Origin of the sequence: Streptomyces sp. NRRL F-6676, assembly GCF_000725625.1 — a bacterium.
Classification (GTDB): domain Bacteria; phylum Actinomycetota; class Actinomycetes; order Streptomycetales; family Streptomycetaceae; genus Streptomyces.
In genome coordinates, this window is sequence record NZ_JOHS01000027.1 from 1 (window position 1) to 57671 (window position 57671).

General features: G+C 73.8%; 47 protein-coding genes and 1 pseudogene (1 of these 48 running past the window's edge). 27 read left to right on the forward strand and 21 right to left on the reverse strand.

Annotated elements, in window-relative coordinates:
• Window positions 1-618 (forward strand): nuclease-related domain-containing protein (locus tag IO29_RS18085; RefSeq protein WP_037840558.1); only part of this gene is annotated, 618 nt, incomplete at its 5' end.
• A gap of 58 nt (window positions 619-676) precedes the next feature.
• On the opposite strand, the gene ligD is transcribed toward IO29_RS18085, so the two are convergent.
• Entirely contained in the window at window positions 677-1561 is an 885-nt protein-coding gene (gene ligD, locus IO29_RS18090) for a non-homologous end-joining DNA ligase (protein WP_030380525.1), read from the reverse strand.
• 78 nt (window positions 1562-1639) lie between these two features.
• On the opposite strand from ligD, the gene IO29_RS18095 reads away from it, so the two are divergent.
• Window positions 1640-2593, forward strand: coding sequence for a non-homologous end joining protein Ku (locus IO29_RS18095; protein ID WP_030380526.1), 954 nt, complete (start codon window positions 1640-1642; stop codon window positions 2591-2593).
• Window positions 2594-2817: 224 nt separating this feature from the next.
• Here the strand turns inward: IO29_RS18095 and IO29_RS18100 are convergent, their stop codons facing one another.
• Window positions 2818-4650 carry a beta-ketoacyl-[acyl-carrier-protein] synthase family protein gene (locus tag IO29_RS18100; RefSeq protein ID WP_078618338.1) on the reverse strand — a complete coding sequence of 611 codons (1833 nt, stop codon included), beginning with the start codon at window positions 4648-4650 and terminating at the stop codon, window positions 2818-2820.
• A gap of 258 nt (window positions 4651-4908) precedes the next feature.
• Window positions 4909-5355: a cupin domain-containing protein gene (locus tag IO29_RS18105; RefSeq protein WP_033225986.1), complete on the reverse strand. Its 447-nt coding sequence runs from the start codon at window positions 5353-5355 to the stop codon at window positions 4909-4911.
• A gap of 121 nt (window positions 5356-5476) precedes the next feature.
• Here IO29_RS18105 and IO29_RS18110 point away from each other — a divergent pair, with 121 nt between their 5' ends.
• Both IO29_RS18110 and IO29_RS18115 read left to right on the forward strand, forming a co-directional pair.
• The gene (locus IO29_RS18110; protein ID WP_030380529.1) at window positions 5477-6160 is read left to right on the forward strand and encodes a helix-turn-helix transcriptional regulator; all 684 of its coding nucleotides are present in this window, start codon (window positions 5477-5479) and stop codon (window positions 6158-6160) included.
• Between the two features lie 54 nt (window positions 6161-6214).
• Window positions 6215-6655, forward strand: coding sequence for a hypothetical protein (locus IO29_RS18115; protein ID WP_030380530.1), 441 nt, complete (start codon window positions 6215-6217; stop codon window positions 6653-6655).
• Between the two features lie 25 nt (window positions 6656-6680).
• Here IO29_RS18115 and IO29_RS18120 read toward each other — a convergent pair whose 3' ends face one another.
• The 3 genes from IO29_RS18120 to IO29_RS18130 form a co-directional block, all read right to left on the reverse strand.
• Window positions 6681-7229: a DUF488 domain-containing protein gene (locus IO29_RS18120; RefSeq protein ID WP_030380531.1), complete on the reverse strand. Its 549-nt coding sequence runs from the start codon at window positions 7227-7229 to the stop codon at window positions 6681-6683.
• Between the two features lies 1 nt (window position 7230).
• Window positions 7231-7563, reverse strand: coding sequence for a cupin domain-containing protein (locus IO29_RS18125; protein ID WP_030380532.1), 333 nt, complete (start codon window positions 7561-7563; stop codon window positions 7231-7233).
• 94 nt (window positions 7564-7657) lie between these two features.
• On the reverse strand, window positions 7658-8569 hold the full coding sequence (locus tag IO29_RS18130; protein ID WP_051707747.1) for an LLM class flavin-dependent oxidoreductase: 912 nt from the start codon (window positions 8567-8569) through the stop codon (window positions 7658-7660).
• Between the two features lie 167 nt (window positions 8570-8736).
• On the opposite strand from IO29_RS18130, the gene IO29_RS18135 reads away from it, so the two are divergent.
• On the forward strand, window positions 8737-10473 hold the full coding sequence (locus tag IO29_RS18135) for a CehA/McbA family metallohydrolase domain-containing protein (protein WP_030380534.1): 1737 nt from the start codon (window positions 8737-8739) through the stop codon (window positions 10471-10473).
• Window positions 10470-11093 (forward strand): hypothetical protein, encoded by a 624-nt coding sequence (locus IO29_RS18140; RefSeq protein WP_030380535.1) that lies wholly within the window; start codon window positions 10470-10472, stop codon window positions 11091-11093. The genes IO29_RS18135 and IO29_RS18140 overlap by 4 nt, the downstream gene beginning before the upstream one ends.
• Window positions 11094-11198: 105 nt before the next feature.
• Here the strand turns inward: IO29_RS18140 and IO29_RS18145 are convergent, their stop codons facing one another.
• Window positions 11199-12446 (reverse strand): amidohydrolase family protein, encoded by a 1248-nt coding sequence (locus IO29_RS18145; protein WP_030380536.1) that lies wholly within the window; start codon window positions 12444-12446, stop codon window positions 11199-11201.
• Window positions 12447-12628: 182 nt separating this feature from the next.
• Window positions 12629-13078, reverse strand: coding sequence for an Rrf2 family transcriptional regulator (locus IO29_RS18150; protein WP_030380537.1), 450 nt, complete (start codon window positions 13076-13078; stop codon window positions 12629-12631).
• Between the two features lie 290 nt (window positions 13079-13368).
• Between IO29_RS18150 and IO29_RS18155 the strand changes: the two are divergent.
• From IO29_RS18155 to IO29_RS18180, 6 genes and pseudogenes are all read left to right on the forward strand, one after another.
• Window positions 13369-14295, forward strand: a pseudogene (locus IO29_RS18155) (ABC transporter ATP-binding protein); the annotation flags it as partial.
• Between the two features lie 182 nt (window positions 14296-14477).
• Complete coding sequence (locus IO29_RS18160; protein ID WP_030380539.1) at window positions 14478-15926, forward strand: ABC transporter permease; 1449 nt, start codon at window positions 14478-14480, stop codon at window positions 15924-15926.
• A 73-nt stretch (window positions 15927-15999) separates the two neighbouring features.
• Window positions 16000-18750, forward strand: a complete 2751-nt coding sequence (locus IO29_RS18165) for a bifunctional YncE/alkaline phosphatase family protein (protein WP_030380540.1) — start codon at window positions 16000-16002, stop codon at window positions 18748-18750.
• Window positions 18751-19000: 250 nt separating this feature from the next.
• Window positions 19001-19384, forward strand: coding sequence for an antibiotic biosynthesis monooxygenase family protein (locus tag IO29_RS18170; RefSeq protein WP_033225989.1), 384 nt, complete (start codon window positions 19001-19003; stop codon window positions 19382-19384).
• A gap of 510 nt (window positions 19385-19894) precedes the next feature.
• Window positions 19895-20392, forward strand: coding sequence for a hypothetical protein (locus tag IO29_RS35585; protein ID WP_051707748.1), 498 nt, complete (start codon window positions 19895-19897; stop codon window positions 20390-20392).
• A 90-nt stretch (window positions 20393-20482) separates the two neighbouring features.
• On the forward strand, window positions 20483-20953 hold the full coding sequence (locus tag IO29_RS18180; RefSeq protein WP_030380543.1) for a DUF6924 domain-containing protein: 471 nt from the start codon (window positions 20483-20485) through the stop codon (window positions 20951-20953).
• Window positions 20954-20982: 29 nt separating this feature from the next.
• On the opposite strand, the gene IO29_RS39505 is transcribed toward IO29_RS18180, so the two are convergent.
• On the reverse strand, window positions 20983-21462 hold the full coding sequence (locus tag IO29_RS39505; protein WP_324608169.1) for a GNAT family N-acetyltransferase: 480 nt from the start codon (window positions 21460-21462) through the stop codon (window positions 20983-20985).
• 213 nt (window positions 21463-21675) lie between these two features.
• Between IO29_RS39505 and IO29_RS18190 the strand changes: the two genes are divergently transcribed.
• On the forward strand, window positions 21676-22710 hold the full coding sequence (locus IO29_RS18190; protein ID WP_051707750.1) for an ADP-ribosylglycohydrolase family protein: 1035 nt from the start codon (window positions 21676-21678) through the stop codon (window positions 22708-22710).
• Window positions 22711-22938: 228 nt separating this feature from the next.
• Here the strand turns inward: IO29_RS18190 and IO29_RS18195 are convergent, their stop codons facing one another.
• Entirely contained in the window at window positions 22939-23160 is a 222-nt protein-coding gene (locus IO29_RS18195) for a hypothetical protein (protein WP_030380546.1), read from the reverse strand.
• A 449-nt stretch (window positions 23161-23609) separates the two neighbouring features.
• On the opposite strand from IO29_RS18195, the gene IO29_RS18200 reads away from it, so the two are divergent.
• From IO29_RS18200 to IO29_RS18215, 4 genes are read left to right on the forward strand one after another with little or no spacing between them, the layout of a single operon-like run.
• A complete protein-coding gene (locus tag IO29_RS18200) occupies window positions 23610-24416 on the forward strand; it encodes an AfsR/SARP family transcriptional regulator (RefSeq protein WP_051707753.1) in 807 nt (268 codons plus the stop codon).
• Between the two features lie 23 nt (window positions 24417-24439).
• On the forward strand, window positions 24440-27259 hold the full coding sequence (locus IO29_RS18205) for a beta-ketoacyl [acyl carrier protein] synthase domain-containing protein (protein WP_234307558.1): 2820 nt from the start codon (window positions 24440-24442) through the stop codon (window positions 27257-27259).
• Window positions 27256-28470, forward strand: a complete 1215-nt coding sequence (redW, locus tag IO29_RS18210; protein ID WP_030380548.1) for an L-prolyl-[peptidyl-carrier protein] dehydrogenase — start codon at window positions 27256-27258, stop codon at window positions 28468-28470. Before IO29_RS18205 ends, redW begins: the two co-directional genes overlap by 4 nt.
• A gap of 43 nt (window positions 28471-28513) precedes the next feature.
• Window positions 28514-28882 carry a RedY protein gene (locus IO29_RS18215; protein WP_030380549.1) on the forward strand — a complete coding sequence of 123 codons (369 nt, stop codon included), beginning with the start codon at window positions 28514-28516 and terminating at the stop codon, window positions 28880-28882.
• Window positions 28883-28889: 7 nt separating this feature from the next.
• On the opposite strand, the gene IO29_RS18220 is transcribed toward IO29_RS18215, so the two are convergent.
• The 7 genes from IO29_RS18220 to IO29_RS18250 form a co-directional block, all read right to left on the reverse strand.
• Entirely contained in the window at window positions 28890-29567 is a 678-nt protein-coding gene (locus IO29_RS18220) for a response regulator transcription factor (protein ID WP_030380550.1), read from the reverse strand.
• 357 nt (window positions 29568-29924) lie between these two features.
• Window positions 29925-31226: a nitroreductase family protein gene (locus IO29_RS18225; RefSeq protein ID WP_234307559.1), complete on the reverse strand. Its 1302-nt coding sequence runs from the start codon at window positions 31224-31226 to the stop codon at window positions 29925-29927.
• A gap of 12 nt (window positions 31227-31238) precedes the next feature.
• On the reverse strand, window positions 31239-32111 hold the full coding sequence (locus IO29_RS18230; RefSeq protein ID WP_051707757.1) for a 4'-phosphopantetheinyl transferase family protein: 873 nt from the start codon (window positions 32109-32111) through the stop codon (window positions 31239-31241).
• Window position 32112: 1 nt separating this feature from the next.
• Window positions 32113-33003: a DUF6206 family protein gene (locus IO29_RS18235; protein ID WP_030380553.1), complete on the reverse strand. Its 891-nt coding sequence runs from the start codon at window positions 33001-33003 to the stop codon at window positions 32113-32115.
• A gap of 13 nt (window positions 33004-33016) precedes the next feature.
• Window positions 33017-33460: a DUF6041 domain-containing protein gene (locus IO29_RS18240; RefSeq protein ID WP_030380554.1), complete on the reverse strand. Its 444-nt coding sequence runs from the start codon at window positions 33458-33460 to the stop codon at window positions 33017-33019.
• 97 nt (window positions 33461-33557) lie between these two features.
• Entirely contained in the window at window positions 33558-34811 is a 1254-nt protein-coding gene (locus tag IO29_RS18245) for a beta-ketoacyl-[acyl-carrier-protein] synthase family protein (protein WP_051707758.1), read from the reverse strand.
• Window positions 34808-35056, reverse strand: coding sequence for an acyl carrier protein (locus tag IO29_RS18250; protein ID WP_030380556.1), 249 nt, complete (start codon window positions 35054-35056; stop codon window positions 34808-34810). The genes IO29_RS18245 and IO29_RS18250 overlap by 4 nt, the downstream gene beginning before the upstream one ends.
• A gap of 230 nt (window positions 35057-35286) precedes the next feature.
• Between IO29_RS18250 and IO29_RS18255 the strand changes: the two genes are divergently transcribed.
• The 10 genes from IO29_RS18255 (at window position 35287) to IO29_RS18300 (ending at window position 55550) form a co-directional block, all read left to right on the forward strand.
• Complete coding sequence (locus IO29_RS18255) at window positions 35287-36336, forward strand: beta-ketoacyl-ACP synthase III (protein ID WP_051707760.1); 1050 nt, start codon at window positions 35287-35289, stop codon at window positions 36334-36336.
• A 38-nt stretch (window positions 36337-36374) separates the two neighbouring features.
• Window positions 36375-36635, forward strand: coding sequence for an acyl carrier protein (locus tag IO29_RS18260; protein ID WP_030380558.1), 261 nt, complete (start codon window positions 36375-36377; stop codon window positions 36633-36635).
• Complete coding sequence (locus IO29_RS18265; protein ID WP_030380559.1) at window positions 36632-38605, forward strand: aminotransferase class I/II-fold pyridoxal phosphate-dependent enzyme; 1974 nt, start codon at window positions 36632-36634, stop codon at window positions 38603-38605. The genes IO29_RS18260 and IO29_RS18265 overlap by 4 nt, the downstream gene beginning before the upstream one ends.
• 13 nt (window positions 38606-38618) lie before the next feature.
• Complete coding sequence (locus tag IO29_RS18270) at window positions 38619-40325, forward strand: D-alanine--poly(phosphoribitol) ligase (RefSeq protein WP_030380560.1); 1707 nt, start codon at window positions 38619-38621, stop codon at window positions 40323-40325.
• A gap of 11 nt (window positions 40326-40336) precedes the next feature.
• Window positions 40337-48238 (forward strand): type I polyketide synthase, encoded by a 7902-nt coding sequence (locus IO29_RS35590; RefSeq protein WP_051707762.1) that lies wholly within the window; start codon window positions 40337-40339, stop codon window positions 48236-48238.
• Window positions 48239-48334: 96 nt separating this feature from the next.
• The gene (locus tag IO29_RS18280) at window positions 48335-49228 is read left to right on the forward strand and encodes a thioesterase II family protein (protein ID WP_030380562.1); all 894 of its coding nucleotides are present in this window, start codon (window positions 48335-48337) and stop codon (window positions 49226-49228) included.
• The gene (locus IO29_RS18285; RefSeq protein WP_234307560.1) at window positions 49216-50403 is read left to right on the forward strand and encodes an SAM-dependent methyltransferase; all 1188 of its coding nucleotides are present in this window, start codon (window positions 49216-49218) and stop codon (window positions 50401-50403) included. Before IO29_RS18280 ends, IO29_RS18285 begins: the two co-directional genes overlap by 13 nt.
• Window positions 50404-50441: 38 nt before the next feature.
• Window positions 50442-53255: an undecylprodigiosin ligase RedH gene (locus IO29_RS18290; protein WP_030380564.1), complete on the forward strand. Its 2814-nt coding sequence runs from the start codon at window positions 50442-50444 to the stop codon at window positions 53253-53255.
• Between the two features lie 75 nt (window positions 53256-53330).
• Window positions 53331-54521 carry an aromatic ring-hydroxylating oxygenase subunit alpha gene (locus IO29_RS40055; RefSeq protein WP_051707763.1) on the forward strand — a complete coding sequence of 397 codons (1191 nt, stop codon included), beginning with the start codon at window positions 53331-53333 and terminating at the stop codon, window positions 54519-54521.
• A 177-nt stretch (window positions 54522-54698) separates the two neighbouring features.
• Entirely contained in the window at window positions 54699-55550 is an 852-nt protein-coding gene (locus tag IO29_RS18300; RefSeq protein WP_106969849.1) for a lysophospholipid acyltransferase family protein, read from the forward strand.
• Between the two features lie 68 nt (window positions 55551-55618).
• Here the strand turns inward: IO29_RS18300 and IO29_RS18305 are convergent, their stop codons facing one another.
• The 4 genes in view from IO29_RS18305 to IO29_RS18320 are tightly spaced (at most 10 nt apart) and all read right to left on the reverse strand, a layout consistent with a single transcriptional unit that may run on beyond the window.
• Complete coding sequence (locus IO29_RS18305) at window positions 55619-56101, reverse strand: nitroreductase family deazaflavin-dependent oxidoreductase (protein ID WP_030380566.1); 483 nt, start codon at window positions 56099-56101, stop codon at window positions 55619-55621.
• Window positions 56102-56103: 2 nt separating this feature from the next.
• Window positions 56104-56952 carry a hypothetical protein gene (locus IO29_RS18310; protein WP_051707765.1) on the reverse strand — a complete coding sequence of 283 codons (849 nt, stop codon included), beginning with the start codon at window positions 56950-56952 and terminating at the stop codon, window positions 56104-56106.
• The gene (locus IO29_RS18315) at window positions 56945-57604 is read right to left on the reverse strand and encodes an ATP-binding cassette domain-containing protein (protein WP_030380568.1); all 660 of its coding nucleotides are present in this window, start codon (window positions 57602-57604) and stop codon (window positions 56945-56947) included. Before IO29_RS18315 ends, IO29_RS18310 begins: the two co-directional genes overlap by 8 nt.
• A 10-nt stretch (window positions 57605-57614) precedes the next feature.
• Window positions 57615-57671 carry the end of a TetR/AcrR family transcriptional regulator gene (locus tag IO29_RS18320; protein ID WP_267881991.1) on the reverse strand. Its footprint extends 603 nt past the window's final position, so the window shows 57 of its 660 coding nt (coding positions 604-660); its start codon lies off the right edge, out of view — the gene reads right to left on this strand; it ends in the stop codon at window positions 57615-57617.

The following is a 57671-nucleotide window of genomic DNA, read 5'->3' on the forward strand; positions in this document are numbered from 1 at the left end:
TCCGCCGACCTGGCCCGCCTCGCCCTCCACCCCGACGACGACCTCGCCCCCAACCGCCCCGGCGAGGCCCTCCTCGTCGCCCTGGACCGGACCCCCGCCCGCCACCGCCACCCCGCCGTCGCCCGCCTCCGCCCCGACCCCCGCCACCACGCCCTCACCGCCGAACAGACGGTCGGCGACACCCTGGACGCACTGGACGGCGCCGGCTGGCACGTGCTGCACTCCCTTCCGCTCCCCGGCGGCGACCGCATCCACCACCTGGCCATCGGCCCCGGCGGCCTCCTCTGCGTCCACGCGCTGTACGCCCACCGGCAGCGCGTCCAGGTCGCTGACCCCATGGTCACCACCGGCCGCCATGAGGCCGAGCCCCTGCTGCGCCGTCTGCGCGCCGACGCCCACCGGGCCTCGTACGCCCTGACGGCCGAGGTCACCCCGCTCCTCGCCGTCGTCGCCCCGGCGCGGCTGGAGGTCACCGCCCCGCCCCGCGACGGCCTGCGGGTCCTCCGCGCCGCGGACCTGTCCGGCACCCTCACCCGCCTGGGCGGCGTCCTGAAACCGGCGGACGCGGAGTCCCTGTACGCCCTGGCCCGCGACCGCCACACCTGGACACGCCTCTGAGGGGTCCGATGGATCCGATGGATCTGAGGGGTCCGAAGGGTCCGAGGGGACCCGTGCGTCACGGCAGTTCCGCCGCCGCCCCCTCCGTCTCGCACAAGGGCGCCATCAGATCCCCGTACTCCCGCAGCCGCGGCGCCAGGTCCGCGGCCCGGAAGGCGAGCCGCTCCGGCGCCCGGCACTCGGCGACCTCCTCCCAGGTCACCGGCGTGGAGACCAGCGGCTCGCGGCGCGCCCGCAGCGTGTAGGGGGCGGCCGTGGTCTTCTTCGCCGCGTTCTGGCTCCAGTCCACGAACACCTTTCCCGGCCGCAGGCTGCGGGTCATCCGGTGCAGCACCAGGTCCGGCATGGCCTTCTCCGCCTCCACCGCGAGCCGTTTGGCGTACTCCGTCGCCCGTTCGGACGGCACCGGCGCGATCGCCGCCAGCAGGTGCAGCCCCTTGGACCCGGAGGTCTTCGCGTACGCCGTGATCCCGTCCGCCGCCAGCCGCTCGCGCAGCCACAGCGCGACCTCGCAGGCCTCCACGACCGTCGCCGGAGCCCCCGGGTCCAGATCGAGCACCAGCCGGTCCGCCTCGCCCGGCGCCTGCGCCCGCCACTGCGGGGTGTGGAACTCGGTCACCTGGTTCGCCGCCCACATCAGCGACGGCAGGTCCTGCACGACGACCTGCCGCGCCGGTCCCTCCGAACGCGGCACCTCGGCCGTGGTGACCCACTCGGGCGTCCCCGGCGGCACGCTCTTGACGAAGAAGAGCTGGCCGTCGGGTCCGTCCGGGTACCGCAGGAAGGACAGCGGGCGGTCGCGCAGATGGGGGAGCAGGGCGTCGGCGGTGGTGGCGTAGTAGTGCAGCAGCTCGCCCTTGGTGAAGCCGGTCGCCGGGTGCAGCACCTTCTCCAGATTGCTGAGCGCGAGCCGCCGCCCCTCCACCTCTGTCATCGGCGTCATACGATGACAATCCCACGAAAACGGGGCATAACGGCTGTATGCCGTCCGCAATACCGCCGCCGTACTCGACTCGGAAGGGTGCTGTACGTGAGATCCATATGGAACGGCGCCATCTCGTTCGGCCTGGTCAGCATCCCGATCAAGCTGGTGAACGCCACCGAGAGCCACTCCGTCTCCTTCCGCCAGATCCACACGGAGGACGGCGGCCGCATCCGCTATCGCAAGGTCTGCGAGCTGGAGGACCGCGAGGTCACGTCCTCCGAGATCGGCAAGGGGTACGAGGACGCGGACGGCTCGATCGTCCCGATCACGGACGAGGACCTGGCCCAGCTGCCGATCCCGACGACCCGGACCATCGAGATCGTCGCCTTCGTCCCCGCCGACCGCATCGACCCGCTCCAGATGGGCGCGGCCTACTACCTCGGCGCCAACGGCGTCCCGGCCGCGAAGCCGTACACCCTCCTGCGCGAGGCGCTGAAGCGCAGCAACCGCGTGGCCATCGCGAAGTACGCGCTACGCGGGCGGGAGCGGCTCGGCATGCTCCGGGTGGTGGACGACGTGATCGCCATGCACGGCCTGCTCTGGCCCGACGAGATCCGCGCCCCGGAGGGCGTGGCCCCGGACGCGAACGTCACCGTCCGCGACAAGGAACTCGACCTCGCGGACGCCCTGATGGACACGCTGGGCGAGGTCGACCTGAACGACCTCCACGACGACTACCGGGAAGCGGTCGAGGAACTCATCGCCGCGAAGACCTCCGGCGAAGAACCCCGGGAACCCTCGGCCCCGCCCCGCAGCGGCAAGGTCCTGGACCTGATGGCAGCACTGGAGAGCAGTGTCCGGGCGGCCCAACAGTCCCGCGCGGAACCCTCCGGGAACGACGAGGAACACGCCGAGGTCAGAAACCTCCCGAAGAAGAAGACCCCGGCGAAGAAGACGACAGTGGCGAAGAAGTCCCCGGCGGCCAAGAAGTCAGCAACCACCAAGAAAACCGCGACGAAGAAGACCACCACCCGCAAACGCTCGGCGTGACAAGGGACGCGGGGCTGTGTCGTGTGCGCGGCTCCGCCACGGGGACGCGAGCCACCACCGTGCCCCGTAAGGGGCGCGGGGAACTGCGCGACCAGCCCCCACCCACCCGCACCCGACCACGCACCCAACGGGGTCCAAGGGGCGAAGCCCCTTGAAGGGATGGGAAGGGTAGGGGCGGCGGGGGCGAAAAACTCCCGGGCGACCCCCCGCCCAAGAGCCCCCGCTCACCCCCACCTCCGCAGAGCCAACACCGCGTTGTGCCCCCCGAACCCGAACGAGTTGCTCAGCGCCACACCACCCCCCGGCCCCCCGACTTCCCGCGGCGCGCCCCGCACCACATCCAGTCCCACCGCCCCGTCCACCACCTCACACCCCACAGTCGGCGGAATCACCCCCTCCGCCAACGTCAACGCCGTCACCACCGCCTCCACCCCGCCGGCGGCCCCCTGCAAGTGCCCCACGGCACCCTTGACGGCAGTCACCGGCACCACCCCGCCCAGCACACCCCGCACCGCCCCCGCCTCCGCGAGATCCCCCTCCACCGTCCCCGTCGCGTGCGCGTTCACATGCACGACGTCCACCGCGTGCGCCCCCGCGTCCCGCAACGCCCGCCGCAACGCCAACGCCACCCCGCTCCCGGAGGGATCCGGCGCCGCCATGTGGTGGGCGTCCGCCGACAGCCCCCACCCCGCCGCCTCGCAGTAGATCCGCGCCCCCCGCGCCCGCGCGTGCTCCTCCGCCTCCAGGAGCAGGAACCCCGCCCCCTCCCCGTTCACGAACCCGTTGCGGTCCTTGGCGAACGGCCGCGACGGCGAGGTCCCCTCCTCCAGCCCGTGCGTGGACAGCGCCCGCATCGAGGCGAACGACGCCATGATCGCCGGCGTCACCACCGCCTCCGCACCCCCGGCGAGCACCGCGTCGACATGCCCGTACCGGATCCGGTCGATCGCCTGCCCGATCGCCTCCGTGCCGGAGGCGCACGCGCTGGTCACCGTGCGCGCCTCGCCGGTGATCCGCAGCGCCAGCGACACCTGGGAGGCGGCCTGCGAGGGCACGCACATCGGCGTGGTCAGCGGCGACACCGCGCGCGGCCCCTTCTCCCGCAGCCTGCGGTCGCCACCGACGAGGACGGACGCGTCACCGAGGATCGCCCCGACCGACACCCCGACCCGCTCCGGGTCGAGCCCGCTCTCCACCGTGCCGGCGACGTCGAACCCGGCGTCCCGCCAGGCCTCCCGCGCCGCGAGCACCGCGAACTGGGCGGCCCGGTTCATCCGCCGGGCCTGCGTGCGCGGCAGCAGGGCCGCCGGGTCCACGGGTACGGTCCCGGCGATGCGTACCGGCAGCCCCGCGAACTCCTCCCCCGCCAACTCCCGTATGCCGCACCGCCCGTCGAGCAGCCCCTGCCACAGCTCGGCCACCCCGACGCCGAGCGGCGTGATCGCGCCGAGCCCGGTGACCACGACCCGGCGCGGCACCACCCCGCCCGCCGACCGCCGGGGGCGCGGGTGGTGGCGTACGAGCCGGTCGGTGCGGGCGGCCCCGGCGGCCAGCTCGCGCAACTCGTCGTCGGAGAGCGGCTGTTCGGCACGGTTCTCCAGGTCCCGGTACCAGCCGCCCCAGCGCCGTACGTACGTCTCCTCCTCGGCGCGCGGGTCCACCACCCGCAGCGTGGTGACCCGGTCGCCGTCCCGGAAGCCGACGGCGTGAAGATCGCTGGAGGTGACGAGGGGGATGCGGCTGACGTCCATGCGCCGGCAGGCGACGACGACGTCAGCGGAGCGGGCGAGCAACTCCTCGTGGTCCGTGCCGCCGAGCGGCGGGCGGAGGGTGACGCGGATGGTCTCCGGGGACTCCGGCACGGTGTGCGTCACCACGAACCAGCGGTCCGCGGCCACGTCCCGCTCGGTCAGGGCGAGCAGGTCACCGGGGACGACCTCGGCGGTGGTCACGGTGTGCGGCTGGAAGTAGGGGACGTGCGGGACGTACGGGGTGTCGGAGGAGGTCGCGGTGTCGGAGGCGGCGGTGCGGACCGGACGGCGAGGTGCGTCGTGCATGTCGTGCATGGGAAGGCTGCTTCCTGTGGCGTGGGTGGTGGCCGGCAGGGGGAACCGCCCTGCCGGGTACCCTCCTTCGCAGTGTGCGCGCCCGCCAGGACCGCTCCGTCTTCCGTACGAGGCCGCCACGCGCCCAACTCTGGCGCTTTCCGGCCAAGTTCACGCAGGGGTGGCGTGAACGGTGTGCCAGATCTCACAATCCATGACAAAACGGATCTTGACAGACCATGTGTGTCTGTCGACCTCCGTCACTTTCCGTCAACGCCCCTCGGGTGGCCGTGACTTGATCCGCATGCCCGGACGGCGGCGGTGGACGGTGACGTAGGACAGCCCGTCCGGGCCGGCGGCGAGGCGGCGGGTCGAACCGTGCGGCAGCCAGCACAGGGCGCCCTCCGCGAGGGGTACGACGGTGCCGCCGTCCCCGGGCGACTCCAGCCGGCCGCCGCCCGCGACGACGAGGAGCAGTACGTCGAGATCGGGCTCCGTGTGGGTGTCGACGCCCTGGTCCGGCGGCAGGTGCACCAGGTTGGCGTCGAGCTGGCGCCCGGACTCGGCGAGCCGCCACAGCGCGCCCGCCGGTGCGGACGGCCGCGCGGCGAGGGCCTGGACGTCGCACAGCAGACTCGGCACGGGGGGCGGCGTCGGAGCGGCGCCGGGGGCCGGGTCGGGGTCCGTCTCGTGTGCCTCGGGCGGCGTCGGCGGCATCGGCGTTCCTCTCATCCCTCTTGTCCCTCTCGTCCCACGCGTCTGAACTGCGCCTGATTATTACATGTACCATTTGGAGAAAATGAGCAGCCGGGGGCCGACGGGAAGAAGGGTGATCGCCGTGTCCGCACACCAGGAGAGCGCACCGCTCTCCCCGCGCCGTCGGGCGGTGTTCGACGCCGTGCGGGGGGCGTCCGCCCCGGTCGGTATCACCGAGGTCGCCGAGCGGCTCGGCGTGCACCCCAACACGGTCCGGTTCCATCTCGACGCGCTGGTGGCACAGGGCCGGGTGGAGCGGACGGTGGAGCAGCCGTCCGGTCCCGGCCGCCCGCGCACCGTCCACACCGCCCGGCGCGGCATGGACCGGGGCGGCGCACGCCACTACCAGCTGCTCGCCCGGGTACTGGTCAGCCGGCTGGCGTCCGCCGGGCCGGAGGCCGAGGCGGCCGCCGAGGCCACCGAGGCGGGCCGGGACTGGGGCCGCCATCTGGTCGACCCGTTCACCCCGTCCCGTCGCCCCACGGCACGGGAGTCGGTCGAGCGGGTCACCGCCATGCTCGACGACCTGGGCTTCGCCCCGCGGCCCGACGGCGACGACGCCGGCAGCCCCGACCGGATCCGGCTGCGGCACTGCCCCTTCCTCGAACTCGCCGAGGAGTACGGCAGGGTCGTCTGCCCGCTCCACCTCGGCCTGATGCAGGGCGCACTGGCGGAACTGCGCGCCCCCGTCGAGGCCGCGCGCCTGGAACCGTTCGCGGAACCGGACGCGTGCGTCGCCCACCTGACCCCCGCCCGAGCGGCGTAACGCCCCCGCTCTTCTCGACTTCTCGACTTTCTCGACCACAAAGGCAGCGACACGATGAACCCGACCTCCGCGGCCGTAGCAGGCGCCGTCACCTTCCTCTGGCTGGGGATGGTGCTGGCGATCTCCTTCCTGGAGGCGCCCCTGAAGTTCCGGGCGCCGGGGGTGACGATCCCGGTCGGGCTCGGCATCGGCCGTATCGTCTTCCGTGCGCTGAACCTCACGGAGGCGGGCCTGGCGGTGGCCGCGATCGTGGCGACAGCAGTGGGCAGCCCCTCGGCGGCGATCGTCGCGCTCGTCGCCGTCGCCGCGGTGGTGCTGGCCGGGCAGCTGCTCGTCGTACGGCCCCGGCTGAACCGGCGCTCCGACGCGGTGCTCGCGGGCGAGGACCCGGCCCTGCGCCGCTCCCGGGCGCATCTGTACTACGTGGGCCTGGAGTTGGTGAAGGTCGCGGCACTGCTCGCGCTGGGCTGCACGGTACTGGCGACGACGACCTGACGCGGGGCCCCGGCCCGGTGGCGGCTCAGTCGTCGTCCCGGACGTCGTAGACCAGCAGCCCGTCGTCGCGCAGCCGGGCGCCGGGTGTGGGCCGGTGGGGGGTGAGCCGGCCGTCGTGCATGAGGTGGCACACCTCGGTGCCGCGGGCGAGTACCGCGAAGTCCGCGATGAGCCGCCGGTGGCAGCGCCACCACACCGACTCCGCGCACATCACGGCGGTACGGGCGGTCGCGGCCTCGCGCAGCAGGTCGTCCATCGCCGCGACGAACTCCGGGTCGCGGGTGTAACCGGCGTAGCCGCGGAAGGACGCGTTCTCCCAGAAGGTGTCGGGGGAGTCGGGCGCCGCCCGCCGGAAGCCGCCCAGCCGCCGCTCCCACCGGTAGCCGAGACCGCGGCGGGGCAGCCAGCGCGCGAGCGCGTCGCGGCCGGCGTCCGGGTTGCGGCGGCTGCCGGGGGCGGTGCGGACGTCCACCACGGCGGCCACCCGGGCGCCGCCCAGCAGTCCGGCCAGCTCCTCCTCACCGGCGGTGCCGTGCCCGAAGGTGAGCAGCGGCTCGGGGGCCCCGTCCGTCACGTCAGTCGCGCTTGGCCACGGTGAGCAGTACGGCGGCGTCCTCGAGCGCCTCCAGCCCGTGCCGCGCCTGCGGGACGGTGAGCAGATCCCCGTTCCGCCCCTCCCACGAGGTATCCCCGCTGGTGAGCCGCACCCGCCCGCGCAGTACGAGCAGCGTCGCCTCGCCCGGGTTCTCGTGCTCGGAGAGCGAGGTCCCGGCGGTCAGCGCGAGCACGGTCTGCCGCAACACGTTCTCGTGTCCACCGTGCACGGTGGCGGCACTGCGCCCGGTGGAGGCGGCGGCGGCACGCTCGAGGTGCTCGCGGACAAGGGCGTCGAGTGAGATCTTCCGCATACCCACCAGTCTCCGCGCACGGGGCGACGGTTCGCCAGCGGGGCGCGGCGGAGCCACGTGGTGACCGGCCCCCGCCTGCCGGTGGGCCACGGCCCTACCGCCCCAGCGCCCCCAGTACGGCCTCCAGCTGCCGTACCGGCTCCGCACCCGCCACCCGCAGGACGATCGTGTCCGCGCCGGCGGCCGCCAGTTCGCGTACGCGGTCGGCGGCGTCCTCCGCGCGGCCGGAGACGGTGAAGACCTCCTCCGCCGGGCGGCCGAGCCAGGCGGCCTGGCCCTCCGTGTGGGGGCGGAGGGTTTCGGCGGCGTGGGCGGGGTCGTCGTCCACGCAGGTGAAGGCGAGCACCGTCAGGGTGTGCTCCGGGCCCGCGCCGCCCTTGGTGACCAGCGCCCGGGCCGACTCCACCTCGCGGGGGCCGTGGCCCTCCGCGATCACCGTGCCGTCGGCGACCCGCCCGGAGAGTTCCAGTGAGCGCGGCCGCACCACGCCCGCGACCACCGGCGGCGCCTCGGCCGGCGGATGCACCAACTGGATGCCGTCCAGCCGTACTTCCCGGCCCGCCAGCTCGACCCGCTCCCCGCGCAGCAGCGCCCGTACGGACGTGATCGTCTCCTCCAGGAGCGCGAGCGGGGAGCGCGGGGCGACGCCGACCGCCGTCATCCACTCCCGCACGCCGTGCCCGATCCCGGAGACCAGCCGGCCCGGGAACACCCGCGCCAGCGTGGCCAGTTCCATCGCCAGCAGCGCCGGGCTGCGCAGCGGCGCGGGCGTGATCCCGATGCCGACCCGCAGCCGCTCGGTCGCCCCCAGCGCCACGGCCGCCGCCGACACGCCCCCGTTCCAGCCGAGGTCCTCGACGACCCAGAGGTCGTCCACGCCGAGCGCCTCGACCTCCCGGGCGAACCCGGGCAGCCCTTCGGGCGCCCAGTCCCGGTCGTACATCACGCCGATCCGAACACCGTGTCGAACATCCTGCCGAACGTCGTGCCGATCAGTCGTCGTCATGGACGCAACCTATGTGCCGTCCGCACGAACGATCAACGCCCGGGACACCGTCGGCAACCGTTCCCGCCTCCGCCACCGCGCCCACGCCCGGCATTCACCGCGCCTCAGCACGCTCGGCACGACGTCCCGGCAGGTCACGGGCACCCCACCGCGCAGCGGGAGCTGACATGGCACACAGCGGCAACGGACACCACCACCCTCACCACCCCCATGGCCACAGCCACGGCCACGGCCACGGGGGCGCCGAAGACGACGCCGTCCCGGCCGCCTTCGACCTGGCCGTTCCCGACGAGGAGCTGTCGCCCCAGCAGCTCTCCCGGCGCGCGATGGTGCGCCGCGCCGGTCTGCTCGGCGCCGGCCTCGCCGCCGGCGGCGTGCTCGGCGGCGTCGGCGCCGGTCAGGCCGCCGCGCAGACCGCGCCCGCCTCGGACCAGTCGCGCCGGGAGTCACGCTCGGGCCGCTATCTGTGGCTGGCCGGCGACCACCACATCCACACCCAGTACAGCTCCGACGCCAAGTACCGCGTCATCGACCAGGTGCGCCAGGGCAACGCCCACGGCCTGGACTGGATGGTCATCACCGACCACGCGAGCGAGCAGCACGCCAAGATCGGTGTCGAGAAGGTCAACCCCGACATCGTCGCCGCCCGCGACGCGATCGAGGACACGCTCGTCTTCCAGGGCCTGGAGTGGAACATCCCGGCCGCCGAGCACGGCACCGTCTTCGTGCACCCCGGCCGGCACGAGGTCGCCGTCCTCAAGCAGTTCGAGACGACGTACGACGGCGGTCTGAACAAGGCCACCGCGAGCACGCCCGCCAACGAGGCCCTCGCCATCGCGGGCATCGACTTCCTCGCCGCGCAGGTCCGCCGTCGCAAGGTCAAGGACGCGCTCTTCCTCGCCAACCACCCCGCCCGCAAGGGCATCGACTCCCCGCACGAGATCCGCGGCTGGCGCGACGCGCAGCCGGACATCGCGGTCGGCATGGAGGGCGCCCCCGGCCACCAGGCCGGCGGTCTGCCCGCCCCGCACGGTCCCGGCTCCGCGCGCGGCATCTACGACAACAGCCCCAGTGCCGACTCCTTCGCCGGCTACCCGCTGGAGAGCTACCGCACCTGGGGCGGCTTCGACTGGATGACCGCCACGGTCGGCGGCTTGTGGGACAGCCTGCTCGCCGAGGGCAAGCCCTGGTGGATCACCGCCAACTCGGACTCCCACAACGTCTGGGCCGACACCGCCGTACGCGGCCCGAACAGCGACTTCACCGCCAACGGCCGCTACGACGAACCGGTCTACGGCGGTGACCTCAACCTCACCGACACCGACTTCTGGCCGGGCCAGTACTCCCGTACGCACGTCGGTGCGGCGTCCTTCTCGTACCAGTCGGTGATGGACGGCATCCGCGCCGGCCGTGTCTGGGTCGACCACGGCGCCCTCCTCAGCGGCCTCGACGCCCGGCTGCGCGGCGGCGGCCGGGAGATCACGCTGGGCGGCGCGCTGCACGTGCGCAAGGGCAGCAAGGTCGACCTCGTCGTCGAGATCAGCCTCGCGAACGGTCCCAACTGGGCGCAGTTCACGCCGAAGCTGGCCCGTGTGGACGTCATCCGGGGCGCGGTCACCGGCGCCGTCTCCGACAAGGACACGTTCACGGCACCGGACACCAAGGTGGTCAAGTCCTTCGAGGTCGACAAGGCCACGGGCACCGTCCGCCTGACGTACTCGCTCGGCCGCGTCGACCGCCCGGTGTACGTGCGGCTGCGCGGGACGGACGGCAACCGGTCGGCGGTCGGCGCGCACGGGGCGGCCGTGGACCCGGCGGGCCCGGCGCTGGACGTCGTCGGCGACGCCGACCCGTGGAAGGACCTGTGGTTCTACTCCAACCCCATGTGGGTCCTGCCCGCATGACCTCCCTGCCCCCGCTGTCGTCCGGCGTCCGCACCGTGATCGGTGTGGACGCCGGCTCCGCGCCCCTGCGCGAGGCCGACCACCTGATCCACGACCTGGCCGCCGGCCTCGCCCTCCCGCCCACGACGGTCGCCTGCACCCACCCCGTGCGCACCGGCCGCCGCCCCCACCTGGCGACGACGTTCGCCCTGCCGGACGAGGCCACGGCGCGGGCGGTGTGGCACCGCCTGGTGGCCCACCTCGCGTCGGCCGCCCCGGAGACGGGCGCGGCCTACGCCGAACTCCGCCACGGACCGGAGGAGTTGGCGGAAGCGGCGGCCGGCGCCGCCCGCGAACACGCCCACCGCGAGTCCGGCCGCGCCGTGCTCTACCCCGGCGCGGACGCCGTCACCGGCACGGTCACCCTGGAGCACCTCCTCACCCACACGGCGATCGAGCAGGCGACGGTCCTGGGCACCCCCGAGCCGCCCGCCCCGACGGCGGAGATCGAAACCCGCGCCCATGTACGCCCCACCTGGCACACGGGCCACCTCACCCTCGCCCTCACCCCGGCCCCGGCGGGCCGCCTGGCCCCGTTCGAGGTCCCGAACCCGACGCCGTGCTGCGCGGATCACGGGTGAGGCGGGCGCCCCGGCCGGCATAGGGATCCGGACGGGGCGCCCGGGGGATCCGGGCTGGGCGCCCAGGGAATCCGGACGGGGCGCCCGGGGCCCGTCGGACAGGCCTCAGCGCTTGTCGACGGCGAGCGCGCCGTTCAGGAACACCATGCGCAGAGCGCGCAGGTTGCCGATGTCCGCGGTGGGATCGGCGCCCAGCAGGAGCAGGTCGGCGCGCTTGCCCGGGGCCACCGTGCCGAGGTCCGGGCGGACGCACTGCCGCGCCGCGCCGCTCGTGCCCGCGACCAGCACCTGCGCGGGCGTCAGCCCGGCCGCCACCATGAGTTCGGCCTCCTCCAGCGTGTTGGCGCCGAACAGGCCCCGGCCGCTGAAGGTGTCGCTGCCCAGCGCGATGCGCACGCCCGCCTCGGCGACCTTCTTGAGATTGCCACGGGCATCCGGGTGGGCGTCGTCGCCCCAGAGCGTGGGCGTGTAGGTGATGTCGTGTTCGAGCATCAGCTCGATGAGCGAGTGGTCGGTGAGGGGCTCGACGGTGACACCGTGCTCCAGGCCGTCCGCCCCGGCCTCGATCGCCTCGCGCGCCGCGGCCTGCTGGGCGGTGTGGACGGTGACCCGAAGGCCCCGCTCATGCCCGGCCTCGATACCCGCCCGAAGGAGATCGAGGGGAAGCCGTTCCAACTCGACGGCATCCGGAAAGGCGGGGTTCCGCCAGAGGTACGCCGGTCCGCCGGAGTGCGCGCACGCGCCTTCCGACAGGAGTTTGATCGCGTCCACCTTGCGGTCGGCGAGGTGGTGCACCAGGTCGCGGATGTGCCGCACGCCGTCGACCTCCGCCGCCCAGCGCTCGCGCGCCCAGGGGTTGCCCTTGAAGATGGTGGCGGCGGGATGCCCGTCGCGTCCGGTGATACCGGAACCGGTCGCCAGCAGTCGCGGGCCCCGCAGGGTGCCGGCGGCGATCCTGGCCCGGGTCTCCAGGATTCCGTCCGTCGGGTCGCCCACCGACTTGATGGTCGTGATTCCGTGGTCGAGGAACAGCCCGAGCCGCCCGGGGATGTCCTGTTCCTCGAAGGCCCGCATCGAGGCCGCGTCGGTGATCGCGTGCACGTCGTAGAAGTGGACGTGCGTGTCGATCAGGCCGGGCACGACCCACCCTCCGGCCGCGTCCACCTCCCGCCCGCCCCGGAGCGGCTCGGCGGAGACGGCGGTGATCTCCGCGCCGTCGACGGCGACGTCGTACAGACCGTCGAGTGCCCGGTGACCGTCGAAGACGTGTGCACGACTGATCACGAGGTCGTGGGTCGCGCGGTCGTGCGTACCGGGGTGGGGGTTCACGGTCGCTGCGGATTGCTGGGGCATCGCTGCCGCTCCTGGTGTGTGTGGTGCTGAGGGGGTTGCGAGAGGTGGATGTGGAGGTGGAGAGGGACCCTGAGACTGCTACTCAGCCGGTTGCAGTTAGGGCCTGCGTCGGGACACGGGACGACTCCGGATGACGCGGCGTGGCGGGGCGTGACGCGCAAGACGTACGCGGCACCGCGCGTTCAGCGGCGGTGGCCCTTCGGTTCGCTGTCGGCGTCCAGCACCTGCCGCAGCAGGCCGGCGATCGTCGTCCTGCCGAGCTGTTCCTCCAGGGCCCGCTCGGCATCGCGGAACTCGGCGTCGAGCAGATCACCGATGTTGCGCCCGATCGCGCACGTCCCGTTGGGCGGATGGGCGTGCCGCGAGAAGACCTGCCCCTCCTCGACGGCGGCGTAGGCGTCGCGGAGCGTGATGTCCCGCGGGGCCCGCGCGAGGGACCAGCCGCCGCCGCGCCCCTCGGTGGACCACACCAGACGGGCGTCCCGCAGCCGGCCCAGAACGCGCCGCACGAGGACCGGATTGCTGTCGAGGCTGTCCGCGATCTCGGCGGACGTCAACGACCCCCCGCGCCGGTTGGCCAGCATCGCGAGCGCGTGAATCGCGACCGCGCTCCTGCCGCTGAGCCCCGCCATCACCCACCCACTCCCAGCGCCGCTCCGTTCAACTGGAACCAACCTAGTTGCAGTATCCCGGATGGTCAACCGCGCCGCCGTGCACCTGCCGAGAGCCTCGGGGCCCGCGCCCGCACCGGGCGAGTGCGCGTACGTGCCGGTTCCCCCGTGCCTGGCGGTGACCGGCCGGACGCCCGTCCGATTCGTCCCCAACCATTTGGGATTCCGTTCCCTGAGCGTTCAACCGTTGCCCCCTGTCAGGGGCCTGTGTGCTTCCTAGGGTCAGTGAGGCTCTCCGAAAGAAGGGGCTCATGGACTCACAGCTCGCCGTCCGGGCGCGCGGCATCACCAAGTGCTTCGGCGACGTCGTGGCGCTCGACGGCGTCGACCTGGACGTGGCGCGGGGCCGCATCCACGGCCTGGTCGGTCCGAACGGCGCCGGCAAGACGACGCTGCTCGGTCTTCTCCTCGGCCTGGCCGTGGCCGACGGCGGAAGCCTGGAGATCCTCGGCACGCCGGTGGGCCGGGCCTTCGAAGCCCCGGGCGGCGTCGCCGGGTTCGTGGACGGGCCCGGGCTGTACCCGTCGCTGACCGCCCGGCAGAACCTGGCCGCGCTCGCCGCTCTGCGGGGCGACGACACGCGGTCGGCGGGGATCGAGGACGCGCTCGAACAGGTCGGTCTCACGGACGTCGCCGACGACCGCACCCGTGGCTTCTCCCTGGGCATGCGCCAACGGCTCGGCCTCGCCGCCGCGTTGCTCGCGAAGCCGCGGCTGCTCGTCCTGGACGAACCCGCCAACGGGCTGGACCCGGCCGGGAAGCAGCACGTCCACGGCGTCCTCACCCGGCTCGCGCGGGAGGGGACGAGCGTGGTGCTCTCCAGCCATCGCATGGACGACCTGGAGGCCCTGTGCTCCGAGGTCACCATCCTCGCCACCGGGCGGACCGTCTACTCCGGACCGCTCGGCGACCTGGCCGCCGAGAACCGCGAACTCGACTACCGGCTCCTCACCTCCGATCCGGAGCGCGCCCGCGCACTGGCCGCCGGCACGCCGGGGATCCGGCTGGTCGACGACGCCGGGGGCCGTGGGGGACGGGCGGCGCTGGTGCTGCGCGCGCAGACGGTCGCCCTCGACGACCTGGTGGTACGGCTCGTCCACGAGGGCATCGCCCTGCGCGAACTGGCCCCCGTGGTCTCACCGCTGGAGGCGGCCTTCCTGGCCCTGACGGAACACCGGCCCACCGTGCCGCGGCAGCCGGACGACACCGACGCCCCGAGGCCGACCGGCGCCCGGCACCACGGCGAAGGCGACACCCGGCGGCCGGGCGGGGCCGAGGTCCCGCAGCGGTCCGGCCCCGCGCCCCGGCGTGACGCGGCCGCGCCCCGGAGGACCGAGGTCCAGCGGCAGGAGGCCGGACGATGACCGCCGCCACAAGCCCGGCCGAGCACCCGGCCGAGCACCCGGCCGGTCCCTCGGCCGCGAGCCCCGCCCCCGGTGCCGTACCTCCTGCGCACAGCCCCGCGGCAGGCCCCGCGGCAGGCCGTGTGACGGTCGCCCGGAGCTACCGCTTCGAAGTCGTCAAGCTCCTCTCCCAGTGGCGGATCCGCCTGCTGCTCCTCGCCTGCTGGATCGCGCCCGCGGTCTTCGTGGCCGGGGTGAGCGCGCAGAGCACGCTGCCCACGGACACCCTGTTCGGCCGCTGGATGCACGCCACCGGGTGGGCCGGGCCGCTGGTGACGCTCGGTTTCGCCGGCACCTGGGCGCTGCCGTTGCTCACCTCCGTCGTCGCCGGCGACGTCTTCGCCTCGGAGGACCGGCTCGGCACCTGGCGCCACCTGCTCGTCGCCGTCCGCTCGCCCCGGCGGATCTTCGCGGCCAAGGCGTCGGCCGGCCTCACCGTCGTCCTCCTGCTCGTGGCCGGACTGGCCGCCTCCAGCACGGCCGGCGGCCTGCTCGCCGTCGGCGACCAACCGCTGGCCGGCCTCGACGGGCACCTGCTCGCGCCGGGGGACGCCGCCGGCACGGTCCTGCTCGCCTGGGCCTGCGCGCTCGCCCCCACCCTGGCCCTCGCCGGAATCGGGTTCCTCGGGTCGGTGGCCCTCGGGCGCTCCCCGATGGGTCTGCTGCTGCCCGCGCTCGTCGCGCTGACGATGCAGCTCGCCCAGATGCTGCCGCTGCCGGTCGCCGTGCGCCTGGCCCTGCCCGGCGACGCGTTCGTCACCTGGAAGGGCCTGTTCACCGAACCGGCGCAGCTCACCCCGCTCCTCATCGGCATGGTCGTCAGCCTCCTGTGGGCCGTGACGGCGACGGCGCTGGCGTACGTCCTCTTCCTGCGGCGCGACTTCACCAACCCCGCCGACGACGGTTCGGCGCGCCGCGCGGTCACCACGGCCGCACTGCCGCTCGCCGCGCTGCTCGGCGTGACGGTCGCGGTCGTGGCGGGGACGACCACCGCCGCGGGCTCCGGGATCGAGCAGGCCAAGGTGGAAAGCGCCCTCGCCACCGAGTTCGCCCACCTGTACCGCATGCAGACCGAACAGCTCCACCGACCGGCCGTCACCGAGGCGCAGTTGAGGACCTCCGCGGCGTGCGCCAAGGCGGGCGTCCAGGACGACGCCCGGGGCCCGGGCAACGACTGGCGGTGCGTCGTCTCCTGGCACCTGCCGGGTGTCGCGGCCACCGGGTCGGCCGTCTACCAGCTCGACATCACGGCGGACGGGCGGTTCGTCGCGGACGGCGACGGACCCAAGGAGGTCAACGGGTACTTCCTGGTGCGCACTTCGACGGGAGACGCACCGAACCCGCTGTGGCAGTTCGACGGTGACGTCGACCTGCTCTCCGCCTCGCCGGACTCCCCGGCTCCCTGAGCCCCCTCCCGCCCCCCTGAACTTTCTCTCCGGCCACCCCCCAACTCTCCGGATCTATCTCGTAAGGACTGACATGCAGATAGCACGCCGCCGCCGGCAGGCCGGGAAGAACCACTACGACCTGCTGGGCAGACGCGTCAGCCGCCGGGCCACGCTGGTCACGGCCTGCATCACCACGGCCGCCCTGGCCACCGGCGTCGCCGTCGCCGAGACCCGCCAGTTCGGCACCGAACAGGTCGGCCAGGTCACCCACAAGGGCCAGGTCGTCTCCGCCGACCAGTACATCGCCCCGTACGGCGACCGCCTCGTCATCGACGACGGCAAGATCATGTCGTCGACGGTCAGCCCCGACGGCGGCCACCTCGCCGCCTCGGTCACCGACGGCGACGCCTCGCTGGTCGTCGTGGACCTCGCGACCGGCCGGATCAAGCAGCGCGTCGGCACCAACGCCGCCGACGACCTGCGCATCAGCAGCAACGCCGTCGGTCAGGAAGGCCCCGTCTACTCGCCCGACGGCAAGCAGCTCTGGCTGGGCCAGCTCGACGGCTACACCAAGTTCACCGTGAACGAGGACGGCACCCTCGCCAACCCGGTGACCGTCACGATCCCGGCCGACGGCAGCAAGCAGGCCCTGCCCGCCGCCGCCGTGTTCTCCGCCGACGGCTCCACCGTGTACGCCGCGGTCAACGGCCAGAACCGGGTGGTCGCCATCGACGCGGCGACCGGCGCCGTCAAGCAGAACTGGACGGTGGGCAACGCCCCGCGCGGCATGGCCCGCGTCGGCGACAAGCTCTACGTCAGCAACGAGGGCGGCCGGCCCGCGAAGGCCGGGGACCCCACGCTCAACTCCTACGGCACACAGGTGCCGGCCGATCCGAAGACCGGCGCGACCACCACCGGCACGGTCAGCGTCATCGACCTGGCCGCCCCCTCCGCCGCCGTCCGCACCATCGACGTCGGCCTGCACCCGACCGCCGTGTACGCCCGGCACGGAGCGGTGTTCGTCACCAACACCGCCGACAACAACGTGTCGGTCATCGACACCGCCAAGGGCAAGGTCGTCCAGACCATCTCCACCCAGCCGTGGCCGGAGGCCTCCGTCGGCTACGAGCCCGACGCGGTCACCCTCACCGACGACGGCCGCCTGCTGGTGACGCTCGGCCGCGCCAACGCCGTCGCCGTCTACCGCTACACCTCCCCGCAGGAGCCGGTCAGTTACGTCGGCCTCCTCCCGACGGACTACTTCCCCGCCGAGATCACCACCGTGGGCAAGAAGGTCGTCGTCTCCAACACCCGCGGCATCGACGCGCGCCGCCCCGCCGCCGCCGGCCACGGCACCCACGACACGACCTCCAGCCTGACGCAGTTCACCCTGCCCAGTGACCGCGTCATCCGCGCGCAGACCGCCAAGGTCTTCCAGCAGAACGGCTGGACCGGCAACGCCGTCCAGTCGGCCAAGGGACACGGCAAGGCCAAGCCGCAGCCGGTCCCGAAGCGGCTCGGCGACCCGTCGACGATCAAGCACGTCTTCCTGATCGTCAAGGAGAACCGCACCTACGACCAGGTGCTCGGCGACGTCCCCGAGGGCAACGGCGACCCGTCGCTGACGCAGTTCGGCGAGAACGTCACCCCGAACCAGCACGCGCTGGCGAAGCAGTTCGGCCTGTACGACAACACCTACGACATCGGCACCAACTCCGCCGAGGGCCACAACTGGCTCATGCAGGCCGACAACCCCGAGTACACCGAGTCCTCGGCCGGCGAGTACAAGCGCAGCTACGACACCGAGGACGACGCCCTCGGCCACCAGAAGACCGGCTTCCTGTGGACGGGCGCGCAGGCGGCCGGCAGAAGCGTGCGGGACTTCGGCGAGTTCCAGCAGTTCCTGACCAAGCCGTCCGGCGCGAGCTGGCAGAACCTGTACTGCGACGCCAGGAACATGGACGCCACCGGCCAGGCCACCGCGTACCCGTTGAACTCCTCCTCGCCGATCCCGTCGCTCAACAGCGTCTCGGTGCCCGGCTTCCCGAAGTTCGACACCAGCGTCCCGGACCTGTACCGGTACGAGATCTGGAAGCAGGACTTCGAGAAGCACGGTCCGGCGAACCTGAACATGTTCTGGCTCTCCAGCGACCACACCGGCGGCCCGGCCGGCCCGGCCGCCCAGGTCGCCGACAACGACCTCGCCACCGGCAAGATCATCGACAAGATCTCGCACAGCAAGTACTGGAAGGACTCGGCGATCTTCGTCGTCGAGGACGACTCCCAGGCCGGCCTCGACCACGTCGACGGCCACCGCGCCCCGATCCAGATCATCAGCCCCTGGGCGCAGCACGGCACCGTCGACAGCCACTACTACTCGCAGATCACGATGATCCGCACCATCGAGCAGATCCTCGGGATCCACCCGATGAACCAGAAGGACAGCGCGGCCACCCCCATGCGGGGCGTGTTCACCCGGCGGCCCGACTACACGCCGTTCACCGCCCTGCCGAACCGCACCCCGCTGACCGACGGGCTGAAGACCCCGCCGTCCTGCGGAGTGGACACCCCCGCCGCGCAGGACCCGAAGGCGGCGGTCGTACCGACGGCGAAGGTCCCGGCGGGCAAGGCGTCCCTCGCCGCCGCGTGGGACTCGTGGAAGTCCAAGCAGCGCCTGACCGGTCCGCACGCCGTACCCGACTACGCCAACCCGGCCCAGATGAACCACCTCACCTGGTACCAGACGCACAACTGGGCCCGTCCGTACCCCGGCGAGAAGAAGATCTACGCCCCGAACGACGTGCCCGGCGCGTTCATCCCGTCGGCGGAGTCCGACGGCTGACGCACGCCCACACCCGCGACCGAGCGCGGCCGTCCGGACCGGCCGCGCTCGGCGAAGCCCTGGGTGCGCGCTCACGCACCCCACTCCGCCCGCGCCGTCCTGCCCGGCCCGTCGTCGCGCGGTTCCGCGCCCCGGCGGTCGGCCGGGGCCGCACGGCGCCGGCGAGGGGTTCGGCGGCGACGGGTGTGACGGCCTCGTTGCCGTCCGACCTGCGGAACGCGTCCTGGCCGCGTCGTCCTACGGTGGCGTCATGACTGATCACCTGGAAGGGGCCGTCGCGCCCGTCGGGCCGTACGAGCCGCCCTACTACGTGGCTGTGTTCAGCACCGTGCGTACGCCGGAGCAGGACGGTTACCGGGAGACCAACGCGCGTATGGAGGAGCTGGTGCGGGGGGTGCCCGGGTTCCTGGGGATGGATCACGCGCAGACTCCCGGCGGGCTGGGCATCACCGTCGGGTACTTCCGTGACGCCGACGCGCTCGCCGAGTGGCGGCGCGATGCCGAGCACCGTGCGGCGCAGGAGCGCGGGCGGGCCGAGTGGTACGAGAGCTACACCTTGCATGTGGCGAAGGTGGAGCGGAGCCATGGGTTCACGAGGGCGGCGCGGTCCTCGCGGGGGCCCGCGGGGGAGTGACGTCGACCTGACCGGCACCGGGCCGGCGCCTGGCCGTCACCGGTCCGGTGCGGTCACGCCGCCGGCATCGTCCCGCCGCGTTCGGTGCGGGTCCGCTCGCGCCCGCAGGGCCGTCCGGCCGGGGGGTGAGGGCCGTCCGGCCCAAGTTCCGTGTGCTGCCGTACCGGGAGCATGGGTGGTGACCGGCGGGGAGGCCGCAGGCCGGGGAGGAGTCACGGGGCTCGTGTCCGAGGTCCGCTTCCCGGGTTCACCGGCCGCCACGGCTCAGTCTTCTCGTCTGCGGGGGCCGTGACGGGCGGGCGGGCTCCCCGGCCGGTCGCCGTCCGGGCCACGCACCTGCCACCTCCGGACGGTGGTCCGCCCCGCCCCCGGCGCCGGTGCGTTCGTGTGCCGGCCGCCCCCGGCGCGCCGGCTGTCCCGGGGGCGCGGCGGACGCACGGCCCCGCCCGCCCCGGCGGGGCCGCCGGCCGGCTGAGGCGCGCCCCGCGTCCACGCAACGAAAGAGGCTCCATGCACGCTTCGCGTTCCCTCGTCGCCCGCGCGCTCACCAGGTCGGTCGGCGTGGCGCTGCTGGCCGCCGGGCCCGTCATGCTGGTGCGCGGACTCGGCGGGCGTCGCCAGATCCGTGCCGAACTGGCCGCCCAGCGGATCACGTTCCCGGACAGCGGCTTGCCCGCCGGGCTCGCCCGGCACGCCGGCTCCCCGGTCGGGACCGGCCCCCAGGCCCACGCCTACGCCGCCCTCATCAAGGACCACCTCGCCCACGCCACGAACGGCCGTACCTACGCCGAGATCACCGACGAGTTCCAGTCCACCAGCGGTGACGACGAGAAACTCGCCCGGCTCCGCCAGACCGCGTTCATGGGCGAGAGCCTGCGCGCCTCCCTCCTCTCCGCCTACCAGGCCTGGCACCTCACCACCCTCGTCAGCGGCCTCGGCACCCTCCTGACCGGCCTGGGCGCGGCCCTGCTCGCCGCACCGCCCGCCCCTCCGTCCCCCTCACGGTGAGGCGTTCCGGGGGCGTTGTCAGACCCTCCCTCTAGTGTCGGAGACGACGCCAACGCGACCGTCGCGGTCGCCCGTTGAGAGGACGCCTCCGTGCGCACACTGCCGAGGACCGACGACGACTTCCCGGCCATGCTGGTCATCCGCACCCATTACGGGGACGACGAGGGCTGGCAGCGGGTGCGGGAGGCGCTGGACGAGCCCTGGGTGTTCGACGAGGACGACGAGGACGACGAAGGCGTCAAGGGGGAGATCCTTTTCGTCGAGGATCCCGCTTGGGAGGACGCGGAGCCTGCCGCTGTTCTCGCCGCCCTCACCGCGCCCGAGGAGGGCGGCGGCGAGGAGCCGGTCGAGTGCGGCTGGGCGGTGGTCTTCCTCGCCGACCGCGTCGGCATGGAGAACGCACGGCCGTCGCTGCTCGCGGTGAGCACCGACCCCGAGGAGGTGACGGCACCGTTCCGCATAGCCGCCAGAGTGACCTCGCACGGGATGCACTGGAATCTGGCCCTCGCCAACATGGACTTCGGCGACTTCGAGGGGTGGGACGGGGAGCTGGTCGACTGACGCGCCGGACCCGCGCCGGGTGGCCCGGCTCAGTTCCAGGATGTCGGAGGGCGGAACAGCTCGTACTCCTCCACCTTCGCGAAGCCCATGCCCGCGTACACGGGGGCGCCCAGGACGCCGGCCTGCAACGTGCCGACGCGCAGTCCGCGGCGCCGGCCCTCCGCCAGTGCGGCGGCGGTGAGTGCCGCGCCGATGCCCCGGCGCCGGCACGCCTCGGCCGTCGCGACGATGTAGACGCCGGCCACCCCATGGGCGTCGAACAGGAGGGCCGTGCCCACGGCCCGCCCGCCGGCGCGCGCGACGAAGCGGACGGCGCGCGGGTCCTCGCCCCGTCCTCCTCGATCCGTACGGCGGCGTCCACCAGTTCCGGGCCCACCCCGAAGGAGGGGCCGTAGGCGCACCCACTCGGCGCAGGTCGCGCGGTCCGTGCCCTCCAGCACCGCCGCTGCGGTAGTGCGCGAGGTCGTCGTCACTGCGGCCCGCCGCGCACCAACCCAGCCAGTACGCACGGCAGTTGGCGAGCGGCGGGGCAAGCTCGTCGATGCCCTTCACGGTGCTCCGCACGGTCATGCCCGCGAACCTACCCGGCCGTGCGCGGCGGACGTCGCCGCGCACGCCGCGTACCGGCCGAAGTGGCGTGGACGGGATCAACTACCGTTCCGGTGAACGGTGCACGGTGCACGGTGAACCATGCACGATGAACGACGACTCACGGAGGTTCCATGGCCGCGTCCGTCCCCCGCCCCCGCCTGGACGCCCCGGCCGTCGAGCGGGCCGCCGGAGTGCTGCTCGGCGCGGCCGCGGGCGACGCCCTCGGGGTGCCGTACGAGTTCCGGGCCACGCTCACCGAGGACCAGCGGCCGGAGATGATCGGCGGCGGCCTCGGCCCCTACGCGCCCGGCGAGTACTCCGACGACACCCAGATGCAGGTCTGCATCGCCGAGGTCGCAGCCACCGGGGCCGACCTCCGTGACCCCGAGGCACTGGACGCGGTCGCGGCGAACTTCCAGCGGTGGCTGAGCGAGGGCGCCAGCGACGTCGGCGCCCAGACCCGCGCCGTCCTGCACGCCGCCGGCCGCACGCCCGGCACGCCCGGCGCCGCGCTGCGCGAGGCCGCCCGCGCCTTCACCGAGGCCAGGGAGCAGAGCGCGGGCAACGGCTCGTTGATGCGTACGGGCATCGTCGCCCTCGCCCACCTCGACGACCCGGCGGCGATGGCCGAGGCGGCCACGGCGGTCGGCGCGCTCACCCACCCGGACCCCGACTGCGCCGACGCCTGCGTGCTGTGGTGCTCGGGCATCCGCACCGCCGTCCTGCACGGCACCTTCGACGGCGTACGGGAAGGGCTCGGCCTCCTCCCCGCCGAGCGCCGGGAGCGCTGGGCGGCGCTGCTCGACGAGGCGGAGGCGCAGCCGCCGTACCACTTCTCCCACAACGGCTGGGTCGTCCACGCGTTGCAGGCCGCCTGGTCGGCGATCATCCGTACGCCCGTTCCCGAACCGGGCGCGGGCGAGGGGCAGCCGCCGTCCGCGCATCTGCGTCTCGCCCTGGAGGCGGCGGTGCGGGCCGGTACGGACACCGACACCGTCGCGGCCATCGCGGGCGCCCTGCTCGGCGCCCGCTGGGGCCGCTGCGCCGTGCCGTCCGAGTGGCGGCAGGCCGTCCACGGCTGGCCCGGCCTCGACGCGGACGCCCTCGTCCGGCTCGCGGTCCGTACGGCACTGGGCGGGCGGGACGAGACCGCGGCAGAGGGCTGAGGCGGAGGCACAGGCAGAAGGCCAGGCAGAGGGCGAGGGCGGGAGCACGGCACAGCGGCCTCCCCCGCGGCGACCGCGTCGCCCGGTCCGCCACCGCCCGGGTCCCGGAGCGGGCACGGCGAGCGGGGCAATGCGGGCGGGCATGGCTCGGCGACGCCCCGCCGGGGCGATGACCGGCGGACGTCACGACGGGTGGGCCGGCAAGCGGCCCCGGCCCGCGCCCCGGCGCTAGAGCTTGTTCAGCTTGGCGTACGGGCTCGGGATCCGCGCCTGCGTCGCACCGAAGTCGACGAGGGCCGCGATCCCCTCCTCCATGCCGACGACCCGGCCGAGGCCGTACATGTCGTGCGTGACCCGGTCGCCCACGGCGAAGTGCTTGGGCGGCGGGGGGACCGGAGCCTTGAAGGGGCTCGTGGGCAGATGGCGTCTGGGTACCACTGGCTTTGTCATCCTCTCCAGTATGCGCCCTGGCCCGCCACCGTCCGAGCGAGAAGGCTCACCGCGCCCTGCGGGGGCCCACCCCGCTTCCGTGAAGGCGCCGGTCAGCCACTGGTCGGGCGCGTGCGCGAGGAGCGGCGTCCGCCGGTCGACAACCAGGCCGCCGGCATCGGGGTGCCGCACCGGACGCTCGGCGTACGCATACCTGCGTCCCCGCTCAACGAATGGTGGAGGCGGCCGGGTGGCCCGGGGCAGCCTGCCGTGTAGTGCAGAAATCCATCAAGGGATGGATGACAGGACCCAGGGCGGCTGAAAAACTCAAGCCAGAGTTCCTGATTCAAACATCTCTGCCACCGGCGAACAGCAGCGCTCCGGCGGGGCTGGATCACTGGTCTCTCGAATGGTGCGTCACTGCTGGCACGCTGGGCCGATTCCGTTTCGCAGCAGACCGGGGGAGTGGCTTGCGCATCCAAATTCTGGGCCCCGTTTTCGTGGACGACGAGGGGCAGATACGCGCCATTCGAGCCAACAAGGTGCGAGCACTGCTCGCCACCCTCGCCCTGGAGGCGGGGCGGGCCGTCTCCAGCGAGGACCTCGTCGACGAACTGTGGTCCGGGACCGCCATCGGCAACGCCCGCAACGCGTTGCAGGCGACCGTGACCCGGCTGCGCAGGGCCATCGAGCCGGCCGCACGCCGGCGCGGCGGCTCCGTGCTGCGCGGGGTCAACAACGGCTACCTCCTCGAACTGTCCCCGGAGCACGTGGACGGCAACAGATTCCTCGAACTGGCCGCCCAGGGCGCCGCGCACCTGGGGACCCGGCCCGAACGCGCGCTGGAACTCCTCCAGTGCGCCCTCGACGTCTGGCGCGGCCCCGCCCTCCTCGACGCGGGCGACGGCCTGCGCGTACGGGGTGCGGCGGCCCTCTTCGACGAACGCCGGCTCACCGTCCGCGAGGACCTGGTCAGCGCCCTGCTGTCGGTCGGCGACGAGGCCCGGGCGATCGCGGAGCTGCGCCGGCTCGTCGCCCTCCACCCCCAGCGCGAGCGGTTCTGCGAGCTGCTGATGCTCGCGCTCTACCGCACGGGCCGGCAGGGCGAGGCGCTGGACCTGTTCCGGTGGGCCAGGCGGCGGCTCGACGAGGAACTGGGCATCCGGCCGGGCGCGCCGCTCCAGCGTCTGCACGCCGAGATCCTGGCGCAGGACCCGGCGCTGCGGCTGCCCGCCGCGGTCCTGCCGGGCCAGGGCGTACCGGCGGCGGTCCGGTAGTGGGCGGCGAGGAGAGCACGCCTGTGACAGCGGGCGTGCCGATCGAAGCGGTGCCGATCCAGGCGGTGGCGGACGAAGCGGTGCGGATCGAAGCCGTGCCGACCGAAGCGGTGCCGGACGAAGCCGTGGCGATCGTGGGGATCGGGGCGCTGTATCCGGGCGCCGTAGGGCCCGGTCAGTTCTGGGAAGCGATGAACCGGGAAGTCCCGGTGCGGGAAGTCCCGGTGCGGGAAGCCCCGGTACGGGAAGCCCCGGTACGGGACGCGTCGGTGCCGGAGTCCCCGGTACGGCGATCCCCCGCACCGGCCCGGACCCTGGACGACGTGCGTGTCGACGTCGCCCGGTTCGGGATTCCGCCCGCCCAGGCCGGGGCGATGGCCCGTATGCAGCTCCTCATGCTCGAAGCGGCACGCCAGTGCCTGGCGGACGCCGGCCACCCCGGGCGCCCGCTGCCCGCGGACCGTACGGACGTCGTCACCGGCACCTGCTTCGGCCTGGACCGCCAGCACGCCAACGCCACCCGGATCGAGGCCGCCCGTTACGCCCGCGAGGTCGAACGGGCGGCCGTGGCGCAGGGTGTCGACGGGGCGACGGCACGGGCGGCCGCCGGGGAACTGCGGGCGCTGGTGGCCCGGCACACGGGCGCCTCCCCGCACGACCGGGTGGGCGAGATGGCCAGCACCATCCCCGCCCGCATCGCCACCGCGTTCCGCCTGCACGGCCGTACGCTCGCGGTCGAGTCGGCGGACGCGACCTCCTTCGTCGCCCTCGACCACGCGGTGCACAATCTGCGCCGGGGGGTGTCCGACGCGGTCCTCGTGGTCGTGGGGCAGCGGTGGGAGAGCCCCGTCGTCACCGAGGGCCTGCGGGCCAAGGGGCTCACGGGGAACGGGAGTTCCGGCGGCGCCGACCGCCTCGGTGAGGGCGTCGGCGCCCTGCTGCTCAAGCGGTCGTCCGCCGCCGTACGGGACGGCGACCGGGTCTACGCCGAGATCCTCGACTCCTCCCTCCGCCACGACCCCCGCCCGGGCGCCTTCCGCCCCTCGCGCGACACCGGGCTGCGCCGCTCGCTCGCCCGGGAGTCCCTGCGCGCGGCCGGGGTGGCGCCGGACTCGGTGACGCACGTGGAGTCCGTCGACGCCGCGGACCCGGCGGAGCCGGCCGTGGGCGGGGTGCGGGACCGGCTCGGGAACACCTTCGCCAACGCGGGCGTCGCCGCCGTCACCGAGGTCGCCCTCGCCCTGCACCACCGGCGGATTCCGGCCCCGGACGAGGCGACCCCGCGCCGGGCCGTGGTGCGCGGCTCCTCGCTCACCGGGACCGTCTGCCACCTCGTACTCCAGGAACACGACAGGGCCCACGAGGCGGCACCACCCGTACGAGCCTCCCCGCGCCCCCCAACCGAACCCCGACCCCAACCCCAGCCCCGACCCGGTCCCGCCCGCGCACCCGCCCCCGAACCCGTCGCCGTCGTCGCCCTCGCAGGCCGGTTCGCCGGTGCCGCCGACGCCGAGAGCTTCTGGAAGGTGGTCGGTTCCGGCGAGACCCGTATCGGCCCCGTCCCGGAGACCGTGCTCGACCGGGACCTGTACTATGCGCCCGGCGCCCTCAGCCTCACCCACAGCTACACCGACCAGGGCGGTCACGTACCGGTGCCCGAGGGGCCGTACGGCGACGCGCGGATCATCCCGGTGCGCCGCGCGGCCATGGACGACACCCAGCGGCTCGCGCTCGCCGTGGCCGCCGAACTGTTCCAGGGGCGCGGCGCGGGACGGCTCGCGGACGGCAGGGGCATCGTCGCGATCGGCACCAACCTGGGCCTGACGCGCGAGCGCCGTGCTCACGCCCGGCGGGCCCTGCGCGTCTGGGACGACGCCGTGGAACACCTCACCGCGCTCGACGGTCTCTCCCCGGCCGGGAAGAAGGCCCTGCGGGCGGCGCTGCCCGAGCTGTCGGAGGACGGCACCACGTCACCGGCCGCCCTCGACGGCTGCCTCGCGAGCGGTGTCGCCGCCCTGCTGGCCAACGAGTACCGGCTCGACGCCGTACCCCTCGGCGTGGAGGCCGCGTGCGCCTCCTCCCTCGCGGCGCTCGACGTCTGCGTCGGCGCACTGCGCCGGGGAACGGCCGACTACGCCGTCACCGGCGGCGTCGAACTCGCCTGCAACACCCGCGACATGGTGCTCTGCTCGGCCCTCGGACTGCTCTCGCACGGCCGGGGCGCCCCCTTCGACCAGGAAGCCGACGGCTTCACCCCGGGCGACGGCTGCGGCCTCTTCCTCCTCAAGCGGTACGCCGACGCGCGCGCCGACGGCGACGAGATCCTGGGGGTCGTCCGCGGCATCGGCGCCTCCAACGACGCCAAGTCGCTGATCGCCCCGGATCTGGAGGGCCAACTGCTCGCCATGCGGCGGGCGTTCGCGGAGGCCGGGTTCGGTCCGGACGCCGTCGACTACCTGGAGGCCCACGGCACCGGCACCAAGGTCGGCGACCGGACCGAGATCGCCGCCGCGGCTCGGATGTACGGGGGCGGGCGGCGGGCCCGGCCGCTGCGGGTCGGGTCGGCGAAGTCGTTCTTCGGGCACACGTTCGCCGCCGCCGGGAGCGCCGGACTGCTGCGCACCCTGCTCGCCATGCGGGCCGGGACGCTGCCGCCCAACGCGGGGCTGCGCACCCTGAACCCGGCGCTCGCCCTCGACGCCGTCCCCGCCGTCGTCCCGACCCGGCCCGCGCCGTGGACCCGGCAGCCCGGGCAGCCGCGGCGCGCGGCGGTCAGCTCCTTCGGCACCGGCGGCATCAACTACCACGTACTCGTCGAGGAACACCTGGACGGAGCGCCATGAGCGGTGACACCCACGGCGGTTCGGGCTTCGGGTTCGACCCGGAGTGCGAGGAGATGTGTGCCATGGTCCTCGCGTTCGCCCGGCGCGAGCTGGCCGGACCGTACGGCGCGGCACACGCCGGGTTCGACGCCGGCGACTTCCGCCGGCGCTGGCGGCTCGCCGGGGCACAGGGCCTGGTGGGCGGCGCGGTGCCCGTCGAGTACGGCGGCAGCGGTCTGGACGCGGTCGCCTCCTCGGCCGTCATGGAGGCGCTCGGACAGGGCACCGAGGACACCGGGTTCGCCTTCTCCGTCGCCGCCCACCTCTTCGCCTCGCTCATGCCGGTCGTCGAGTTCGGCACGGAGGAGCAGAAGCGCGCCTGGCTGCCCGCGCTCTGCTCGGGGGAGCGGATCGCCGCGCACGCCATCACCGAGCCGGAGGCCGGTTCCGACGCGCTCCACCTGCGCACCCGCGCGGAACGCAAGGGCGACGCGTATGTGCTGAACGGCGGCAAGTGCTTCACGACCAACGCGCCCGTCGCCGACGTGTTCGTCGTCCAGGCGGCGACCGAACCGGACGGCGGCTTCTTCGGGCTGACGGCGTTCCTCGTCGAGGCCGGCACCCCCGGACTCGCCGTGGGCCCGGTCTACGACAAGGTCGGGCTGCGCGGCTCGCCCACGGCCGACGTCCACTTCGACGGCTGTGTGGTGCCCGCGAACCGGGTGCTCGGCGCCGAGGGCGCGGGGGCGAGCGTGTTCTCCGCGTCGATGAAGTGGGAGCGCGTCTGCCTGTTCGCGGTCTACCTGGGCGCGATGCGCCGCGTCCTGGACTCCACGATCGCCCACGCCACCACGCGCGAGCAGTTCGGTGCGCCCATCGGCCACTTCCAGGCGGTCAGCCACCGGATCGTCGACATGACGCTGCGCCTGGAGTCCGCCCGGGCCCTGCTGCACCGGGCCGCCCGGCAGCTCGCGCGGGGCAGCGAGGACGAGATCGCCCCGGCCCTCGCCAAGCTCGCGGTGAGCGAGGCCGCCGTCCAACTGGGCCTGGACGCCGTCCAGGTGCGGGGCGGCCTGGGGATGGTCGCGGGGGAGGCCGAGACGTTCCTGCGCGACGCCCTGCCCGCCCGCGTCTTCTCCGGCACCAACGAGATCCAGCGGAACAACATCGCCCGCGCGCTGGGACTGGGGAACGCGCCGGGCGGACGACGGCCCGGAAGCCGTCACCACTGACACCCCGCTGCCACCCCGCCGCCCTCATGGAAGGAGATCCGCCGTGACGGTCATCATCCACCGCATCCAGCTCCTCGACGGCGTCGCGCCCGAGCGCTTCGAGGCATGGGTGCGGGACGTCGACTACGCGGCCTGCCCCGAGCTGCCCAGCGTCCTCGCCTTCGGCGTCCAGCGGGTGGCGGACGCCCCCGCGGAGGCCACCGGCGGTCCCGCGCACTCCCCGCGCTCCCCGCACTCCCCGTACTACTTCGAGATCATCGAGGTGAGCAGCCGGGAGGAGTTCGCGCGGGACATGGAAAGCGCGCGGTTCCGGCGGCTGGAGGCGGACTTCGGCCACCTGGCGAAGGTCGTCGACGAAGTGACCGGTGAGCGGATCGGGGACGGATACCGGGCAGGTCGAAACGTTTACTGAATGTCTTTCAGCAGGCCGTACCGTCCCCGTCGCCTGAATTTCGTCCAATGATGGAAATGAGGCCCGACTCGTAGGCGACGGCCACCGCCTGGGCGCGCGTGCCCACCCCGAGTTTTCGCAGCAGATGGTGAACGTGGGACCGTACCGTCGCCGCGGAAATGGACATCTTCTCGGCTATCTCGCGATTGGACTTCCCCTGCGCGAGCAGCACAATGACCTCTGATTCCCGCGGGGTCAGGGTGCCGAGGAGTCCCGCCGCGGGCGCCGGGGGGACGGCGTCCGGCAGACGGTGCAGGCTCGGCCTGGCCTCCTCCGGCATGACCAGGGCCGCGCCGGCGCTGACCGTCCGCAGGACGTGCACCAGTTCGTCGGCCGAGGTGTCCGGGCTCAGCACCGCCCGGACACCGACGCGCAGCGCCTCGATGGAGCGGGGCGCGTACTCGGCCTTCGCGATCAGCACCACCTTCGTGCCGGCCGACAGCGCGGCGAGCTCCCGCTTGTGCTCCACGGTCAGTGCGGGGGACACGATCACCAGGACATCGGGCTCCTGCAGGGCGGCGGCCGCCGCGGAGCCGGGACCGGTGGTGTTGCCGACGACGGTGATGTCGGCCTGCTGATCGAGCAGCGCGCGCATTCCGGCGCCCAGGATCGCATCCTCGCAGCACACGAGTACGCGAATGTTCACCGACTGCCTCCCATGAGGTGGGACCGGGGCGGGTGCATGGGTGAATGACCCGACGTGGCCCGGGTGTGCGTTGGTCGCAGATGCCCTCATCGGGCGATGGCAGGTTTTACCGTCCAGGTGAACCGACACGCGGTTTCGATTGTGGTCGCTTGCGGTGGTGCAAAGTCCGTGCCTCCCCCGAGAGGGCGCCGCAGCGCTCTTCCGACACTCCTTGCTGCCTGGGGCGACTGATTGTGTCAGTCGTCTTTCTTCCCCGCAATATTCCGCATAGGCCGCCTTCGTCGGCGGGGGAGCGAAAACGAGCCACCGGTTTGCCGAGGTTTGTTGAATCGCTGACGTTCACGTCCCCGGAAAACGTCATACGTGCCGCAGCGCGCGGGACGGGTCCAGCCGGTGCGAGGGCGGGAACACCGCGACCGCGTGCCCCAGCCGGCTCACGAAGAACGCCCGCCCCGGCAGACCCAGCCGCCGCTCGAACGCGGCACGGACGTCGTCGTGCTGGAGGACGATGCTCACGGGGTGCAGCGCCAGACCCGCACGGGTCGCGCCGAGCCAGTAACCGGCCAGGGCGGCACCGGCGCGGAGTCCTGACCCGGCGTCGGGCACCTGGTCACCGGGACCGTCGGAGCCGTCGGGGCCGCCGGGATCACCGAACCGTTCGAAGCACAGCGCGACGGTGGCGGGGGCGCCCCGGACCGCGGCGGCGAGCTGCCGGGCGAGGAGCCGGTCGTAGCCCACGTGCCGCAGCAGCCGCATGGTCGCGGGCGCCAGCGCGGCCCGCATGCCACACCGGCGCGGCGGCGACAGCGGCCCGAAGAGCTGACCGAGGGTGAAGCCGTCGCCGCTGTGCTCGGCGTCGGCCTCGTCGCGGCGGATGTACGCGTGCGTCTCCCGCCAGGCGGCGAGGTGGGCGAAGTCGCGCCCGCCGTACCGGGCGACCAGGCCGGCGACGGCGGCCCGCTCGGCGTCGGTCACCAGGTGGTGGACGGTGACGTGGGGTTCCGTGCGGAAGAGGGCCGGCTCCGGCTCGGGCGCGGCCAGTCGGTCGAGGACGGCGGGGTCGAGCGCCTCGGCGCGGTACGGGCCCCGGTTGGTGTGCCGGGCGCGCACGGTGTCGCGCAGCGCGGCGAGGCCGTCCGGGGCGGCGGTCGCGGGGGACAGCCGGACGACGCACAGCGGTCGCCAGGTACGCGGCCACCGGTCGCCGAAGAGCCCGCCGTCGCCGGTGTCCTCCTGGCCGAGGAAGCGGATGCCGTCGGCCCGCCAGCCCTGGGCGGCCAGGGCCCGCGCCAGGATCTCCCCGTACGCGCCGCAGCTCAGCAGCATCTCGACCTCGTGCGCCGGGAGCGCGGTGAGCCGCCGCTCGCGGTCCAGGGCGAGGACCAGATACTCGCTCCGGCGCGGCAGGCCGGGGCCGTGCCCGGCCGGTTCGCCGGGGACCGCCGTCGCGAGCAGCGCCGCCGCCGTGCGCCGGGTGGCCGCGTCGGTGGCCCACCCGACGCCCCACGGCTGGCAGTTGTGCGACGACGGGCTGCGGGCGGCGATCCCGGCGGCCACCCGGAGGGCGTCCTGGAAGGCCACGTCCGTACAGCCGCCGGGAGCCGGCGGCGTGGCGGAGCCCGCGGAGGACGCGGAGGACGATGCCGATGCCGATGTCATGGACCCGAACTCCTATCGCCACACCAACGCGACCGAGTAGCCGTCGACTTCACGTGCCCAGCTGTCGAAACGCGTCCCGTCCGTCGGGCCCGTCCGGCCCGTGCCGTCCGTCCCGTCCGCCCGGGACAGATGGCGTACGAGGCCCGGTCCCGCCCGCCACGAGAAACGGCCGTCGGCCCGCCAGTCGGTCAGCTCGACCTCCCGGGGGTCGACGCGCAGGCCGAAACCGAAGTGCTTGAGGACCGCCTCCTTGCACGTCCAGCGCAGCGCCGGCGGCATGGCCCGCAGCCCGGCGGACTCCGCGTCCCGCGCCGCACCGGAGGCCGGGGCGAGCAGTTCCGAGAGCAGCGGGGGCATCCGCCGGGTGTGCTCGACGTCGATGCCGACGGCACGCGGCCCGCAGACGGCGACGGCGAAGTCCACGGAGTGCGACAGCCCCACCTCGACGGAGAGACCCCTCTCCACGGGAAACGCGACCCGTGGCCGGCCCGCCCGCAGCCCGCCCGCGACGGCGCCGACGCGGACGTCCCGCGTGTCGGTCCGCTCGCCGAAGTGCCGCCCCCGGTACGCGCACACGCCGTGTTTGAGCGCGAGCCGTCCCGCCAGCCACTCCAGGCGCCGCTTGGGGAGGGCGAGGCGTCGCAGCCGCGCGGCCTCGGCCGGGCCGAGGTGCCGGGACTCCAGCGCCGTACGGGCCCGTTCGTCGAGTGTGCGCAGCCGGGCGATGGAGACGACGGCGAGCGTCAGCGGCCCGCGCACATGGCACACGTACAGCGGCCGCGCCGGATCGAGGACCAGGCGGCCGTCGATTCCGGCCGCGGCGGCACGGACCGGCGGCGCGGCCCCGGCGGCGCGGGCCGTGCGCACGCTTGCGGCGGAGCCCATGTCAGCGGTCCACGGGCGGCGGCAGCAGGAACGGGTAGGGGCGGCGCAGCACCTTGAAGTGCCAGAGGCGGTCGGCGGTGCGCAGCCGCTGGATCAGTTCCCACATCCGGGCGTCGCCCCGGTAGTAGGCGGCGACCTCCGCCGCCGTGATCGGCTCGGCCAGCCGGCCGTTGGCCTGGTCGAGGAAGGCCGGGACCAGTGCGTCCAGGCGCTCCTTGTGGAGGTTGCCGAGGAAGTCCAGGAGGACACCGCGCGTGCCGTAGAACTTGTCGAAGATCGACTTGGTCATCGACAGCCGGACGGCGTCGCGCAGCACCCACGGCAGCGAGGTGAAGAACAGCCGGACGTCGAGCCTCTCCCGGCCCCGGGCGTCCCGCATGAGGGGCGTGGTGATGTCCAGGTACACCAACTCCCCGCCCACATCGACCCAGTTGGAGGCCTGGGCGTCGAGGCCGAGGGTGGGGGAGACGGTCCGGTCCAGCTGGTCGAGGAAGCGGGAGAAGAAGTCCTTGGCCCAGGTCTCGTCCTCGGTGTGCAGCAGCCGGGAGCACAGCCTTCGTTCCGGCAGTTCGCGCTGCACGCAGTACGCCACGATCCGGCCGCCCGGCAGGGGCGCGTGCCACACCTCGGTGTCGGCGACGCGCAGTCCGCTGTCGGTGAGGCGGCGCAGATACTCGTCGAGCCCCTGCCGGTAGCGCGCGAAGCGCGTGCGGTCGGAGAAGACGGGCAGCCGCTTGCAGGCGTAGGCGCCCTGGTCGGTCCGGAGCCGGAGCACCAGCGTGACCTCGCCGTGGCCCAGGATGTCCAGGGAGCTGTCGTCGGCGGTGCGCAGCGCCTCGCGCACCCGCTGTTCGAGGCGGCCGAGTTCGTCGTGGGGAACCGTGAAGGACATGGGCATCGGACCTTTACGTCTGCGTGTCCGTCCGGGTTTCGAGCGGGACGGAGGAGGGGCCGGCCGGTGCACGGCGGTGCACCACGATCAGGTAGATGGCGGCGGCGAAGAACGCGGCGTCCAGCACGAGGATCTGCGGCACGCTGCTCACCAGGATGAACACGAAGCAGACCAGCATCAGCAGCTGCCCGTAGAGCGCGGGGAGCACCAGTTCCCGGTTGCGGATCAGCACCAGTCCGCTCACGACCATCGCGGCCGCGACGAACACGGTGACGCCCGTCGGACGGCCGTCGAGCCAGTCGGTGAAGCCGCCGAGCACGGCGACACCGTGGTTGGCGTCGGCGGCGTCGTCCAGGCGCTGCTCCACCGATTCGATCTCCGGGAAGAACTTGCCGATGCCCGCGAGGACGTAGAGGACGCCGACGACGCGTTGCAGTATCAGGATTCGTTTCGTCACCTGTCGGATTCTTCCGATGTCGGGGCCGGCCGGCCGGGGGTCTTTCCGGACAAGGTGTGGCGGGAAGCGCGGCACGTCGCGCGCGGGGCGGGGCCGTTCACGCGGCCGTCAGGACCAGTACGGCGTTCTGGCCGCCGAAGCCGAACGAGTTGCTCACCGCCACCCGCACCTCCCGCCGGCGCGGGGACCCGGCGACCACGTCCAGTTCGACGCCGGCATCGAGCCGCTCCAGGTTGGCCGTCGGCGGCACGGTCCCGTGCTCCAGGGCGAGCACGGTCAGCGCGGCCTCGATCGCGCCGGCCGCCCCCAGCGTGTGCCCGAGGACGCCCTTGGCCGAGGTGACGACCGCGCCCTCGCCCAGGACCTTGCGCACCGCCCGCGCCTCGGCCGCGTCGTTGAGCGGGGTGGACGTGCCGTGGGCGTTGACGTGGTCGACCTCGTCGGGCATGACGTCCGCCGCGGCCAGCGCCGTACGCAGGGCGCGGATCACACCGGTGCCCTCGGGGTCCGGGGCGGTCATGTGGTGGGCGTCGGCCGTGGCCCCGTAGCCGGCCACCCTCGCGCGGACCCGGGCGCCCCGGGCGCGGGCGTCCGCCTCGCGCTCCAGCACCAGCATGCCGCTGCCCTCGCCGATGACGAACCCGTCGCGGCCGGCGTCGAACGGCCGGGAGGCGGCGGTCGGTCGGTCGAGCCGTGCCGTCGACAGCGCGCCCATCTGGGCGAACCCGGTCACCATCAGCGGGCTCACGCCCGCCTCGCCGCCGCCCGCGAGCACGACGTCGCAGGCGCCGTCGCGCAGGAGGTGCAGCGCGGCGCCGATCGCGGTGGCGCCGGACGCGCAGGCCGTCGCCGTCACGAAGTTGGGGCCCGTGGCGCGCAGGTCCATGGCCAGGTGTCCGGCGGCCATGTTGGGCACCAGCATCGGGATCAGCAGCGCGGACACCGCCTGCGGTCCCTGCTCCAGCATGCGCCGGTGCTGGGTCTCCCACGTGGCCACGCCGCCCAGACCGCAGCCGACGACCACGCCGACGCGGGCGCCGTCCCACGTCCCCGGGTCGAGACCGGAGTCGGCGACGGCCTCGCGGGCCGCGGTGAGCGAGAGCTGGCTGAACCGGTCCTGGGTCAGCGCACTGCGCCGCCCCACGTGCGTGCGCGGGGAGAAACCCGGGACCGTGCAGGAGATGTCCACGGGCAGTCCGGCCAGCGCCGGGTTCCGGGCGGCGGCCGACGCGCCCGCGCACACCCCGCGCCAGGTGTCCTCGACGCCGATGCCGGCGGCGGTGACCAGGCCGATCCCGGTGACGGCGACGGCGGGCGGGGCGGCGGCGGTGCGTGCGGGGGGTGCGGTCATGACGAGGCCGTGGAGGCCGCGTGCCGTTCCAGGAGTTCGGCGACCCGGCCGATCGTGTCGCCGGGCGAGGCCGCGTCGTCGTCGAGGTGCACACCGAACTCCGACTGGATCACCAGCAGCAGCTCCACCAGGAACAGGGAGTCCATGTCGAGTTCCTCGAACGTGGTGTCCGGGCCGATCTCGTCGCGGTCCACCTCGAAACGGTCGACGAGAAGGCCGACCAGCCTGTCGTACATCGCGCTCATGGGATGCGCCCCACCTTTCCCCAAGGCCCGTCCCGCGCGCCGCCGGGACCGGGGAGCGGGGACGAACGCGCGTTCACGTGCCGGGCGTTCGCCGTACGAGTCTGTGCTCCGGGGCTGACCGCCCGCTGACCGATGACTGACGGCTCGCTGACCGGCCGGCCGCGTCAGCCATCGGTCAGCGCGCGGTCAGTCATCGGTCAGGCCCCCGGGCGAGACTCGGGCTCGGACAGATGGCTTCCGGCAGACGAGGAGCGCATGTGGTGGCACGTCGTACGGACTCCGACCGCGCCGCCGTCGTGGCCGGCGTCGGGAGCTGTCTGCCGTCCCGGGCCGTGTCCAACGACGAGCTGGCCGGGCGCCTGGACACCTCGGACGCGTGGATCCGGTCCCGGACCGGCATCGGACAGCGCCATGTCGCCGCGCCCGGCACGGCCACCTCCGACCTCGCCGTCGGCGCGGGCGCGAAGGCCCTGAAGTCCTCGGGCGAGCCGTCCGTGGACGCCGTGATCGTGGCCACCACCACGCCGGACCGCCCCTGCCCGGCGACCGCCCCGGTCGTGGCCGCCCGGCTCGGCATGACGGGGACGGCCGCCTACGACGTCTCCGCCGTCTGCACCGGCTTCGTCTACGCGCTGGCGACCGCCGCGGGCCTCATCCACGCGGCGGTGGCCGACCGGGTCCTGGTGATCGGCGCGGAGACCTTCTCCACCCTTCTGAACCCCGACGACCGCTCCACCTCCGTGATCTTCGGGGACGGGGCCGGCGCCGTCGTCCTGCGCTCCGGCAGCCCCGCCGAACCCGGCGCGCTCGGCCCCTTCGACCTGGGCAGCGACGGAGAGGGCGAGGACCTCATCACCGTGCCCGCGGGCGGCTCGCGCCAGCGCCTGTCCGGGGCGGCGCCGGGCCCGGGCGAGGAGTTCTTCACCATGCGCGGCAAGGAGGTGTTCCGGCACGCCGTCCACCGTATGACCGGGTCGGCGAAGGCGGTCCTCGACCGGGCCGGCTGGACCGTCGACGACGTCGACCACCTGGTCGGCCACCAGGCCAACCTCCGCATCACCCAGCACGTCGCGGAGGGGCTCGGGCTCCCCCGGGAGCGGTGCTTCCACAACATCGCCGAGGTGGGGAACACGGCGGCCGCGTCCATTCCCCTCGCCCTCGACCAGGCGCACGCCCAAGGGGTGCTGCGGCCGGGCCGGCGGGTGCTGCTCACCGCCTTCGGCGGCGGGCTGACCTGGGGCTCGGCGGTGCTGACCTGGCCGCGTCTGGACCGGTCCTGAGGGGCTGGGCCCGCCCGAAGACGAGAGAGAGCAGGACCATGAGCACCCAGCAGTCAATCATCGACCACATCGCCGAGGCCTGGCTCGACGGCGACGCCGACGGGCTCGACGCCCAGGTCCCCCTCGCCGAACTCAACATCATCGACTCCGCCGAGATCTTCTCCCTGGTGCACTACCTCCAGGACCGGTTCCGCGTCACGGTCCCCCTGCGGGAGGTCTCCCCGGCCAACTTCCGGACCGTCGAGGCGATCGCGTCCCTCGTCGAACGGCTCCAGCACGAGCGGGAGGGCGTCCGATGACGAGCGCCACGCGGGACACACCGCAGGGGGACACGGGGGAGGCCCCCGGCCGGGAGGCCGTCCACCGGAGGATCGTGGACATCGTCGCCTCCCGGACGCTGTACGAGGAGTCCTACCTCCTGCCCGACAGCCACTTCGAGGCGGACCTCGGGATCGACTCGGTGATCCTCGAATCCATCCTCGTCTCGGTCAACGACGACTTCGCGCTGAGCCCGCCGCTGGCCGAGGGCCCCGCGACGATCCGCGAGCTCGTTGACGCGGTACTGCGGGCCCTGGGGGACGGCGCCGGAGCGCCCACGACGGCGACCGGGTCCGCCGGTCCCGTACCGGAGGCGGTCGGTCCCGTGCCGGAGGCGGTCGGTCCCGTACCGGAGGCGGCCGACCCCGTGCTGGAGGCGGTCCTCGCCGCCGCCCAGCGCCACACCGCCTACCAGCGTCACCAACTCCCCGTCGACGCCGACCTGGAGAGCGAACTCGGCATCGACTCCGTCCTCCTCTCCTCCGTCGTCGCCGACGCCGCACGCGCACTCGGCGTCGCCGAAGGCCCCGCCGAGCACCTCACCGACGGCCTCGCCGACGGCCCGACGGGCGCTCCCGGCGCGACGACACTGCGCGGACTCGCGGCCGGACTGCGCACCGCACGCGAGGCCGCTCCACCCGCGCACCCCGCACCCACCACGGACGCCGCACCCGTGGACGCCCGCCCCGAGTGGGACGGCCGCTCGATGAAGGACTTCGTCGAGGAGCGCGACCCCGACCTGTTCGCCAAGACCCGCAGCTTCGCCACCTACCTACGGCGGCGGAAGGCCGAACACCTCTACTGGTACGGCATGCCGCTGCGCTCCCGGTGCGGCAACCGGGCCGTCATCCACGACGAACTCACCGGTCGCGAGCGCGAGTTCCTCATGTTCGCCTCCAACAACTACCTCGGCCTCGCCAACCACCCCAAGGTGATCGAGGCGATCTGCGACGCCACCCGCACCTACGGGGCCACCCACACCGGCTCCCGCTTCATCGGCGGCACCAACACCCTGCACAAGGAACTGGAACGCCGGCTCGCCGCCTTCAAGCAGCGCCCGGCCTGCGTCGTCTATCCCGGCGGCTACGCGGCCAACCTGGGCGCGATCTCCGCGCTGGTCAAGAGCTACGACACCCTCGTGGTCGACCGGCTCAACCACATGAGCATCGTCGACGGCGCCCGGCTCTCCGGCGGCATCCGCAAGATCTACCAGCACAACGACATGGCCGATCTGGAGCGCATCCTCAAGCGCGCCGACGACCGCTCCGGGGGCCGGCTGATCGTCGCCGACGGCGTGTTCAGCATGCACGGCGACCTCTGCGACCTGCCCGAGATCGTCCGCCTGGCCAAGGAGCACGACGCCCGCGTCCTGATCGACGACGCCCACGCCACCGGCGTCCTCGGCGAGCGGGGCTCCGGGACGACCGAGCACTTCGGCCTCAAGGGTGAGGTCGACCTCGAACTCGGCACGATGAGCAAGGCGCTGGCGGGCATGGGCGGCTTCGTCGTCGGCGACGAGGAGGTGATCGAGTACCTCCGCTACTACTCGAACTCCTACGTCTTCGCCGCCAACATCCCGGCCGGGGTGGCCGCGGGGCTGATCGCGGCGATCGACGTCATCGAGGCGGAGCCCGGCCGGATCACCCGGCTGTGGTCCAACATCCGCTTCCTGCAAGGCCAGTTGGCCGACGCCGGCTTCGACCTGGAGAACACGCGCAGCGCCATCCTGCCCCTCGTCGTCGGCGACGAGCGCAGGGCCATGGAGATGGGGCGCGCGGTGCGGGCCCGGGGCCTGTACTGCCAGACGGTGGTCTTCCCGGGGGTGCCGCTCGGCGACGCCCGGCTGCGGGTGAGCGTCACCTCCGAGCACACCCGCCAGGACCTGGAGAACGCCGCCGGGATCTTCGTCGAGGCGGCCCGCGAGACCGGCGTGCTGCCCTCGGCGGCGTGAGGCGGGGGTGACGGTGACGGGAACTGAGCCGACGCAGGCCACGGGCGAGTCCGACCTCGCGCTGATCCGGCTGCCGCGCTCCCTCCCCCCGGAGCGGGCGGACCGCCCCGCCCTCGTGGGGGAGCGGACCGTGACCCACGGCGAACTGAGGGCCGCCGTCGCCTCCGTGGCCTCGGGGCTGCTCGGCCTCGGTGCGGCGGTCGGCGACCGGGTGGCGATCTGGGCGGACAAGGGGCCGCGCTACGCCGAGGCGATCCTCGGCGCGCTCCAGGCGGGCTGCGCCTACGTCCCCCTCGACGGCGGCCAGCCGGTGAGCCGGGTCCGCACGATCCTCGCCGACTGCGCACCGGTGGTCCTCTTCACCGACCGCCACCACTGGGAACTGCTGTCCGGCCACCCACTGCCGGACTCGCTCAGGACGGTCGTCGTCTCCGGGGACGAGAAGGGGGACGAGGCCGGAAACGGGGGCGAGGCCGGGAACGGGGACGAGAACAGGGACGAGGGCGGTAACGGGGCCGGGGAAGCGGGGACGGCAGGCGGGCGTCCGGGCGTCCCCGTCCGGACCTGGGCGGGGTTCACCGCCGCCGCCCGGCACCTCGTCCTCCTGCCCACCCCGCACCGCGACGACCTCGCCGCGCTCCTCTACACCTCCGGCTCGACCGGCACCCCCAAGGGCGTCCGCATCAGCTACCGCAACCTGGCGGCCTTCATCCGGTGGGCCCGGTCCGAACTGCTCGTCGGCCCGGACGACGTCTTCGCCAACCACGCCTCCTTCAACTTCGACCTGTCCACCTTCGACCTGTTCACCGCGCTGTCGGCCGGGGCCCGCGTCTGGATCGTCCCCGACGACCACGCCCGCGACCCCGGCGCGCTCGCCGCGGGCATCCGCGCGCACGGGGTCACCGTCTGGTACTCCGTACCGTCGGTGCTGCACCTGCTCACCGCCTCCGGCGCGCTCACACCCGGGGTGGTCCGCACCCTGCGCCACGTCCTGTTCGCGGGCGAGGTCTTCCCGATCGGACAACTGCGGGCCCTGGCCGCGCTGTTGCCGCCCGGCACCGAGCTCTACAACCTGTACGGCCCCACCGAGACCAACGTCTGCACCTACCACCGCGTCCGCCCCGCGGACCTGCACCGCGCCGAACCCGTGCCGATCGGCCGGCCGGTCACCGGCGCCCGGGTGTCCGTCGTCGACGAGGACGGACGCGTGCTCGACGGGCCGGACGCCTTCGGCGAGCTGATCGTCGAGGGCGACTGCGTCACGCCCGGCTACTGGCGCCGGGAGGCCGAGCCCGCCGCCGAGGACCACTGGCGGCACCGCCACGCCACCGGCGACCTCGTCTCCTACGAGGGCGACGAACTGGTCTACCGGGGGCGCAAGGACCGCATGGTCAAGGTGTCCGGCTACCGCGTCGAACTGGGCGAGATCGAGGCCGCCGTGCTCCGGCACCCCGACATCGCCGCCGCGGCCGTCGTCCTCGACACGGCGGGCGCCGACCGGCGCATCGCCCTCTACTACACGCTGCGGACCCCCGGCCGGGGGCCCGGCCTCGTCGCGATCAAGCGGCACTGCGCGCGGTTCCTGCCGCGCTACATGCTCCCGCGGACGGCGACCCGCCTCGACGAGCTGCCGCGCAACGCCAACGGCAAGACGGACTACCGCCGGCTGCCCGGGACCGCCGGCGCGGCCCGGCCGGCGCGGGCCCTGCCCGGAAGGTGACGGAGACGCATATGAACCATGGCCCGACCGGCCCGTACGGGCGGGGCGCGGAACCGACGACGGTTGCCGGGCTCCTGCGACACCACCGCGAGCGTCGCCCGGACGCCCTCGCGTACCGCTTCCTGACCGGCGCCGGAGACATGGACGGCGAGTCGGTCAGCTACCGCCAACTCGACCTGCGCGTACGCGCGGTGGCCGCGCTCCTCCAGCGCGAGCACCTGGCCGGGAAGCCGGTCCTGCTGCTCCACCCGCCGGGGCTCGACTACATCGCCGCGTTCCTCGGCTGCCTGTACGCGGGCGCCGTCGCCGTCCCCGCCTACCCGCCGGACACCCGGCGGTTCGGCCGGACCATGCCCCGGCTCGCCGCGATCGCCCGGGACGCGCGGGCCACGCACGCGCTGACGACGGAGGAGATCTCCCGCTTCGTGGCCGGCCGGCCCGGCGACCTCGCCGCGTTGGGCCTGGGCGGGTTGCGCTGGCTGGTGACCGGCGGCGGCGCCGACACCGCCGGGGCGGAGGACTGGCGCGATCCGGGTCCCGTCCGGCAGGGCCCGGCGTTCCTCCAGTACACCTCCGGCTCGACCTCGTCGCCCAAGGGCGTCATGGTCGGCGACGACAACCTGCTGCACAACCTCCGCGCGATCCACCGGCGGCTGGAGCACGACGCCGACTCGGCGATGGTCTCCTGGCTGCCGCCGTACCACGACATGGGCCTCATCGGCGGCATCCTGACCCCGCTGTACGGGGGGTTCCCGGCGCATCTGATGGCGCCCATGACCTTCGTCCGGCGGCCGCTGCTGTGGCTGGAGACCCTGTCCCGCACCCGCGCCTCCACCAGCGTCGCGCCCAACTTCGGCTTCGAGACGTGCGTCCGCAGGATCACGGACGAGCAGCGCGCGGGGCTGGACCTCGGCGGATGGCGGCTGGCGCTGAACGGGGCGGAGCCGGTGCGCGCCGACACCCTGCGGCGCTTCACCGACCGCTTCGCGCCCTGCGGCTTCCGCGAGGAGGCGCTGCTGCCGTGCTACGGGCTCGCCGAGGCCACGCTGATGGTGACCGGGGTCCGGGCGGGCGTGGCGCCCACCGTCGGGGCGTTCGCCGCCCGGGAGCTGGGCGACGGCACGGTCCGGCCCGTGCCGGCGGGCGGTGCGGGGCGGGTGACCGAGGTCGTCGGCTGCGGTCCGGTCGTCGACGGCGTGGACGTCGCGATCGTCGACCCGGGCACGCGGCGGCGGATCCCCGCGGACGGGCGTCGCGTCGGGGAGATCTGGCTCGCCGGGGGCAGCGTCGCCCACGGCTACTGGCGCCGGCCCGAGGCGACCGAGGAGGCGTTCGGGGCGCGCATCGCGGGCGTCGGGGGCGTCGGGGGCGAGGACGGCGGCCGGTGGCTCCGCACGGGCGACCTCGGCTTCGTGCGCGACGGCGAGCTGTACGTCGTCGGCCGCACCAAGGACGTCGTCATCGTGCAGGGCCGCAACCACTACCCGCACGACATCGAGCTGACGGCCGAGCGGACGGACGCGCGCCTGCGCACGGGCTGCGGCGCGGTGTTCGCCGTCGAGGTGGACGGCGCCGAGGAGATGGTCGTCGCCCACGAGGTCGAGGGGCGGCGGGTGGCGGACGCGCCCGCGCTGCTGGCCCGGCTGCGCACCGCGATCGCCGAGGCGCACGAGGTCACCCCGCACGCCGTCGTCCTGCTCAAGCGCTCGACGGCGCACAAGACGACCAGCGGCAAGATCCAACGCCAGGCGTGCCGGCGGGACTTCCTCGACCTGGGGCTGTCGGTGGTGGCGGCGAGCGTGATCCGGGACGCCGGGACCCCGGCCTCCTGTGACGCACTGGCCGTACTGCCGCCCGCCCGGCGCCGGCGCCGGGTGCTCGACGCGGTCACCGAGACCCTCACCGGAGTCGCCCCGACGGACGACCCCCCGGACATCACCGACTGGACCTTCGCCGAACTGAACCTCGACCACCCGACGCTCCTGGCCGCCGTACGCGACCTGGAGCAACGGCTCGGCGTACCGATCCCGTACGGCGAACTGCTCGTACGCCCACGGGTGGACACGCTGCTGTCCCTCCTGCTCGACGAGCCGGGGCCGGACGACCCGCCCGTCCCCGCCACCGCCCCCGCCGACGCCACGCCGTACGCCCCCGAGGCCGTCGAGGAGTGGCTGGTCCGGCGTATCGCCGGCCGCCTCGGGCTGGCGGCGACGGCGGTCGACCCCACCCGCCCGCTGGCGTCCCTGGGCCTGGACTCGAAGCAGGCCGTGGAGATCGTGACGGAACTCGGCGCCCTGACGGGCCGCGAGGTCACCACGGGCGCCGTCTTCGACCACCCGACGGTACGGGCACTCGCGGCCCACGTCGGCACGGCCCCCGCACGGGGCCCGGCGGCACGTCGTGCGGCGACCGCGGCCACCGCGTCGCCCGCGGCAGACGCGCGTGGCCAGGGCACCACGGCCGGGCTCACCGGCACGGGTGCCGGCGACCGCGCGGCCGGACACGACGGGGCGTGGGGCGCCGGACACGACGGGGCGTGGGACGCCGGACACGCCGCCGAACCGGTCGCCGTCGTCGGCATCGGCTGCCGCTTCCCCGGCGCCCCCGACGTGGACAGCTTCTGGCGGCTGCTCGTGGACGGCCGCGACGCGGTCACCGAGGTGCCCCGGGAGCGGTGGGACGCCGCCCGGGTGGACGCGCCGGCGTACGGCGGCTTCCTCGACGGGGTCGACGGGTTCGACGCGCGGCTGTTCGGCATGTCGGCGCGGGAGGCCGCCCGTACCGATCCGCAGCAGCGGCTGCTCCTCGAAGTGGCGCGGCAGACCCTTGACGACGCCGGGCTCGACCCGGCGCGGCTCGCCGCCACCGCCACCGGCGTCTTCGTCGGCATCAGCAGCCACGACTACTCCGCGCTCCAGATGAGCCGCCCCGAGGCCATCGACGTCCACGGCGCCACCGGCAACGCCCACTCCCTCGCCGCCAACCGGCTGTCGTACACGCTCGACCTGCACGGACCGAGCCTCGCCGTCGACACGGCGTGCTCCTCGTCCCTGCTCGCCGTCCACCTCGCCTGCGAGAGCCTGCGCCGCGGGGAGTGCGGCGCGGCGCTCGCCGGCGGGGTGAACCTGATGCTCACCCCCGGCCTCTCCGTGGCGTTCGCGGCCGGCGGCATGCTCTCGCCGGACGGCCGCTGCCGCACCTTCGACGACGCGGCCGACGGCTATGTGCGCGGCGAGGGCGCCGGCCTCGTCCTGCTGAAGCCGCTCGCCGCCGCACTGGCCGACGGCGACCGGATCCACGCCGTGCTCCGGGGTTCGGCGACCGGACACGGCGGCCGGAGCAACGGCCTGACGGCGCCGCGGGGTTCGGCCCAGCAGGAGGTCTGCGCACGGGCCCTGGACCGCGCCGGACTCACCCCGGGCGAGATCCAGTACGTCGAGGCGCACGGCACCGGGACTCCGCTCGGCGACCCCGTCGAGTGGGAGGCGCTGGCCGCCGTCTACGGCCGGGACCGTCCGGCGGACGCGCCCTGCCTCGTCGGCTCCGTCAAGACGAACATCGGGCACCTGGAGGCGGCCGCGGGCATCGCCGGACTGATCAAGGCGGCCCTCGTCGTCCGCCACCGCCAGGTGCCGCCGACCCTGCACCTGCGCACCCCCAACCGCCACCTGGTGCCGGACGCGGCCCTCGCCGTACCGACCCGGCTCACGGACCTCCCCGGCTTCCCGGCGGCACCCGCCGCCCGCGCCGCCGTCAGCTCCTTCGGGTTCGGCGGCGCCACCGCGCACGTGATCCTCGAAGCCGCCCCCGAGCCGGTCCCGGACGACACCGCACCGCCGCACCGCCCCGTGCACGCCCTCTGTCTCTCGGCCCACACCCCCACCGCCCTCGCCACCCTGGCCGCCCACTGGCGCACCCACCTCGCCGCCGACCCGGAGGCGGACCTCGCGGCGCTCTGCGCCACCGCGAACACGGGCCGCCCCCGGCTCGCCCACCGCGCGGTCCTCACCGGCGGCTCGGCCGGGGAACTGGACGCCGCGCTCGACGCCCTGGTGCGGGACGAGGCGTCCACCGCCGTCGTCCGCGACCGGACCCGCACCGGCCCGGCACCCAAGGTCGCGTTCCTCTTCAGCGGCCAGGGCACCCAGTACACCGGCATGGGCAAGGGCCTCTACGACACCCACGGCGGCTTCGCCCGCACCCTCGACCGCGCCGACGCCGTACTGCGCCCGTATCTTCGACTCCCGCTGCCGGAGCTGCTGTTCGCCGACGACGGCGCGGCCCTGCTGGGCTCCACCCGGTACTGCCAGCCCGCCCTCGTCGCGCTGGAGGTGGCCCTCGCCGAACTGTGGACGTCGCTCGGCGTCCGGCCGGCCGCGCTGCTCGGCCACAGCATCGGGGCGTACGGCGCCGCGTGCGTGGCCGGGGTCCTGTCGCTGGAGGACGCGCTGACCCTGGCGGCGGTGCGCGGCCGGCACATGGACGAGCAGCCGGGCGACGGCGCGATGCTCGCGTGCTCCGGACCGGCCGACGTGATCCGCTCGGTGGCCGAGGGGTTCGCCTCCGTCTCCGTGGCCGCCGTCAACGGACCCGGACGGCTCGTCCTGTCCGGCGCCCGGGAGGAGACCGACGCGGCCCGGGCCCTGCTCCAGGAGAGGGGCGTCGTGGTCCGGCCGCTGGCCGTCTCGCACGCCTTCCACTCCCCGCTGATGGCCGGCGCGGCGGCCCCGCTGCGGGAGGCCGCCCGCGCCGTGCGCTTCGCGGAGCCCCGCATCCCGTGGATCTCCGATGCCACCGGCGAGCCGGTCACCGGCCGCATCGGCGGCGACGAACTCGCCGCACACCTGCTCGGCACCGTCCGCTTCGCCGACGGCCTCGCGACCCTGCGCCGCCTGGGCTGCGACGCGTTCGTCGAGATCGGCCCGCACCCCACCCTGCTCGGCCTGGCCCGCACGGCGGCCCCGCCGGACCCCGACCACCCGGCGCTGTGGCTCCCCTCCCTGCGCAGGGGCGCACCGGACCCGGCGGGCGGTGCCGACTGGGAGACCCTCCTGCGGTCGCTTGGCCGCCTGCACTGCGCCGGCGGCGACGTGGACTGGGCGGCGCTCGACGAAGGGCACCGGCGCCCGCGCGTGTCCGTACCGCACACGGTCCTGGAACGGCAGTCGTACTGGTTCACCCCGCCGCCGACGACGACGCCCGCGCAGCCCGCGGAGGAGGCACCGGCCGTGACGACACCCGAACCCGAGCCCGGCGAAGCCGAGTTGACGTCCCCGGCGGACCACACCGACCCGCTCCAGGACCTCCTCGCCCACGTCGCCCGCGTCTGCTCCTTCCCCGTCGACCAGATCGCCCCCGACGCCCGCCTCGGCCGGGACCTCGGCTTCGACTCCCTCATGCGCACGGAACTGGAACGCGCGCTGGCCCGCGCGTACCCCGGCGTCCTGGAGCGTCACCGGGGCTCCCTCCCGGACGACCCGACCGTCCGCCGGCTCGCCGACGTACTCGGCCCCGGGGCACCTCGGACCGTCCCCACCCCTGCCCCCGCCACCGAGGCGCCCACCGTCCACCAGGAACGCGCCTTCGAGGAGTGGCCCGAGTACGCCGAGCTCCAGGGCCGGCTCCGCCAGGCCCGCTCCGGCGGCGCCAACCCCTACGGCCGCACCCACGAGGGCCACAACGCGGGGCACGCCACCGTCGACGGCCGTACCGTGCTGAACTTCGCCTCCTTCAACTACCTCGCCCTCTCCCACCACCCCCGCGTCCGCAGGGCCGCGCAGGAGGCCATCGACCGCTACGGCACGTCCAGTTCGGCCACGCCCCTGCTGTGCGGGGAGACACCGCTGCACCATGAACTGGACGCCGAGATCGCCTCGTTCCTCGGCACGGAGGACGCGATCGTCTTCGCCGGCGGCCACGCCACCAACGTGGCCACCATCGGGCACCTCCTCGGCCCCGACGACCTCGTCCTGCACGACGAGTGGATCCACGACAGCGCCGTACGCGGCAGCATCCTGTCCGGCGCCCGGCGCCGCCCGTTCCCGCACAACGACTGGCGGGCCCTGGACGCGCTGCTGGACGCCCAGCGCGCCCACCACCGCCGGGCCCTCGTGCTCATCGAGGGCGCCTACAGCCAGGACGGCGACATCCCCGACCTGCGCCGGTTCATCGAGGTCAAGAAGCGCCACGGCGCCATGCTGATGATCGACGAGGCGCACTCCCTCGGCGTACTGGGCCGCACGGGCCGGGGCATCGGCGAGTACTTCGGCGTCGACCGCGGCGACGTCGACCTGTGGATGGGCACGCTCAGCAAGGCCCTCGGCAGCCTCGGCGGCTACATCGCCGCCCGCGGCCCGCTCGTCGAGTACCTGCGGTTCACCGCCCCGCTGCACATCTTCTCCACCGGCATCTCCCCGGCGAACACCGCCGCCGCCCTGGAGGCGATCCGGGTCCTCAAGGACGATCCGCGCCGGGTGGCCCGGCTGCGCCGGCTGGCCGAGCACTTCCGCGACGAGGCCCGCGCCCGCGGCCTCGACATCGGCGTCTCGCGCGCCTCCGCCGTCGTCCCGGTCGTCATCGGCGACTGGGAGCGGACCATGGCGCTCTCCCACACCCTGCTGGAGCGGGGCGTGAACGTCATGCCCATCGGCTACCCGGCCGTCGCCCGCGACGAGTGCCGCCTGCGCTTCTTCGTCAACGCCGACCACACCGAAGAAGACCTGGACCATTCCCTCGACCTCCTGGGGCGTGCCATGGCAGACCACACGACGCCGGCGACGACCGCAACGCCGACGCCGGCGACGACCGCGAGTCCGGGGGCGGCCTCCGAGGCCGCGGCGACCACCCCCGGCGACACCCGCCCCGAACCCGCCCCGCGCCACCCCTCCGCCGCCGTCCCCGCCTCCGTCCCCGACGTCCTCGTCGCGGGCGCGAGCGGCTTCATCGGCGGGCACCTGACGCGGCGGCTGGCCGAACACGGCCACCGCGTCCGGGTCCTGGTCCGCGACGGCAGCGACCGCTCCGCCTTCGACGGGGCCGACGTCGAGATCGTCACCGGCGACCTCGCCGACCCCGACAGCCTGCGCCGCGCCACGGCCGGCGTACGGCATGTCTACAACTGCACCGGCATGTCGGCCGACTGGGGCCCGTGGGAGCAGTTCCGGGGCGTCAACGTCGACGGCAGCCGCCGCCTCGCCGAGGCCGCGCACCACGCGGGCACCGTCGAACGGTTCCTGCACGTCAGCACCACCGACGTCTACGGCTACCCGGCCACCCCCTGCGACGAGTCCGCGCCGCCGCGCGACATCGGGCTGCCGTACAACCGCAGCAAACTGCTCGGCGAACGCGCCGTGCGCGAGACGGCCGAGCGGACCGGGCTGCCGCTGACCGTCGTCCGGCCGGTCTCCGTCTACGGGCCGCGCAGCAAGGACTTCGTCATCGAGATCGCGACCCTGCTGCTGGGCAAGCAGATGGTCTACATCCGCCGGGGCGACGTCCCCGCCGGACTCGTCTACGTGGGCAACCTCGTCGACGGCATGATCGCCGCCTGCGGCTCGGAGACGGCGGCCGGGCGCACGTACAACCTGCGCGACGCCGACCTGACGACCTGGCGCGAGTACGTCGAGGCGCTGGCCCACGGCCTCGGCGTCAAGCCGCCCGCCCTCAGCCTGCCGACCCCGCTCGCGCGCGGGGTGGCCACGGCGTCCGAGAAGCTCTACGGCGCCCTGCGGGTGAAGGCCCGCCCGGTGCTCACCCGGCACGCCGTCCACCTCTTCGACCGCGACCAGTCGTATGCCATCGACCGCGCCCGCGACGACTTCGGCTTCAAGAGCGAGGTCGGCTTCCAGGAGGGCATGGACCTCACCCTGGCCTGGCTGAACTCGCCCGAGGGCCGCAAGTACGTGCCCCGCTGACGCCCCGACGGCCCATGGACGGCGACGGCCCGCCGACGGCGACGGCCCATTGACAGCGACGGCCCGCCCGCAGCGACGGCTCACGAGAGGATCGACGTGCCCATCACCGAGCGACCACCGGGACCCGCCACGGCCCCGCGGCCACCCGCCGCCTGGTTCCCGGGCCTCACCCCCGCGAACGGGACCCGCGCCGCGTCCCCGCGCCTGATCTGCCTCCCCTACGCGGGCGGCACCGCCTCCGTCTACCGGGGCTGGGAGGCCGGGCTGGACGGCGGCGCGCACGTCGTCCCCGTCGCCCTGCCCGGCCGGGGCCTCCGGCTGCGCGAACCGCCGTACTCGGCCGTGCGGCCCCTGGTCCACGACCTCGCCGACGCCCTCGCCGACTGCCAACTCACTCACGACTACGCCCTGTTCGGCCACAGCATGGGCGCACTGCTGGCCTACGAGGTCGCCTGCGAGCTGCGCACCCGAGGCCACGAGACGCCCCGCCACCTGTTCGTGTCCGGCAGCGCGGCACCCCACCTCTATGGCGACCGCGCGGACCGGACGCTGTCCGACGCCGATCTGCGCCGGCTGGTCCACGACCTCGGCGGCCTCGGCGACGACCCCGCCGTCGCCGCCGCCTACCTGGACCGCCGGCTGCCGGTGCTCCGCGCCGACCTCACCGTCTGCGAGGAGTACCGCTGGACGCCGCGGCCCCCGCTGGACTGCCCCATGACCGCGTTCTCGGCCGACCGCGACCCCGTCGCCCCGCGCCCCGCCGTGGAGGCGTGGCGCGCGTACACCACCGGCTCCCTCCTCCACCACCACCTCCAGGGCGACCACTTCTTCCTCAACGGCCCCGCCCGCCCGGCGCTCCTGCACGCGATCCGGGACGAACTCGCCCGGCTCGCCGAGCCGGAGCCCCCCAGGACCCCTGACACACCCAGGACCCCTGACACCCCCAGGACCCCTGACACCCCGAAGAGGGATTCCCCATGGATCTGCTGAGCCTGGCCAGGACCGTCAAACACCGGGTGGAGGCACCCCTCACGGACGCGCTGTCCCTGGCGCGGATCGCCACCGACCCGCGCAACCCCGTCCTGCTGACCCTGTCGACCGCGCTGGTCAACCCGCTCTACCGGGCGGCCTTCCTCGCCTCCGCCGCGGGCTCCGGCGTCCTCGGCTGCCTCGCCGTACGCCCCTGCGACCTCGACAGCCTCGCCGAGTACCTGGAGGTCCCCCAGGACGACCGCCCCCGGCTGCGGGCCTGGCTCGACACCGGCGTCCGGCTCGGCGAACTCGGCACCAGCGAGGGCTGCTACCGGCTCAGGAGCCCCGCCGCCAGGCTGCTCGCCCTGCCGGGGAACGACGCCGTCGCCGCCACCCTGGAGGAGATCCTCCGCTTCCACGTGCCGGTCCTCCTCGACGCCCCCCGCATGCTCTCCGCCGGCCGCCGCTTCTCGCTGGCCGACCAGGACGGCACCGTCATCGCCCGCTCGTCCCTGGCGCTGCGCGCGATGGTCGAGGCCGCCCTCGACCGGACCCTCGACCGCCAGGGCCCCGTCCGCCTCCTGGAGGTCGGCTGCGGCACCGGCGCCTACGTCCGGTACGCCGCCGAGGCCAACCCCCGGCTCACCGCCGTCGCCGTCGACCTCCAGGAGGACGTCGCCGCGCGGGCCGCCGACAACATGGCCGCCTGGGGCCTCGCCGACCGCGTGGAGACCCGGCAGGGCGACCTGCGCACGCTGGACCTGCAACCGCAGTTCGACCTGGTCACCCTGCACAACAACATCTACTACTTCCCCGAGGACGAGCGCGTCGAGGCGCTGCGCCGGGCCCGCTCCCTGCTCGCCCCCGGCGGCCGGCTGCTGCTCACCACGTCCTGCCGGGGCGGCGGCAATGCCGGACTCGACGTCCTCAACCTCTGGTTCACCTACGCCGACTTCGGCGGCCCGCTGCCCCGGGCGGACGAACTGTCCGCGCAGCTGGAGGAGGCGGGCTTCACCGGCGTACGGGCCACGCGGATCGTCCCGGGCCAGCCGTTCCGCGCGTTCACCGGCACCAGTACGGGATCCGGCGTCGGTGCCGGTGCCGGTGCCGGTGCCGGTGCCGGTGCCGGGGCCGGCACCGACGCCGGATCCCTTTCGTCCGTCCGGGGCGTCCCGTCCGTCCGGAGCGTCTGAGCAGGCCAGGAGAGCCAGGAGAGCCAGGAGAACCCCTCATGGAAACCCGATCCGAGAACGCCCGCGCCACCTCCGGGGCCCCGCACGCCGGCCTCGTCCTCACCCTGGGCCAGGGCCACGCCACCGTCGAGACGGCGGGGGGCAAGGCGACCCGGCTGGACGAGATGACCGGGGCGGGCCTCCCGGTCCCGCCCGCCTTCTGCCTCACCACCGCACTGTTCGACCTCTTCCTCCGCGAGACCGGCCTGGCCGCCGAGATCCGCGCCGCCGAGGCCCGCGGCGCCGACAGCCGCACCGTCCGCGAGCTGATCACCGCCCGGGAGCTGCCCGAGCCTCTCGCCCGTACCGTCCTCGCCGCCTACGCGGACCTCGGCCGCCCGCGCGTCGCCGTCCGCTCGTCCGCCTGCCGGGAGGACGCCGCCGACCGCTCGTTCGCCGGACAGCACGACACCGTCCTGGACGTCTTCGGCGACCAGGCGCTGCTGGACGCGGTGAAGACCTGCTGGGCCTCGCTCTGGTCCGACCGCGCGGCGGCCTACCGGGACGGCGGCGCGGCGGGCTCCATCGCCGTGGTCGTGCAGGAGATGGTGCACGCCGACGTCAGCGGGGTGCTGTTCACCGTCGACCCGGTCGGCGGCCGCCCGCACCGCCTGGTGGTGGAGGCGTGCTGCGGACTGGGGGAGGGGCTGGTCTCCGGGCGGGTCTCCAGCGACTTCTTCGCCGTCGACGACCGCACCCTGGAGGTGGTCGAGGAGCGCGTCCGCTACAAGGTCACCAAGTGCGCCTCCGTGACCCCCGGCACCATCGGCATGACCAAGGTCGACGCCGCCGACCGCGACGCCCCCTGCCTGACCGGCGCCCAGCTCACCGCGCTCGCCCGGCTGGCCCTCGACGTGCGCGCCCACTACGGCGCCGAGCAGGACATCGAGTGGGCCCTGCGGGACGGCACGCTGTACCTGTTGCAGACCCGGCCGATCACCACCCGCCCCCGGGAGACCCCCCGCGAGGAACGGCACAGCCCGTACGTCGCGCCCCAGCCGGAGGCGATACAGCAGGGCACGCTCTGGTCCCGCATGGACATCGGCGAGATCTTCGTCGGCCTGATGTCACCGCTCGGCCTCAGCTTCGCCCGCTACTACCAGGAACACGTGCACCGCGACTGCGCCGCCGCCCTCGGCGTCCGCGACACCGGCGACGTCGACCTCCACATGGGCTACCTCCAGGGCCACGTCTACCTCAACATCTCCTACACCGCCCATCTGCTGGGCCAGTGCCTGCCCACCCGCGACCAGCGCCACTTCACCAGCCGCTTCGTCAGCGAGGAGGCCGACCTCTCCACGTACGAGAACCCCTTCGGCACCTTCCCCGGCGGCCTGGAGGACCTGCTCTCCACCCTGCACTGGGTGCGCGCCACCGCCACCGAGATGCTGACGATGAAGCACCGCGCCGAGGAGATGGTCGCCACCCGGCTCTACGAGTTCGACCGGGCCCGGCGCCTCGACCCCACCCGCATGAGCCGCCGCGAGCTGCACGCCGAACTCACCCGCTACCTCGGCTTCTTCCACGACGCCCACGTCGGCTACATGCCGTACTACATCAACGCCTTCGGCTTCTACGGCGTCCTCACCGAGCTGTGCGGGAAGTGGCTCGGCGCCGAGGGCGACAACCTCCAGAACCGCCTCAAGACGGACATGTCCAGCCTGCGGACGGTCGCCTCCGCCCAGGAGATCTGGAAGGTCGCCCAGGCCGCGAAGGCCCGCCCCCGGGTCATGGAGATCATCGACGGGTCGCCCCTGGAGGAGATCGCCGGCCGGCTGCGCGCCGACGACGAGGGCCGCGCCTTCTGGCACGCCGAGATGGAACCCTTCCTGCGCGCCAACGGCACCCGCAGCCGCCAGGAGATGGAACTCACCCACCCGCGCTGGATCGACGACCCCTCGTACCTCTTCCAGATGATCCGCCGCTACGCCGCCGACGGCTTCACCGTCGAGGACATCATGGGCCGCAGCCGGGCCAGGGCCGAGGGCGACGTCCGGGCGGCCGTACGCGCCCTGCCCCTGCCGCGACGCCGCACGCTGGAGACGGTCATCTCGCTCTACCGGCTGTGCAGCGAACTGCGCGAGACCACCCGCATGTCCATGGTCACGTCGATCTGGCTGGTCAGGAACGTGGTCTACGAGGTCGGGCGGCGGCTCGTCGAGGAGGGCGTCCTGCACTCCTCGGACGAGGTGGCGTACCTCGACTTCGAGGACGTTCGCGCGTATCTGGCCGGTGTGCGCCCGGCCCGGGAGGCGTTCCCGCGCGCGGAGCTGGACGCGCGGCGGCGCCTGCACGACTACCACAACCGGCTGCCCGAGCCGCCCCTGACGTTCGTCGGCGAGCACGACCCCACCCGGCCGACGCGGCGCGGGTCCGGCGCGATGAGCGGGACGCGGGCGGAGGGGAGCGGATCCGGCACCGCGGGCGGGACCCGTCTGGAGGGGCTGGGCTCCAGCCCGGGCCGGATCGTCGGCCGGGCCCGCATCGTGGAGGACCTGGTCTGGCAGGCCGACGAGTTCCAGCCGGGAGAGATCCTGGTCACCCGCTACACCGACGCCTCCTGGACCCCGCTGTTCGCCATCGCCGGCGGGGTGGTCACCGACATCGGCTCGATGCTCTCGCACAGCTCGATCGTGTCGCGGGAGTTCAACGTGCCGTCGGTCGTCAACACCAAGGACGCGACGCAGCGCATCCACACGGGCGACACGGTCGTGGTCGACGGCGACCGGGGGACCGTCGAGGTCGTCAAGACCGCCGAGGCCGCCGGGGTCGTCGAGACCGCCGAGGCCGTCGAGGCGGCGGCGGAGGACTGAGCGCACGGTGCCCGTCCGCCCATCAGTACACCGCGCCCGGTCCACCCGGCGCGGTGACGAGAGGAGAACAGCCCGATGATCCCCAACCAGTGGTACCCGATCCTCCAGACCGGCGACCTCGCACGCGACAAACCCACCGGGGTGCGCCGCATGGGCGAGGAACTCGTCCTCTGGCGCGATCTGGACGGCAACCTCGTCTGCCAGACGGCGCGTTGCCCGCACAAGGGCGCCAACATCGGCGACGGCCGCCTCAAGGGCAACACCGTCGAGTGCCCGTACCACGGCTTCCGCTTCGACGCCGAGGGCACCTGCAAGGTGGTGCCCGCGCTCGGCGCCGGCGCCCGCATCCCCGCCTCGCTCAAGCTGCGGACCTACCCCGTGCGCGAGCAGCACGGCCTGGTCTGGCTGTGGTGGGGGGACGACCGCGAGGAACTCCCGGCGATCGAACTGCCGACCGAACTCGTGGACAACTCCCGGCCCTACGAGACGATCTCGTGGACCCGGCCCCTCCACTACACCCGCTACATCGAAAGCCTGCTCGAGTTCTACCACGTGACCTTCGTCCACCGGGACCACTGGACGAACAACATCGACTACACGTTCATGTACGGCACCGCGCGCAAGCTCTGGACGGACGGCCGCGACCGCTATCTGGCCGCCAACAGGATCGTCAACCACAAGGTCGAGGTCGACGGCACCACCATCCGCTCCACCTTCGACCAGTGCGAGGAGGGCAACCCGGAGAACACCTCCCACTTCAACCTGATCTACCAGGCGCCCGGGCTGACCCACGTCAAGACCGGCCTGCTGGAGATCACCACCTGGCTCACGCCCATCGACGACGAGAACACCCTGGCCATCATGCGGCTGTACGAGTACCCGATGCTGCGGGCCATGGTCCCCTTCAAGCCGCTGCGGCCGTGGGTGCTGCGGGCCTCGCTGCTCATGGAGCGGCTCGTCCAGGACCCGCAGGACGTGGGCATCATGCTCCGGCAGGAGCCCAAGGTGAGCGAGCGCGGGGTGAACAAGTTCATCGCGGTCGACGAGATGAACGCGAAGTATCTGCACATGCGGGACCGGCTGAAGGCGGAGGCGGCGGCTCGCGCGGAGGTGGCGGCTCGCGCGGAGACGCGGGCGGGCGAGGAGGAGACCCCGGCCGGGCCTGCGGACGAGGCCACGCCCGGCAAGGCCACGACCGGCACCCGCGCCCGGCGCACCGCCAAGCCCAAGCCCCGGACGGACGACCTGGCCGAGGCCCGCTCGTAGCCTCCCGTCCCGAACCCCACGACCCACGCACCGCGAACGGAAGGGGAGCGGCCCATGGCCGAGGCGACCGGGCACGAAGGAAGCGGCGGGCCCCGGGAAGAGGACCGGGACCGGGACGAGTACCGGAACCGGGACCAGAACCGGGACCAGAACCGGACGAGCCCCCGTGACCTGCTCATGGAAACGGTCGCCCAGGCCATGCTCACCCTGGCCCGGGGCCGCGACGTCCTCGACCGCTGCCTCGACGACGACCGGGGCGTGGACGACTTCGGCTACGACCCCGAACTCACCGACGACGTCCTGCTGCCGCCCCTGCGGCGGCTCTACGAGCGGTACTTCCGTGTCGACGTCGAGGGCCTGGAGCACGTACCCGCCGAGGGCGGCGCCCTCGTCGTCGCCAACCACTCCGGCACCCTGCCGCTGGACGCGCTGATGCTCCAGGTCGCCCTGCGCGACCACCACCCCGCCCACCGCGCACTCCGGCTGCTCGCCGCCGACCTGGTCTTCGCGCTGCCCGTGCTGCGCACACTGGCCCGCAAGGCCGGCCACACCGCCGCCCGCATGGACGGCGCGCTGCGGCTGCTGGAACGCGGCGAGCTGGTCGGCGTCATGCCCGAGGGCTACAAGGGGCTCGGCAAGCCGTTCGCCGAGCGGTACCGGCTGCGCCCCTTCGGCCGCGGCGGCTTCGCGGCCCTGGCGCTGCGCACCGGGAGCCCCCTGGTGCCCTGCTCCGTCGTCGGGGCCGAGGAGATCTACCCGATGCTCGCCGACGCGCGCCCGCTGGCCCGGCGTCTGGGCCTGCCGTACTTCCCGATCACGCCCGCGTTCCCGCTGCTGGGTCCGCTGGGCGCGGTCCCGCTGCCGACGAAGTGGACGATCCGCTTCGGCGAACCGATCCGCACCGACCACTACTCGGCCGAGACGCTCGATGACCCCATGTTCGTCCACAAGCTGTCGGACGAGGTCCGCGACACCATCCAGGAGACGCTGACGGAGATGGTGCGCGGACGCAGCGGACTCTTCGGGTAGCCGTTCAGCATTCGGCCGACGGTTCGAGATTCGATATTCGATTGGCTGGTCGGTATGCGACCGGCTGGTCAGGAAACGAGCCGCACGAACGGGGTCGCCTCACCGATCTTCCGGTAGGCGGCCTCGCTGCCGTCCGTGGGGAACCCCATGAGCTGCGCCAGCCGGCGGGCGGCCCGCGGATGCCGGCGGGCGTAGTCGACCATGACGTCACCGCCCTCGGCGGCGGAGAGGAAGTGCGCGGTGACGGCGACCCGCCGCCGGCCGAACTGGAGGGCGACGTCCGGCCGTAGCCGCACGTTCTGGTACCAGTCGGACGTCGGCCCGAACCCGGAGGCGACGGTCCAGGTGTCCCTCTCCTTGTCGTACGACACGACTTCGAGCACCACCTGACGGGCGAGCCCGGACTTGCGCCCGGTGTGGTGCAGCAGCAGGAACCGCTTGCCGAGCAGCGGCCCGAGCCCCGCACGGTACAGCCGGATGGGCAGGCGGAACGCCACCCGACGCCATCCGGTGGGGGGCTGGGGCCGACGGGAGGGGGCTTCGTGGGACATGGTCACCTTTCGGCCGTGACGGTGGTGGGGGAGGCGGCGGTGCCGGAGGCGCGGGAGCCGGTGTGCGGACGGCCCCGCCGACGCGTCCGGACCCGGAAGATCACCAGCCCGACCGCGGTGAACGAGGCGGCCCAGACGAGCCCCAGTCCGAGGTGGCCCCACAGGGCGCTGTCCCCGAAGGCACCGCCGGCCGCGAACTGCATGGGACCGAAGGACGGGAACCACCGCAGGACGGGCTTGTTGGCGAGCGGATTGCCGAGCGGGTTCTGAAGGAAGGTGTCCATCAGGGCACCCATGATGATGAGGAAGAACCCCTCCAGATCACGCTTGACGAGCACACCGAGGAGCAACCCGAGGGCCCCGTAGGTGAGGGCGATGACGGTGAACCCGGCGAGCACGGCACACCAGCCGCCCGGCGAGGGACGCCAGAAGAACAGGATGGCGACGGCGGTGTAGAGGGCGATCGACAGGGCGACCACCGCGACGGCGAGGGTCTTGGCGCCGATGAGCGTGGCCTGCCGGAACCCGGCGAACACCAGCCGCCGGTCGAAGGCGAGCGCCTTGCGGACGGCGTCGAAGACGACGAACCCGGCGATCATCGTGAGGGAGTTGAGCCCCGCCGTGATGAGGGTGAGACGGCCGCCCTCGACGTGCAGGACCTCCCCGGTGGAGTACAGCTTGAAGTCCAGCGTCTCGCCGGAGGCGAGGGCGTCCATGAGCAGGTACCAGGCGGGCACGAACAGCAGGAGCAGCAGCCCGGCGAGCCGGTTGCGGGTCTGGTCGCGGATGGAGAACCGCAGCGCGGTGGGGAACTGCCCGTGGGCGGGCCGGACTCCGTTCGCACTAGGCATGCGCGTGCCGCTCCTTCCCCACGGAGGCCCCGCCCCGGGGCGCGAGCCGCCCGTCCGCGAGATCGGCCAGTACATCGAACCGGTCCTGCTCGAACACGAGATGGGTGATGACGACGACGGCCTTGTGAGCGCCGCGCAACTCGTCGACGAGATCCCAGAACCGCAGATAGGTCTCCCAGTCGAACCCTTGATAGGGCTCGTCGAGGAGCAGCAGATCGGGATCGTGGAGCAGCGCGAGCGTCAGATTGAGCTTCTGCCGGGTACCGCCGGACAGCTCACCGGCGACGGTCCCGGCATACCGCTCGTACCCGAGGAGCCGCAGGAGTTCCTGCCCCCTGCGCAGGTCGGGCAACCGATGGGCGGCGGCGAAGTACCGCAGATGCTGCTCGACGGTGAGCGCGGCATTGAGCACGGGCTCCTGCGGGCAGTACCCGAGCGCACCGGTCAAGGAGACCTCTCCACGATCGGGGGAGAGGGTCCCCGCGAGAATCTTCAACAGGGTGGATTTCCCGGCCCCGTTCTCCCCGACGACGCCGACGAGCTGCCCCGGCGCGACGGTCAGCTCGGCACCGCGCAGCACGGACCGCTTCCCGTAGGACTTGTGCACGTCACGGGCGCGCAGCACGGGCGCGGACGCGGTTCCGTCGGACATACGAGACCTCCTAGGACTGTTCGGCGGGACCCTCCGGGGGCGACGCGCCGAGCCCACCCGCGTACAC

Excerpts from the sequence above, each read along its gene's own strand:
- ligD (WP_030380525.1), bottom strand. The coding sequence starts at position 1,561 with ATGACGCCGATGACAGAGGTGGAGGGGCGGCGGCTCGCGCTCAGCAAT.
- IO29_RS18100 (WP_078618338.1), bottom strand. The coding sequence starts at position 4,650 with ATGCACGACGCACCTCGCCGTCCGGTCCGCACCGCCGCCTCCGACACC.
- IO29_RS18105 (WP_033225986.1), bottom strand. The coding sequence starts at position 5,355 with ATGCCGCCGACGCCGCCCGAGGCACACGAGACGGACCCCGACCCGGCC.
- IO29_RS18115 (WP_030380530.1), top strand. The coding sequence starts at position 6,215 with ATGAACCCGACCTCCGCGGCCGTAGCAGGCGCCGTCACCTTCCTCTGG.
- IO29_RS18125 (WP_030380532.1), bottom strand. The coding sequence starts at position 7,563 with ATGCGGAAGATCTCACTCGACGCCCTTGTCCGCGAGCACCTCGAGCGT.
- IO29_RS18130 (WP_051707747.1), bottom strand. The coding sequence starts at position 8,569 with ATGACGACGACTGATCGGCACGACGTTCGGCAGGATGTTCGACACGGT.
- IO29_RS18135 (WP_030380534.1), top strand. The coding sequence starts at position 8,737 with ATGGCACACAGCGGCAACGGACACCACCACCCTCACCACCCCCATGGC.
- IO29_RS18140 (WP_030380535.1), top strand. The coding sequence starts at position 10,470 with ATGACCTCCCTGCCCCCGCTGTCGTCCGGCGTCCGCACCGTGATCGGT.
- IO29_RS18145 (WP_030380536.1), bottom strand. The coding sequence starts at position 12,446 with ATGCCCCAGCAATCCGCAGCGACCGTGAACCCCCACCCCGGTACGCAC.
- IO29_RS18150 (WP_030380537.1), bottom strand. The coding sequence starts at position 13,078 with ATGGCGGGGCTCAGCGGCAGGAGCGCGGTCGCGATTCACGCGCTCGCG.
- IO29_RS18160 (WP_030380539.1), top strand. The coding sequence starts at position 14,478 with ATGACCGCCGCCACAAGCCCGGCCGAGCACCCGGCCGAGCACCCGGCC.
- IO29_RS18165 (WP_030380540.1), top strand. The coding sequence starts at position 16,000 with ATGCAGATAGCACGCCGCCGCCGGCAGGCCGGGAAGAACCACTACGAC.
- IO29_RS18170 (WP_033225989.1), top strand. The coding sequence starts at position 19,001 with ATGACTGATCACCTGGAAGGGGCCGTCGCGCCCGTCGGGCCGTACGAG.
- IO29_RS35585 (WP_051707748.1), top strand. The coding sequence starts at position 19,895 with ATGCACGCTTCGCGTTCCCTCGTCGCCCGCGCGCTCACCAGGTCGGTC.
- IO29_RS18190 (WP_051707750.1), top strand. The coding sequence starts at position 21,676 with ATGGCCGCGTCCGTCCCCCGCCCCCGCCTGGACGCCCCGGCCGTCGAG.
- IO29_RS18195 (WP_030380546.1), bottom strand. The coding sequence starts at position 23,160 with ATGACAAAGCCAGTGGTACCCAGACGCCATCTGCCCACGAGCCCCTTC.
- redW (WP_030380548.1), top strand. The coding sequence starts at position 27,256 with ATGAGCGGTGACACCCACGGCGGTTCGGGCTTCGGGTTCGACCCGGAG.
- IO29_RS18225 (WP_234307559.1), bottom strand. The coding sequence starts at position 31,226 with ATGACATCGGCATCGGCATCGTCCTCCGCGTCCTCCGCGGGCTCCGCC.
- IO29_RS18230 (WP_051707757.1), bottom strand. The coding sequence starts at position 32,111 with ATGGGCTCCGCCGCAAGCGTGCGCACGGCCCGCGCCGCCGGGGCCGCG.
- IO29_RS18235 (WP_030380553.1), bottom strand. The coding sequence starts at position 33,003 with ATGTCCTTCACGGTTCCCCACGACGAACTCGGCCGCCTCGAACAGCGG.
- IO29_RS18245 (WP_051707758.1), bottom strand. The coding sequence starts at position 34,811 with ATGACCGCACCCCCCGCACGCACCGCCGCCGCCCCGCCCGCCGTCGCC.
- IO29_RS18250 (WP_030380556.1), bottom strand. The coding sequence starts at position 35,056 with ATGAGCGCGATGTACGACAGGCTGGTCGGCCTTCTCGTCGACCGTTTC.
- IO29_RS18255 (WP_051707760.1), top strand. The coding sequence starts at position 35,287 with ATGGCTTCCGGCAGACGAGGAGCGCATGTGGTGGCACGTCGTACGGAC.
- IO29_RS18260 (WP_030380558.1), top strand. The coding sequence starts at position 36,375 with ATGAGCACCCAGCAGTCAATCATCGACCACATCGCCGAGGCCTGGCTC.
- IO29_RS18265 (WP_030380559.1), top strand. The coding sequence starts at position 36,632 with ATGACGAGCGCCACGCGGGACACACCGCAGGGGGACACGGGGGAGGCC.
- IO29_RS35590 (WP_051707762.1), top strand. The coding sequence starts at position 40,337 with ATGAACCATGGCCCGACCGGCCCGTACGGGCGGGGCGCGGAACCGACG.
- IO29_RS18285 (WP_234307560.1), top strand. The coding sequence starts at position 49,216 with ATGGATCTGCTGAGCCTGGCCAGGACCGTCAAACACCGGGTGGAGGCA.
- IO29_RS18290 (WP_030380564.1), top strand. The coding sequence starts at position 50,442 with ATGGAAACCCGATCCGAGAACGCCCGCGCCACCTCCGGGGCCCCGCAC.
- IO29_RS40055 (WP_051707763.1), top strand. The coding sequence starts at position 53,331 with ATGATCCCCAACCAGTGGTACCCGATCCTCCAGACCGGCGACCTCGCA.
- IO29_RS18300 (WP_106969849.1), top strand. The coding sequence starts at position 54,699 with ATGGAAACGGTCGCCCAGGCCATGCTCACCCTGGCCCGGGGCCGCGAC.
- IO29_RS18305 (WP_030380566.1), bottom strand. The coding sequence starts at position 56,101 with ATGTCCCACGAAGCCCCCTCCCGTCGGCCCCAGCCCCCCACCGGATGG.
- IO29_RS18310 (WP_051707765.1), bottom strand. The coding sequence starts at position 56,952 with ATGCCTAGTGCGAACGGAGTCCGGCCCGCCCACGGGCAGTTCCCCACC.
- IO29_RS18315 (WP_030380568.1), bottom strand. The coding sequence starts at position 57,604 with ATGTCCGACGGAACCGCGTCCGCGCCCGTGCTGCGCGCCCGTGACGTG.